This is a genomic window from Roseateles sp. P5_E4 (assembly GCF_054049255.1).
The window spans coordinates 1-56,641 of sequence record NZ_JBFUMS010000022.1; the positions used below are offsets into that span (position 1 = coordinate 1).

Here is a 56,641-nt window from a genome sequence, read left to right on the forward strand (position 1 = left end):
GTGGTGCGGCCAAGATCCGCGCTGCCGCCCTTGCCGGCGCTGCCGCCACCCTCGCCGCAGGAGGCGCCGCAGCGGCTGCCTTGGCCGCGGCCGCGGCCGGCGGCGGTGGCGGGGCGGAGGACAACGAGGACGACGCGAAAAAAGCCGACGCAGCCGCCCCACCTCCCGACGACGCCGCAGGTCCCGAGGGCGGCGGAGGGCCGGCTTGAACGCTGCCGCTCTGGCCACGGCCCAGATCCGATCAGCACTGTGGGACCGGCCGGACGGGCGCGTGCATGCCGTCGTCGACGGTGGTGTCATCCCCGGCCTGCTGGAACGGCTGCAGGGCGGACAGTCCGTCGGCTGGGACTGCCTGCAGCGCGGCGCCCTCAAGCCCGAGGCCGCCGCGCAGGCGGCCTACATCGTCGAGCTGCAACCCGAGGCCGATCTCACCCGTTGGTTGCTCGGTGAAGCCTGCACCGCCTTCGAGGGATGGGGTGTGCTGATGACGTCCAACCGGCCGCTGCTCGCCATGCGCGAGCACAGCCGTGACCTCGCGGAGGTGCGCACGCCCGAGGGCCGCCGCCGGCCCTGGCGCTGGTGGGACCCCGAGCTGCTGGCCCTGCTGCTGCCCGGCTTGGCGCCGTCGCAGCTCGACGCCTTCTTCGCGGCCGGGCAGCAGCTTGTCTGCCCGGCCGCGAAGCGCTGGACCTGGTGGCAGCGCCTGAACGGCGTGCTGGACAGCCAAGTCCGGGAGCGGGTGAACTGATGCTCCAACTCAACGCGGATCAGCTGGAAAAAGTCGAGGCCCTGCAGCTCAAGCGCGACTCGCGCGAGCTGCTGCAACTGCTGGGCAGCGCCTGGCCCGAGGTCGCCGAACAGCTCCACGCCCGCTGGCCAGCCTTCATCGACGTGGCGCTGGAGCACGCCCAGCAAATCGGTTTGCGCCATGTCGCTGAGCTGGCCCGTTATGCCTCGCTGTGCTGCCTGTGGGGCGCGGGCTTCGAGGCCAAGCCGCGCTTTGAATGGGCTGCGGCCATTGCTGCCGACGCCACGCTGAGCCCGACGCTGAAGCTGCACCAGCTCACCCACCGCTCGCGAGAGGAACTGCTGCGCCGCGCCGCCAAGGCCGCGCCCACCGGCGACGCGATGACGCCGGCAGGCTACGACAAGGCGCTCGCCGCCGTCGAGGCCGGCCTCAGCCGTGTCGCGCGTGGCCGAGCCATCTTTCTTGACCAGCCGCCGCCGCCCCGGCCCAAGGCCTGCGATCTCGCCGCCATCACCTTCGCCGTCGCCGAGCCCAAACCGCTGCAGGCCTACCAGGGCCAGGACGGCAGCTGGCGGCGCGTCGACCTGGCGCCCTGGGCGCCGCAGCCAGAAACCTTGTCCGCGCCACTCGACGAGCCTCGTCTGCTGCCGGTGCTCAGCCGCGCTGTGGGCGCCGGCGCGAGCGCGCGGCTGCAACTCGCGGTCAGTACCGAAGCCACCTGTGATGCCCACCACCCCGACGTGCTGCACGCAACCGGCGCCGGCCGCCTGACCTGGCGCGGCGCCGACACTGCCCGCCTGAGCCTGACGCTGCATGCACCGCCCAGCCCGCCGCCCGACCCCAAGCTCGGCCCCGCCGGCATCGCCCACGGCGAGCCGCCCGATGTGCAGAGCGTCAGCATCAGCAGCTGCGGCATCCGCAACGCGGGCGCGCCACTGGGCCGCATCGAGCTCGGCCTGCAGGTGCATGCCGCCACGCAGCGCCTTGTCGAAGTCAGGCATGGCGCACTGCCCGCCCAGGCCTGGCCCGTCGAAGGCGAAGCCCCGCTGCTGAACGCGGCAGGTACCGCCTGCCATCTCGAAGCCGATGGCCATACCGAACCTGCACCGGCCTGGCTGAAGGCCTGGCAGACGCTCCAGCCGTTGAGCCGCGCCGGGCTCGAAAAACTCTTCATCGCCTGGTCTCGCCACATGGCCGGCAGCAGCGGCCGCATGGAGGCCGAATTGGCGCCCCTCGTCGGCCAGGCCGGCATCACCTGGGGTTGGCAACACGAAAAAGACGGCGCCGTCGCGCTGCGCGTGCAGGGCGCCATCGACTTTGCCGCCCTGGTGCTGGACCTGCGCCTGAGCGGCGAACTCGACTGGCTCGGCAGCCGAGCCCGTGTCAGCCTGCGCGCCCAGGGCCGCAGCGAGTGGCGCATGAGCCTCGCTGACGGCGCCGCGTTGGAGCAAGCCAAGGCGTCCTGGCGCCACCCCTTCACGCTGAGCCTCGACGCGATTGCCAACGGCCAGCCGGCCCTGCTGTCGGCCGGCCCGCTGGCCGAGCCGCTGCGCGGCGCCGTCGTCGGCGAATGCGGCCTGCGCCCGCGCCCGGACGGCCGCGGCCAGCAATGGTTCTACCGCCTGGCGATCGAGCCGGTGAACGTCTGCCTGCTGCGCCAGGATCCGCTCGGCGGCACTCAGCGCCAGCAGCGCGAGCTGCTGCCCGCCATCACGCTCATCGACTGGAGCGCCGGCTGATGGACCGCCTGATGTGCCTCCACGCCCAGACCAGCGGCGAGCCCGTCGAGGTCCACGTCAACGGCGTGCCCGTGCTCAGCCTGCCGGCCGGCGCGGGCAGTCAGTCGGTGACGGTGCACGAATACCTGCAGAACGGCAGCAACCGCATCACGCTGGTCGTCGCGCCGCCGCCCATCGCGCAGGCCGTGGCCGCGCCGAACGCACCCGCCCAACCCCGCATGGCCGCGCGCGCCGCCCAGGCGCGTGCCCGCCTCGTGCTGTTGCGCCAAGGCAAGAGCCTGGCCGACGAGGCCGTGCGCGTGCTGGCCGAGGTGGCTTGGGGCATCGAGGAGGGTCAGGGCTTCGAGGCGCCCACCGTCGTGCACCAGGACCTGGAGCTGCCCGTCGGCTTCCCGCGCTGGCGCTGGCTGGATGCGCCCGTGCTCAACCCCGGCCCGCAGGACCGCCAGACCGTGCTCGCCGCCGTGCAGCGCCTCGCTTTCGACCTTTCACGCGGCAACCCTGACAGCTTTCTCGCCGCCTGCCGCCTCAAGCTGGAGGAGGTCGACCAGGCCTACCAGCGCCCTGCCGGCCAGGGCGTCACCGCCTTGCGCGAGCAGGTGCAGCAGCTTTGGCAGGCTGGAGCTCTGGCGACGCTGCAGCCGCCCACGACGGAGAACCTGCTGCTGCGCGTGGTGGCCGGCGGGCGCCTGCTGGAATGCCTCAATCCCCTGGGCGCCCCGGTGCTCAGCAGCCAGAACGACGATGCAACGCTCGGCAACATCGCATGGCCGCTGCGGCTGACCCTGATTGAAGGCAAGGTTTATGTGCTCAGATGAGCATCCATACCCGCTTTGCAGGGGTCGTCGCAGACCCATGCCGCGCTGAGAATCGCTCACCATGATTCGCCTCAACGTCACCACCTTCAACGGGCTGCCCGTGAGCCAGCCGCTGTCCGCCCAGTTCGACGAACTCGGCGGCGACATCGGCCGCGCGGACACCAACCAGCTGGTGCTGCCCGACCCCGAGCGCACGATCTCGCGCGTGCACGCCCGCGTGCTGTTCCGCGCCAGCAGCGGTTTCGGCATCGTCGACCAGGGCAGCAATGCCATCAGCGTGAACGGCATCCAGCTCGGCAAGGGCCGCGAGGCAGCCATCAAGCCGGGCGACCAGATCCAGATCGGCGGCTATGTCCTCGTCGTCGAAGCCGGCAATCCCAGCGGCGCAGCGGCGGACCCCTTTGCCGACTTCTTCGGCATGGCGCCGGCCACGGCCTTGACCCAGCCCGGCATTCGGCGTGACGTGGCGGCCGCCGACCCACTCGGCCTTTTCGGCGGCCCCAACCCTCCCGCCCCGCCCGCGCCTGCGCCGTCTTTCACCGCACCGCCACCGCCCGCGGCGATGGGTGGCATCCCGGCCGATTGGGACCCCTTCGCGCCGGTGGCCGCACCCAGGCAGGCAGCCGCCCCGGCGCCTTCGGCCGGCGCACGTGCCCTTGGCCTGGACCTGGGCGCCGGCGCACCCGCACCGTTGATCCCCGACCTGCCCGGCGCCAGCAGTGGCCGCGGTGCCGGCGGCGATTCGCTTGACATGCTGTTCGGCCTGGGAGCGCCCACGCCCGCCAGCAACAACCCGCTGGCCCAATCCCTGCTCGGCGAGGCCGTCGCCCAGCCCAATATGGCGGGCCATGCCGACCCGATGCAGGCCCTGGGCATGCTGCCCGCCGCGGCCGGGCAGGCGCTGCCGGACACGACCTCGGAGCTGAACCGGCCTTTCATTGCGCCCAACGCGCCGGCATCGTCGACAGCGACGGGCCAGCGGCCCCGGCCGCCGGCCGCCTCCATGGCTGCGCTGAATGCCCTGGATCCATCCGGCACGCTGTCGGGCGCCGTCGTGTCCTGGAACGACAGCGCCGGCGAGGGCCGCACCATCATCCGGGCGGGCAAGAAGCCCGAAGCCGCCGCGCCCGTGGCCGCGCCCGCCGCACCGCTGATGCCGCCGCCCCCTCCGCCGGCCATGGCAGCACCGGTCGCCCAGCCCACACCCATGGCTCCAGGCATGCCCGCCGATCAAGCCGCCCTGTTGGCCGCCTTCCGTGAAGGCCTGGGGATTCCCAACCTGCCGGCCGGTGGTCTCACGCCCGAGTTCATGCGCTTGCTGGGCCAGCTCGTCCACGAGTCGGCGCGCGGCACGGTGGACCTGCTGGTCGCTCGTGCGGCCCTGAAGCGCGAAGTACGCGCCGAGGCGACCATGATCGTCGCCAAGGAGAACAACCCGCTGAAGTTCTCACCCACGGCCGAGGTGGCGCTCGGCCACCTGCTCGGGCCGTCGGTGCGCGGCTTCATCGAACCCCATCGCGCCCTGCGCGACGCCTTCGACGACCTGCGCGCCCACCAGCTCGCCTTCCTGGCCGGCATGCGCGCCGCGCTCGAAGGCCTGCTGCAGCGCTTCGACCCGGCCCAGCTGGAATCGCGGCTGACGCAGAAGTCGGTGCTGTCCAGCCTGCTGCCGGCGGCGCGCAAGGCCCAGCTCTGGTCGGTGTTCCAGAACGAATACCAGCAGATCGCCGGTGAACTGTCGGACGACTTCCACCAGGTCTTCGGGCGCGAGTTCCTGCGCGCCTATGAAGCGCAGCTCGACGCGCTTGAGCAAGAACAACGATAGAAGGAGCCCCGTGCAAATCGAGCTCGCATTGATGTCGGAACAGGGCGGCCGCGACTACAACGAGGACGCCTGCGGCCACTGGCATTCCGAGCGCTACCTGTGCTGTGTGCTGGCCGATGGCGCTGGCGGCCATGGCGGCGGCGACATCGCGTCCAAGCTCGCCGTCAGCCATGTGCTGCAGGGCTATGCCAGCCTGCCCGCCCACCACCCGCAGGCGCTGGAAGCCCTGCTGGCGGACACCAACCGCGAGCTGCTCGCCCAGCGCGCCGCCAACCCGCAGCTGCGCAATATGCATTCCACGGTGGTCGTGCTGTCCATCGACCTGCAGGAGCGCACCGCGCTGTGGGGCCACTGCGGCGACTCGCGCTTCTATGCCTTCCGCGATGGCGTTCTCGCCCAGCGCACGCGCGACCACAGCCTGGTGCAGTCCCTCATCGACGGCGGCCTGCTTGACGAGGCCGGTGCTCGGGTACATCCCAAGCGCAGCGAGCTCTACTCGGCCCTGGGCACCCAGGGCGAGGATCTGCACATCAGCGTCGCGCCCCAACCCTGGCCGTTGGAGGGTCGCGAGGCCCTGATGCTGTGCACCGACGGCCTGTGGGAATGGCTGACCGACGACGAGATCGCCATCGCGCTGTCCTTTGCGGCAGAGCCGCAAGCCTGGCTGAACGACCTCGGCCAGCGCGTGCGGCTGGCCGCGGCCGACAAGCCCAACCACGACAACTTCACCGGCCTGGCCCTCTGGCTCAGGCCCGATTGAGGAGACCGTCATGCCTCAACACGTCTGCAAGGGTGCCCAGCTGATGTGCACCTTCGGCTCCAAGCCCAGCGCGCTGGAAGTGCTGCCGCTGAACAAGATGAAGACCAGCAACCAGTTTGCGGCCAACATCATGGACAACAAGCCCATGGTGAACATCCAGCCCTTCGGCCCGTGCAAGAGCATGGCCAACCCGACGGTCGCCGCAGCCACCGCGGCCGCCACGGCGGCGGCGCAGGGCGTGTTCACGCTGACGCCCATGCCCTGCGTGCCGGTCTTTCCCGCGCCCTGGGTGCCAGGCGCCCCGACCGTCATGCTGGCCAATATGCCGGTGCTGAACAACACCTCCAAGCTGATGTGCGCCTATGCCGGCGTCGTCAGCATCGTGTCACCCGGTCAGATGACCGAGATGGTGCCCTGAACCGGCAAGCGCAAAGAGAAAGCCGCCCTCGGGCGGCTTTCTCTTTGGATGGCGTCAGCTCACTTCCGCCCGATCTCCACGCGCCGGTTCTCGTCGGCCTTCGGCTTCGCGGGGTTCTTCGGTTCGCTGGCGCCCACGCCCTCGATGACCAGCAGCGCCGGGTCGGTGCCCTTGGCTACCAGGTAGTCGCGCACCGACTCGGCCCGCTTGATGGACAGGGCCTGGTTGGCCTGCGGCGTGCCCGAGGCGTCGGCGTGGCCGATGACGCGCACCTTGCGGTCGCTGTTCTTCTTGGTCTTGAGCACGTCGGCGAAGACGTCGAGCTGTTTCTTCAGCACAGGCGGCAGTTCGGCCGAGCCCACCTTGAAGGCCGTGGCCGGCAGCGAGTACTTGATGGCCGGCTTGAAGCCCATGCACTTGAAGCCCGAAGCCTCCAGTTCCTTGCACTTGTCGTCAGGGAACAGGCCTTCGGCGATGGACTCTGCCGTGGGCACGGTCTTGCCCAGGTCGACCGCGTCGGCAGCGGACGCCGCCGGAGGGGGAATCTCCGGCGTCTGGGCTGCCGCACTCAGGGTGAGACCGCACAAGGAAAGGATCAGGAGGGGGCGAAACTTCTTCATGACGGTACTCGTGTGGCGGAATGAACCGCTGTCTGAGTGACCGTCGCTGCCGATTGGTTCCCGATGGAGCGGGGAACCAAGCGCGCCCCACAGTCACTCAGTGCCTGATCGCAGGCCGCCGTGGCTGCTTACCGTCTGTTTTTCTGCTCCATTGAGGCGATCCCATCCATGACCTGGCGTGACCGAGTGATCTGGACGGAGGGCATGTTCCTCCAGCCGCAGCACTTCCAGCAGCACGACCGCCACTGGGAGCACCAGTGGCGCCAACGCCTGCAGCAGGCCGTGGCCTATGCCTGGGGCTTCGGTGCCCTGAGCCTGGACGAGGCCTCGTTGACACTGGGGAAGGTGGGCCTGGCTTCGGCACAGGGCCTGCTGCCCGACGGCACGGCCTTCTCCGCCCCCGGCGGCGATGCCGCACCCGCGGCCCTGGACATCCCGGCCGATGCCCGCAACGAGATCGTCGTGCTGGCCGTCACGCTGCAGCGCCCGGGCGTCGTCGAGACCGATGCCGAACAGGCCGCCGGCGCCATGGGCCCGCGCTTCATGGCCGCCGAGGTCAATGTCGGCGACAGCAATTCCCAGCTCGACCGCGACGCCGCCTTGCAGATCGGCCGGCTCAACCTGCGCCTGATGCTGCAACGCGATGCCGGTGAGGGCTACGCCACGTTGGGCGTGGCCCGCGTCGTCGAGCGCCGTGCCGACAACCGCGTCGTGCTGGACCCCAGCTTCGTGCCGCCGCTGCTGCATGCGCCGGCCCACCCGGTGCTGGACGGTTATGTGCGCGAACTCTGCGGCCTGCTGAACCAGCGCGGTGAAGCGCTTGCCGCCCGCCTGGCCGCTCCCGGCCGCGGCGGTGTCGGCGAGATCTCGGACTTCCTGCTGCTGGAAGCCGTCAACCGCAACCAGGCCCTGTTCAACCACCTGCGCTCAGTCTCGCTGCTGCACCCGGAGCGGCTTTACAGCGACTGCCTGACGCTGGCCGGCGACCTCGCCACCTTCCGCGACAGCCGCCGCCCGGCCCAATACGCCGAGTATGTGCACGACGACCTCGCCGCCACCTTCCGCCCGGTCATCGACGACCTGCGCCAGTCGCTGTCGATGGTGATGGAGCAGACCGCCATCCCCATCGAGCTGCAGGACCGCGCCTACGGCGTGCGCGTCGCCCTCATCCCCGACGTGCAGCTGCAGCGCAGCGCCACCTTCGTGCTGGCCGTGTCGGCCCAGCTGCCCGGCGACGCACTGCGGGCCCGCTTCCCCACCCAGGTCAAGATCGGCCCGGTCGAGCGCATCCGCGACCTCGTCAACCTGCAGCTGCCCGGCGTCACGCTGCGCCCGCTGCCGGTGGCGCCGCGCCAGATCCCCTATCACGCGGGCCACAACTACTTCGAGCTGGAGACCCGCGGCAACGAGCTGTGGAAGCAGCTCGAAAGCTCGGGCGGCCTGGCCATGCACATCGCCGGCGAGTTCCCCGGCCTTGAGCTGGAGTTCTGGGCCATCCGTGCCTGACCCCCTCTCACCCTGATCCCTGATCGGTCCGCCCCATGAGCGATCCCAACAACGACGACCCTTTCGCCGCCTTCGGGCAGGACCGCACCGTCATCAAGCCCAGCGCGGGCCGGGCGGCGACGACGGCGCCCCAGCCGCCGGTCCGGCCGGCCGCGGCCCCAGGCCACGCGCCAGCCGGCATTCCCGCCGGCCCGATCGGGAAAGAGGCCCCGATGGCGCTGGAGGCACTCACCACCGCCAGCCTCAACCCGCTGGTGGCCGCCGCCATGCCGCTGCTGTCGGCCGCGCCGCGCGTGCGTCACAGCGCCCAGCACCCCAACCCCGCGGGGTTGAAGGAGGCGCTGGCCGAAGGCATCCGCGCCTTCGAGGCCAAGGCGCGTGCGGAAGGACTGCCCAACGAGCAGGTCATTGCCGGCCGCTACATCCTGTGCACCCTGCTCGACGAATCGGCCGCCAGCACGCCCTGGGGCGGCTCGGGCGCCTGGGCGGCGCAGAGCCTCTTGGTGCAGTTCCACAACGAGTCCTGGGGCGGTGAGAAGGTCTTCGCGCTGATGGCCAAGCTGGCCGAGAACGTGCCGGCCAACCGCAACCTGCTGGAGCTGCTCTACGTCTGCCTGGCCTTCGGCTTCGAGGGCCGCTACCGCGTCGTCGACAACGGCCGCGCCCAGCTCGACGGCGTGCGCGCCCGACTGGCGCAGATGCTGCGGCAAGGCCTCAACCCCGACCCGGCGCTGTCACCACGCTGGCAGGGTGCCGAGCCCGGCGAGGGCGGCCTGCGCCAGAAGCTGCCGCTCTGGGTCATCTGGGCCGCCACGGCCCTGGTGCTGCTGTTGGTCTACATCGGGCTGCGCTTCAGCATCAACGGCGCCTCGGACGCCGTCTTCGCCACGCTGCGCGGCTTCGACGTCAAGACCGCCGCCGTCGCCGCGCCAACGCCGCCACCGGCCGCGCCGCGCCTGGCGGGCTTGCTGGACCTGGACGTCAAGGCCGGCCTGGTGCAGGTCAATGACCTGGCCGACCGCTCCATCGTCATCATCAAGGGCGACGGCCTGTTCAACCCGGGCAGCGCCGAGGTGTCGTCGGAGCTGCGGCCGCTGGTGCTGCGCATCGGCGAGGCGCTGCAGCGCATGAAGGGCCAGGTGCAGATCACTGGCCACACCGACAACCAGCCCATCCGCTCGCTGCGCTTCCCGTCCAACTGGCATCTGTCGCAGGCCCGCGCCGAGGCCTTCCGCAACCTGCTGGCCGAGCGCGTCGAGATCGGCCGGCTGCGTGCCGAAGGGCGAGCCGATGCTGAGGCCGTGGCCGACAACGCCACTCCCGCCGGTCGAGCCAAGAACCGCCGCGTCGAGGTGACGCTGATGGTGCAGGACCGTTGATCATGAAAAAAGTCCTGTCCTTCCTGTTCCACCCCGTCACGCTCGGCGTGTTCGGCCTGCTCGTCATCTCGGCCCTGGTCTGGTGGGTCGGCCCACTGATCGCCTTCGGCGAGCACCGGCCGCTGGACACCAGCCTCTCGCGCTGGATTGCCCTGGCCATCGTCTGGCTGCTGGGCGGCCTGCGCCTGGTGTGGACGCAGATGCGCCGCCGCCGCATCAACGCCGCCCTCGTCAAGGGCATGGGCTCCGGGCCTTCGGCTGCAGCCAAGGAAGAGGTGGTGCTGCAGGAGCGCTTCACGCAGGCGCTGGGCCTGCTGAAGAAGGCGCCGGGCGCCAAGAAGGGCCTGTTCGGCAGCAGCTCGCTGTACGACCTGCCCTGGTACATCTTTGTCGGCGCCCCGGGCTCGGGCAAGACGACGGCGCTGCTGAATGCAGGCCTCAACTTCCCGCTGACCGAGAAGCTCGGCCAGGCCAGCGTGCGCGGCGTGGGTGGCACGCGCAACTGCGAATGGTGGTTCAGCGACGAGGCCGTGCTCATCGACACCGCCGGCCGCTACGCCACACAGGACTCCGACAAAGAGACCGACGCCGCGGCCTGGAACACCTTCCTCGACCTGCTGCGCAAGGCGCGCCCGCGCCGCCCCATCAACGGCGTGCTGCTGACGGTCAGCGTGCAGGACCTGCTGGCCCTGCCCCCGGACCAGCGCAAGGAGCAGGCCTCGCGCGTGCGCGGCCGCATGCAGGAGCTGCAGCAGCGCCTGGGCGTGCGCGCGCCGGTCTATGTGATGGTCACCAAGTGCGACCTGCTGGCCGGCTTCAACGAGACCTTCGGCCCCATGGGCAAGGAGGAACGCGACCAGGTCTTCGGCTTCAGTTTCCCGGTGTCCATGGCGCCCGGCGAGGAGACGCTGGCCAACTTCGGCAGTGAGTTCGCTTCGCTGGAGAAGCGCCTGCGCGAGCGCCTCATCGAACGCATGGAAGCCGAGAGCGACACCCTCAAGCGCGCCACGCTGTTCGCCTTCCCGCAGCAGTTCGGCGGGCTCAAGGGGCTGCTGGGCGGCTACCTGGAGACCGTCTTCGGCGGCAGCGGTGCGCTCGACGAAGCTCCGCGCCTGCGCGGCGTCTACTTCACCAGCGGCACGCAGGAGGGCACGCCCATCGACCGCGTGCTCGGCGCGCTGGCCCGCACCTTCGGCGTCGAGCGCCGCCTGACGCCACCCGCCGCGGCCAAGGGCCGCAGCTATTTCCTGAACCACCTGCTGCGCAAGGTGGTGTTCGTCGAGCAAGGGCTGGTGGGCCAGAACGCCCAGGTCGAGCGCCGCAGCGCGCGCTTGCGACTGGCCGGACTCGTCACGCTGGGCATCGTCACCTTGACGCTGCTGGTCGGCTGGGGCTTCAGCTACTTCGGCAACCAGCGCTACATCACCGACATCGAGGCCAAGCTGCCGGCCCTGCAGGACACCATCAAGGCCCTGCCGCCCACCAGCGGCAGCGACCCCTCGGCCTTGCCCGAGGCCCTGGCCGCCATCCGCGACGCGGCCCAGCCGCCCGGCTTCGCGCTGGACAACCCACCGCTGCGCCTGGGCTTCGGCCTGTTCCAGGGCGACAAGCTCGACGCCGGTGCCCAGGTCTCCTACCACCGCCTGCTACAACGCGGCCTCGCGCCACGCGTCGCGGCCCGGCTGGAGGAAAGGTTGCGCACGGCCAACCGCGACAACCTCGAATTCGCCTACGAGTCGCTGAAGGCCTATCTGATGCTTTACACGCCCGAGCATCTGGACGCGCCGGGCCTGCAGGCCTGGGTGGGCCTGGACTGGGACGCCAACCTCGAAGGCAGCCTCGGCGCGGAGAAGGTGGCGCTGCTGAAGAACCACCTGGACGCCCTGCTGTCGCGCGGCGCCTTCGAGGTGGCCCAGCCCATGGACAAGACCCTGGTGGCCAGCGTGCGCGAGATGCTGGGCGCCTACCCGCTCGAATACCGCATCTTCAGCCGCCTGCGCCGCGCCCAGATCGACGGCGACCTGCCGCCGTTCACCGTGGCGGCCGCCGCCGGCCCGCAGAGCCCTAACGTCTTCGTGCGTGCCAGCGGCGCGCCGCTGACCCAGGGCATCCCGGGCATGTTCACCAAGGACGGCTACAAGAAGGCCTTCCAGACCTCGGTGGACAAGACCGCCAAGCAGCTCGCCGACGAGGAAGCCTGGGTGCTGGGCACCAACGCCGCCACGGCCAAGCGCCAGGCCGCCGACAAGACCCTGGTCGAGCGCGTACGCCGCCTCTACCTCGAGGAATACGTCAAGGTCTGGGATGCCTACCTGGCCGACGTGCGCCTCGTGAAGCTCAACGGCCTGGACCGCGGCATTGCCGTGTCACGCCTGGTGTCGGCCGTGGACTCGCCGCTGGCCGCCTTCCTGCGCGCCGCGTCCAAGGAGACGACGCTGATCGACCCGGTCACGAACGACAACACCATCAACAAGGAACTGAGCAAGCGGACGGACGACGCCGTGTTTGCCAAGGGCGGCGAGCTGGCGCGCCTGGCCGGCAACCAGGCCAAGGCACCGACGTCCATCTCGCGCGACGGCCCGTTGGAGAAGATCGTCGACGACCACTTCGCCGCGCTGCGCCGCCTCGTGACCGGCACGCCGCCGCCGCTGGACGACGTGATGAAGATGTTCAACGAGGTCTATGTGCAGCTCAGCGCCGTGCAGGAAGCCTTGAAGAGCAAGTCCCCGCCGCCCGCGGGGGGTGGTGGCGGCAAGCTCAAGGCCGCCGCCGGCCAACAGCCCGAGCCGCTGCGCGGTGCGCTGGAGACGCTGGCCGAAGCCGCCGACAACCAGAGCCGCCTGGTGGAGCGCCAGAGCCTGACCGGCGAACTGCAACCGGTCAGCGAGTTCTGCAGCCGCGCCATCGCCGGCCGCTACCCCGTCGCGCAAGGTTCCAAGGTCGACGTGCTGCCGGAAGACTTCGGCCAGTTCTTTGGCCCCGGCGGCATGATGGATGACTTCTTCACGCGCAAGCTCAGCCCCCTCGTCGACGTCGGCACCAACCCCTGGAGCTTCCGGCCCACGGGCGATGGAGCGAAGCCGGTGTCGCCGGCCGCCCTGGCCGACTTCCAGCGCGCCACCCGCGTGCGCGAGGTGTTCTTTCGCGGCGGCGGCAAGTCGCCAGCCTTCCGCGTCGACGTGCGCGTGCTGGAGCTGAACGACGGCCTGAAGGAGCTGACGCTGGACATCGACGGCCAGGTCAGCAAGTTCACCGCGGGCAGCAACCAGGCCGTCAGCCTGCAATGGCCGGGCGCGCGCCTGAGTTCGCAGATCAAGCTCAGCGGCCAGCCGGGCGGCACGCCCGTCACCTTCGACGGCCCCTGGGCGCTGTTCCGCCTCTTCGACCGCTTCGAGGTGCAGGGCTCGCCGCAGCAGCCGGAGCGCTTCGTCGTCGTCATCAACCTCGACGGCCACCGCGCCCGGCTGGAGGTCACGGCCAGCAGCGTCTTCAATCCGTTCCGGCTGCGCGAGCTGCAGCAGTTCCGCTGCCCGGGGGCGTTGTGAGCGGCGTTGCCGGTTGGTATGGCAAGTTGCCGGCGCTCGGCGATTTCGCGTCGCGCCGGCTGACTCCGGAATGGATCGCGCAGTGGGATGGCTGGCTGGCGGCCGGCCTGCACCAGTTGCGCCTGGACGCGCCCGATACCTGGCTGAACGACTACCTCGCCAGCCCGGCCTGGCGATTCGCGCTGCTGCCTGGTGCCTTGCCTGATGGCTCGGGTGAAGGCCTGCGCGTCGGCGTGATGATCCCTTCGGTAGACCGCGTCGGGCGCTACTTCCCCCTCGTCGTCATCAGCCCGCCATTGCAGCGGCCGAGCGATGGTGCTCAGGTGGCCGCGCTGTGGCACTGGGCTGGCCAACTCGAGGAGATCGCCGTCAACGCGCTTCATGACGACTGGAGTGCCGAGACGCTGGACGCCGCCTTGGCCGACGTTCCGTCTCCGACCTCCCCGCCCGACAACGGCCTGCCGCCGGCACTGGCCGCCTTGCTCAGCCAGGCCGCCTGGGATGGCCTACAGGGCTGCAGCCTATGGCTGCATGCCGGCACCGGCCCGAGCGTGCAACCCGCCCTGCCCCAAGGCGCGGCCTTCGCCGCGCTCTTCAAACCGGACTGAGGACGCCATGAGCGACTGGACCCCCAACTACGGCCAACTCTCGGCCCCCGCTCCTGCATGGGCCGCCAAGCGGCCGATCCGCATTGCGCTGCTCGGCGACTTTGGTGCCGGCGCCGCCGCCGGCCGCCTGGACACCGGCGACGAGTTGGCCCGCCGGAAGCCGCGCGCCGTCGAATTCGATTCGCTCGAAGACTGGTTGGGCCAGCAGAACATCACGCTGAACCTTCCGGTGGGCACCGACGGCGCGCCGGTCGAGATCCCGCTCTCCGACCTGGACTCCTTCCATCCCGACACGCTGTTCCGCGAGCTCGACCTGTTCAAGAAGCTCAATGACCTGCGCAAACGCCTCAACAACACCGCCAGCTTCGACAAGGCCGCCGCCGAGGTCGCCAAGTTCGCCGGCAGCACCCAGAAGGCCTCGCGCGCGGGCCGCGGCGCGCGCGCTCGCGGCGCCAGCCCGTCGGCCGGCGCCCGACTGGACGATTTCGCGCGACTGACCGGCCGCGCGAGCGCCCCTGACAGCGGCGGCGGCATCGACACGCTGCTGCGCAACGTCATCGGCCCCTTCGTCGTGCCGGCGGCCAAGCCCGAGAAGGCGGGTCTGTTGAACACGTTGGACGCCGCGATTGCCGACGGCATGCGTGCCGTGCTGCACCAGGCCGACTTCCAGGCCACCGAGTCGCTGTGGCGCGGCGTCGACTTCCTGCTTCGCCGCCTGGAGACCGGGCCGATGCTGCAGGTGCATCTCATCGACATCAGCGCCGAGGAGTTCGCCGCCGACCTGAGCGCCAGCGACGACCTGACCGACAGCGGCCTGTACCGCCTGCTGGTGAGCAAGCCCGCCGAGGCCAAGGACGGCGGCTACACCTACGTCGCCGGCCTCTACCAGTTCGAGGCCACGCCGCCGCACACCGAGCTGCTGGGCCGCATGGCCAAGGTCGCCGCAGCGGCCGGTGCGACCTTCTTCACCGCGATGGCCGTGGACGAGCTCAGCAACCCGCGCGTGCCGCCGCACCCGCTGGTGGTGGACGCCTTCGCCGCGCTGCGCGGCCTGCCGGAGTCCAAGCGCCTGGCCCTGCTCGGCCCGCGCTTCCTGATGCGCCACCCCTACGGCAAGCGCAGCGATCCGATCTCATCCTTCGCCTTCGAGGAATTCACGATGGCCGACGGCCTGGGCGGGCTGCTGTGGGGTCACCCGGCGCTGCTGGCACTGACGGTGCTGGCCGGCCAGAACGGCGCTCCCAACGTCAACGACCTGCCCTTCCACCACTTCGTCGATGCCGACGGCGATAGCACGGCCCTGCCCTGCACCGAGCGCTTCATTTCCTCGATGGTGGCGACCGAACTGGGCCGCTACGGCATCAAGGCGCTGATGGCGCACAAGGGCGAGCCGCTGGTGCAGCTCACCGGCCCGGACACCGTGGCGGGTGTCTTCACGCCGCCGGCCGCCGGCGCCGCCAAGCCGGGCGCGCGCATGGGCGTGGAGCTGGCCGTGCGCAGCAAGCTGGCCGAGCCCGTCCAGCGGCCAGCGCGCAAGGGCGCCGCCAATGCCGAACCAGAAGCATCGGAAAAAGCGGCTGCGGATGCCGAGGCCCAGGCCGATACCACCACCACCGCCCTCGCATCAGACAGCCCGGACGACAGCAGCGACCTGGACGCTCTGCTCGCCGGCTTGAATTCGGATGACGCCGAGCCCGCACCCGAACCAGCGGCATCGGACAGCGACGACCTCGATGCGCTGCTCGCGAGCCTGAACGACGACAGCCCGGCGATTGAATCTGCCGCCGCAGACAGCGAATCCGATGTGGATGCGGAACTGGAAGCGCTGTTGAAGTCACTGAGTTGATCGCAAGGGCAGTGATGACCCCGACGCTCGGAGTCAGCACGCCAGACACGCGCCGCAACGCACTCATCGAAGCTCCCGGTGCAGCATGACGCCGATGCCGGGAGCCTCGGCCACTCTTTTCAATCAACCGCCTACTAGGGGGAATGATGGCTCAGGTCAATCTGCCGCAGACGCTTGGCGTCGCTTACTGGGACAAGCAGAAATCCGCGCTGGCCAAGGCCGCGAAAGCCCCGGCCACCAAGTTGCCGGACGCGCTCAAGGAACTCACCAAGCAGCATCTCGCGCTCGACTGGGATGCCTACGGCACCGACAAGCTCAAGACCGCCGATGACGCCAAGGCCCGCGCCGCCGAGCTCGATGCGGCTGTCAAGGGCAAGATCAAGGCGCTGCTGAGCCAGGCGCAGGCGGTGGAGACCGCGGCGACCAGCTTCGAGAGCGAAGCGAAGAAGGACAAGGCCTTCCCCAAGGAGCCGCTCACGGCGGCAGCGGCCATCGTCAAGGCGGCCAAGGAGTACCGTGCCGACGTGGACACGGCCGTCACGGCGGCCCGCAAGGCGCTGGACGCCAAGACGCAGGAGCTGGCCGCGCAGAAGTCCGCCAGCGGCCCGAGCAGCGCCGTCATCGCCAAGCAGACCAAGCTGCTGAAGAGCAAGCTGCTGACGGCCATCGCCCTGCTGCGCAAGCCCCAGCCCAACGCACGGCCGATGCGGTTCGTGATCGTGCTGGGCAAGACCAGCGCCAGCCTGGCCCTGGCCTATGCGGTCGGCCCGGCGCAGGAAAAGCTCCTCAAGGGCCTGATGCCCGGCGAAGCGCCCTTCAAGATCCTGAAGGACATGAAGGCAGTCGTGGTGTGGGAGAAGAACGCGCTCACCTTCGTCAGTGACCGCCTGGCCGGCACCACCCTCAAGAAGGTGCAGCTCTGGCTCAAGAAGCTGCTCAAGCTCAACCTGAAGATGCGGGTGCGCAAGTCGACCGGCGAGGTCGAGGAGACCGAAGGCGAGGACATCCCCGAACACCTGCTCAAGGCCGATCCGGCCGATGCCGCGGACGACCTCGGCCGCGAGGAGTTCGTGGAACGCATGGCCGCGCTGGATGCCGACATCAAGGCCGGCCTGCGCGGCCCCTCGGCGGCGCGCATCAAGGAGCTGATGGCCGAGATCGCCAAGCTGACCAAGGCCGACAAGTATGGCGATGCCGACGCCGAGCTCGACGAGATCGAGGCCCTGCTTGCCGGTGGCGACGATGAAGAAGCCGACGAGCAGGAGGACGAGCAGGACGCGGACGCGTCGACCGAGAAGGCGTCTGGCGCGCAAGCCAGCTTCATGAAGCGCTTCGCCGGCCTGCAGGCGGGCATCAAGGCCGGGCTGGCCGGCGCAGACGCCGCCCGCCTCAAGGAGCTGGTGGCCGGCATCACCCAGCTGTCCAAGGCCGGCAAATTCGCCGACTCGGAGAAGGTGCTCGACGCGATCGAAGTGCTGCTGAAGAAGGGCAGCGGCGGCAGCTCAGGCTCTGGCAAGAGTGCCGCCCAGGCCATGGACGAATGGAAGACCCGCCGCGCGGCGGCAGTGAACTCGCTCAAGTCGGTCGCCACCAAGGTGGCCAATGCCAAGCATGCCAGCTCGGCCAAGGCCATCATCGAGCTGCAGGCGGTGATCAAGAACCTGACGGCCGAGCCGGCCACGCTGCAGCAGGTCAACGAGCTGCAGCGGTGGCTGGCCGACGACGACGTCGTCGCCGATGTGTGCGAACTGGCCGAAGACATCCGCACGCCGCTGCTGGGTGCCCTGAGCCAGCTGCGCACGGCCATCACGGCCTGAACGCCTCCATCCAACGGATCACAGGAACTCAGTCATGGGAAAGACCAATCTCCGCGAAGTGCTCGAAGCCATCGGCTCGACCAAGGACGGGATGACCGAGGAGAAGGATGCGGTCGCGCTGCTGGACATGCACCTGAAGGAAGTGCAGGGCTGCCAGCACACCGACGCTCTGGAAGACCTCGTCAAGGTTCGCGACGGCGCCAAGCGCGCGCTGGACATCACCTTCAAGGTGCGCACCGACAGCCAGTTGGCCCGCTCGCACGCCGAGCCGCTGGTGCAAGCGCTGGCGCCGCTGGAGCGGCTGATCGAGCGGCTGCAGAAGGAGGCGCCAAAGGAGGCGCCGAAAGGCCCCAAGGCGCAGGCGCCCGTCAAGGGCAGCGAGCCCAAAGGCAAGGACGCTCCCGTGCCGGAAGTGCTGCCGCCGGCACTCAAGAATGTCCAGGAAGCCATGGAAAAGGGCGAACTGGCGGGCAAGCTGGCCGAACCCAAGTTCCGCGGCGAGGTGATGGACTACCTCGAGACCGTCAAGGGCAAGCCGACCGAGGGCATGAAGAAAGAGCTGCTGAACGCGCTGCGGTCAGCGCCGAAGACGGACACGGCGCTGCGCCAGAAGGTGTTCGAGAAGGCCTTCGCCTGCTCGCTGGACAGCGTCAAGACCGACGACAACGGGGAAGCGCCGGCACCCGTGCCACCGCACGTCCTCGACAAGGCCGTGGACATCCTGGCGACCTTCCCTGCCGAGCATCTGCCCGAGAAGTGGAAGCTCAACGCGGTACCGGGCAAGGGAACGTCCGGCACCTACATCCCGGAGACGCAGCTCGCCCAGTTCGACTTCGGCGAGGACGATGCCAATTTCGATCAGGACTACCTCAACGCGGTGCCTGGCGACCCGCTGGAAGGGACCAAGTGCTTCGATGTGATGGTGCGCCATGAACTCGGCCACGCCGTCCACGCGACCAAGAACGGCAAGGCGTTGACCGACTCCATGGACGGCGGCCAGTGGCGTGGCCACAAGACGCTGGCCGCCGTCGTTACGGAGCTGGACGACCTCGTCACGTCCCTGGCTGCGGAACTCAAGTCCAGGCTCGACATGGCCGACGACGCCAAGCCCGAGCTGCTGCGCTGGCTGAACACCGTGCAGGCGACCAAGCTGCAAGGCAATGACGTCGGCCTGAAGCAGGACTTCGCGACCGCCACCTTCGAATTCTTCGGCCCCAAGTCCGAGGCCATGAAGAAGGTTGCGGCCCGCGGGCAGAAGATGACGGTGTTGAAGGACGCGCTCGACCTGGGCCAGGCCTTCTTCAAGGTCGTCCGCCAGGGCATCCAGCCCAACGCCTTCTTCAGCCTCGGCCCCGATCCCGTGGCGCACAACGGCCGCGTCTATCTGGATTCCGGCCTGGGCGACGACGGCTGGGTGAGCTTCGCCGCCCCCACGCGCAAGAAGATGGTCTCGATGTACCAGTACCGCGCCCCCGGCGAATGGTTTGCGGAGTTCTATGCCACCGTGAACAACGGCAATGCCGACGTTCGCAAGAAGGGCAAGTCAGCCTACCCCGCCGCCTATTCCTGGATGCAGGAAAAGGGCATGCTGGTCTACAAGGATTGAAGCCGCGCCCGGCGGGACATCGACGATGACGCCTGCACCGGATCGGGGGCCAGCAGCCCAGCTGCTGCAGCTGTTCGCCGTGCCGCTGGCGCTGGTGGAAGGCGTGCTGGACGAGGCCGCCAACGCCGAGCTGGCGGAATGGATCCTGCTGGAGCGCGAGCTTGGCGAAGGCGTGCAACGCAGCGTCGTCGGCGGCTGGCATTCCAGGGCGGATCTGCCGGCACGGCGCGTGCAGCCCCTGGACGCCTTCTTCGGCACGCTCATCGAACAGGTGCGCGGCGTCCATGCCCGCGTCGGCAGCGGCGTGGACTACGAAGCCCGCTTCATGCTGCAGGCTTGGGCGACGGTGCTCGAACGCGGGCACTATGTGCAGGTCCACGATCACGTGGATGCGCACTGGTCGGCCGTGTACTACGTCGACGCGGGCGACTGCGACGACGCCGCGTCGGGCCGCATCAGCTGGATCAATCCGATCGGCTCGCACCGCTCCATGCCGGGCGCGGAGCTGATCCCGACGACCTTCAGCGTCACACCGCGCACCGGCTTGCTGGCCATCTTCCCCGGCTGGCTGAGGCACTCGGTGGAGCCCTACCAGGGCGACCGGCCGCGCATCGTCATCGCGGCCAACATCGAAGTGCAGCGCCGCCCGCGCTAGTCACGCGCCAGTCACCCCCCAGGCACGGCCGGGAACTTACGGACCTGCACGGTCACACATGGCGGCGCCTGCCCGGCGCAGCGCTGCCGCCATTTCATCCCGACTGAGACACTGCCATGGTCAAAAAGACGATCACCATCACCGAGGACATCCCGGGTACGGACGATCTCAAGCCACCCAAGCTGGAGGCCACCTACGAATTCGAGAGTGGCGGCGACGAGACCCATGAGCGAGTCAAGTTCGACTACATCGCCAAGAACTTCGAAGCCGAGATGCGCAAGAAGTTCAAGAAGCAGATCGAGGGCTTTGCGCTGCCGTTGAGTTCCATGCAAAAGGAAATCGACGCGATGAAGAAGGCCTACAACGACATGACCACGGAGACCGACCCGCTCAAGCTCGTGGAGCAGATCAAGGCGGCGTCGGGCAGCAAGAAGTCGCTCGACACCAAGATCAAGGAATACAACGACTACCTCAAGGACGCGGTCAAGAACACCGTCGAGCAACAGATCCTGGTCTGGGCCGAGAAGATCGAGAAAGATGCCGAGGTCGAGGCCAAGAAGAAGATCAAGAGCGACATCCGCTGGAAGAAGTTCCGCCACGTGGCCGGCGCCGTCATCAAGGGCGTGCTGATCCTCGGCGCCGCCGCCGCCGCCATTGCACTGACCATCGTCACCTTCGGCGCCGCGGCGCCTGCCATTGCCGCGCTGGGTGTCGCCTTCGCCAGCCTCGGCGGGCTGACCGCCCTGGTCAAGGTTGGCCGGGACATCAAGGGCAAGTACGACCTGGAAAAGCGCGCCCTGGCCAATCTGGAGGCCGATCTGAAGGTCATCCAGACCCACCTGGGCAGCATCGCAAACAAGACGGCCGGCCTGCCCAAGCATCTGGACGATGCTTCCCGCATGTGCACCGAGCGCCGCGGCATGATCCAGGCCACCCGCGCCGTGCTGGACAAGCTCGCCGTGAAGGCCCGGGAAGCCCAGGACAAGATGGAGGTGGTCAAGGCGGCCGGCGACTTCAAGGGCATCACCAAGCAGGCCGCCGTGCTGAAGAAGCTGCACGACGAGCAAACCAAGGCGCAGACCGCCATCGAACAGGCCCAGCAGCGCGACAAGGAGTTCGAGGCCTTCATCGACAAGGCCCGCGGCGTCGTCGGCGACCTTGAGAAGATCCCGGTCCTGGCCCCGCGCACCCTCCTTGAGACCGTGAAGCAGTACGCCAACATGGACACGCTGATCAATGGCGCCGACCTGATCAGCTCGGTCGGCGGCTCTGCGGCCGGCCTGAAGGGCGCCGTGAAGTAAGGCTGCTGCCCCGGCCCTACTTGCGCACGTTGTCGAGGTCGGGCGGCGGCGTGTAGCCCAGGTCGCGGGCACGCGCCTCGAACTGCGACGCCAGCAGCGGCTGGCCGGTGTTGCGGAAATGCAGGGCCAGCTCGTAGCTGGCAATGCCGTTGCCCAGGGCCACGGCGAACTGCATCCAGCCCTCGTAGCGCGATTGCGCGGCCGAGGAGCCATAGCCGCCAGTGTTCTGACCACGAACGCGCCAGGCCATGCGCGCGGCGGCGTCCTTGTCGCCGCGGCCGCAACGCAGCAGATCCTGGCGCTGCTCGGCGGGCATTTCCGGGTTGAAGGAAAAGGCCGAGCGGTACAGGCGCACGTCGCTGCGCTGCAGTGCCTTGAGCGCACTGCGCGCGCCGTCGCGTGCCACCTGCACGCCAGGTGCGAAGGGACTCTCGGGCCGGGCCTTCAGGAAGTCCTCGGCCACCTGCACCACTTCGGCGGGCCAGGCCAGCTGCTCGAGCTTCTTCAGCACCGCGTCCTCGTCGATGTCGGGCGCCGCCGGCGCCACGGCGCCCGCGCGCTTGGGCTCCACGTTCAGGCGCACGCGGGTGTGGTCGGCGATGAAGGGGTCCTGCGCGAGCTGGCGGATGGCGGCCACCGGGTGGTTGAGCATGGTCTCGCGCACGTCGCTGCGCACCAGTTGCATCAGCTCGGGGAAGGTGGTCTGGTCGGACACGCTGCCCATCAGCTTGACCAGCGACCCGGTGTAGAAGGTGTTCTGCGTCTCGACGGCCGGCGCGATGGCCGGCTTGCCGGCCCCGGTGGAGAAGGTGATGAGGCAGCCCGGTGGCGCCTCGACCTGGTTCAGGCCCACCAGCTCGCCGGCACGCAGGCCGGTGCGGCAGGCATCGACGACCGCGATGATCATGCCCTCGCGGCGCGCGGGCAGGCGGCGCACGACGTCGCTGAGCAGCTGCATGCTGCTGTTTTGCAGCAGCTCGCCCTTGGCCGAGGGGTTGAGCCCGGCGGGCAGCAGCAGGTTGGACGCGTCCACCTGCACGCCGTGGCCGCTGAAGTAGAAGAACACGGTCGCATCCGCCGGGCTGGCGGCGGCTTCGGCGATGAAGACTTCCAGCGCACGGCGCGCTGCCGGCAGGTCCAGGTCCAGCGCCGACGTGACCTTGAAACCGCGCCGCTCCAGCACTGCCTCCAGGTCGCGCAGGTTCTTCGGAATCGGCGGCAGGTCGAAGGGCTGGGGATAGTTGCGGTTGCCCAGCAGCAGCGCCAGGCGGATCTCGGTGCTCGGCAGCTGAGAGTCCGCGGCGGCCCGCGCGACGGGCCGCACGGCCAGTCCTGCGCCGAGCAACGAGCCCCACAGGAAGCGGCGGCGCGCGAGGCGGGGGGACATAGGGGGTTCGGACTGCACGGTCATGGGCTCGCAGGCTTGCAGCTCAGCGCAGGCTGGGCGGCGGGGTCGCACAGTTCGGGCGGCTTGGCGCCCTCGCTGCCTTGGGTGGACGGCCGGCCGGGGCCGACCTCGGCGATGACGCCGGAACGCAGGCGCACCGTCACGTTCTCGGTGCGCACGGTCTCCTGGAAGCGGGCACGGCGGGCGTCCTCGGCGTCGCCATTGATGGAAGACAGGGCTCCAGAGGCCGCCGGCGTCAGCGGCAGGACTCCGTTATAGACCACCGGGATCTCCGTTGCCTGACTGGCCCCATCATGGAAGAAGCGATAGGCCGTGCCGCCGGTGGTGGCCTGGCTGCCCACCTCGGGGCCGATCAGCACGACCGCTGTCGAGCCTTGCGCACCGGCCTTGGGCAGCACGGTCAGATAGCCGGCGTTCGGTCCCGTCGTGCGGCTCCCCGTTGCAGTGGAACCCACCTCGATGCGGATGGGCTGGCCGTTGACGGCGCCAAAGCTGCCGGGCGTGCCGAAGGCGCCGGGCGCCAGCTCCAGCACCATGCCCGGTGCCGACAAGGCCCTGCCGAGCACGATCTCGTCGAACGGCATGCGGGCCACCAGCTTGGCGTCGCCGGCCGTGGCGAGCTGGTCGGCGCGGATGTAGATCAGGTCGGCCTCGATGCCGCTGCCCCCCACCCCCACCTGCTGGCCGGACACGCGCACCTCGGACTGCACGGCCTGGCCGCCCTTGGCATTCGGCGCCCAGGCGGAGTTGTAGTTCGCGCCGCTGAGCGCCGAGAGCTGGCCCTTGAAGCTGTTGGCATCCTGGGCCAGCAGCACCGAGCCGCCACCGGCGGCCTGCACCGACAGGGAGGCACCCTCGGCGACCGTGATGGCGCTCGCGCTGCCCTGCTGCACGGTCGCCTCGGCCACCGCCAGCGGCTGGCCGGCGACCGGCACCTGGGCCGTGCCCTGCAGCGTGGCCTTGGCGTCGTCAGGCGCGGCCTGGGCCACCAGCGCGAGGCTGCCGCCCGTGAGTTGCAGCTTGCCGTTGATGGCCAGGCGCCCCGCCTCGATGCGGCCGCCGCTCGACAGGGTCACGTCGCCCAGTTGCAGGCTGTCCTTGGTGGCCACCAGGGCCTGGCCGCCGCTCAGACCCAGCGGCGCGCTGCCGAACTGGTTGCTGCTGCGGCTGGCGTCGATCAGCGTGCCGGTGAGCGTCAGCCCGGCCGCATTGCCCAGGGTCAGGCTGCCGGTGTAGACCTGCTCGGCCCGCGTCGTCAGGTTGCCGGCCAGGCGCACGCTGCCGGCGGCCTGCAGGGAGGCGATGGTCTCGGCGCCCCCCAGTTGCAGTTGGGCGCCGGCGGCCACCTGCACCGCGCTGGCGTCGGACAGGCGCTCGGCCGCCGTCGTGATGAGGCCGCCGCCCAGCACCTGGGTGGCGCCGCCGTAGCTGTTGGCGGCGCTGCCCAGCGTCACCTGGCCCTGGGTGATGACGAGACTGCCGCGGCCGCTGATGGCCTGGTCCAGCGTCAGCGCGTCGCTGCGCGAGAGCCGCAGCTCGCCCTGGTTCTGGATCTCGCCCGAACCCAGGGCGCCATTGCCGGTCAGCAGGATCGTGCCGGCCTCGATGACGGTGGCGCCGCTGTTGCGGTGCGCGGCCGTCAGCGTCAGCATGCCGGCGCCCTGCTTGACCAGGCCACCGCTGCCGCTGACGACACCGTCGAAGCGGCCGTCGGCGCCATCGGCGCCGGCCGCCAGGGATGCGCCGTTCAGCACCAGGTTGCCGCCACCGTTCAGAGAGGCCACCGTCTGGCGCGCATTGGCCTGCACCTGCCCCGGCGCCTCGATGACGAGAGCGCTGGCCACCGCCAGGGTTTGTTCCGCATCCAGCACCAGGCTGCCGCCGTCGACCCGCGTGGCACCGGTGTAGAGGTTGGCGCCGCCCAGCGTCAGCGTGCCGCTGCCCGCCTTGCTCAGGCCGCCATCGCCGCCGATGACGCCGTCGAAGCGGCTGCTGCGGCCGCTGGCGCCCAGGACCAGCGTGTTGGCATTGAGCTGCACCTGGCCGGCACCGCTCAGCGCACCAAGGTCGACGTCGGTCAGCAACTCCAGCGTCGCACCGTCGGCCACGTTGACGCCAGCCGAGGTCGGCACGACCGGCGCTGTTGCTGCGCCGGCGGCCAAGGGTTTGACAGCGCCGGCGCCTTCGAGCTGCAGCGTGCCGGCATTGGCCTGCAGATCGCCCGCCAGCGTGTTGTGACCGGCCAGCGTGAAGACGCCGGTGCCGAGCTTGGCCAGGCCGCCGCTGCCGATGATGGCGCCATCCCAGCGCGTACTGCCGCCATTGCTGCCGACGCCGAGCAACGCCGCCTGCACGTCCACCGTGCCGGCGCCGGCGAGCGAGCCGAGGTTGAGGCTTTGCTGCACCGTCAGCGTGGCGTTCGCGTCCACGCTCACGGCCGTGACGTCGTTCAGCGCGGTGCTGCTCGCCAGCACCAGTTCACCCGCCGCCACGCGCGTCGCGCCGGTGTGGGCGCCGCTGCCGCTCAGCACGAAGCGGCCGCTGCCCAGCTTGGTCAGGCCGCCGCTGCCGGTGAGGCTGCCCGAAAAGCTCGTGTTCGTGCCATCCAGGCCCGTGCCCAGTGTGAAGCTGCCGAGCTCGACGCGGCCCGCGCCGGCGAGCGAGCCGATGGCTTGGTCCTTGCCCAGGGCCAACAGCGCACCGCTTGCGATCTGCACCGCGCTTGCCGAGGGCAGCTCACCGGTGACGCGCAGGGTGCCGGAGGCGATGTCGGTCATGCCCCCGTAGTGATTGCTGCCGGCCAGCGTCAGTGTGCCGCTGCTGGCCAGGCGCAGGCCGAAGCCGGCACCGCCGTCGACTATTGAGCCGCTGATCGTCAGCCCGCCGGTGCCAGGCAGGAACTCCGTCACGGCCGCCTTCAGCGTCACGGCACCGGCCAGCGTGCCAGCACCCGAGGTGTTGATCACGCGCCCGCCATTGGCCACCAGCTCCGCGCTCATGACGGCACCGTCGCGCAGATCGAGCTGGCCTGTGCCTTCGAGTTGCACCGCACCGCTGCCGGCCTGGGCCGAGGGCCCCGACAGCACCACGGTGCCCGAGTTGATGCGCGTGCCGCCGCTGTAGTTCTGGGCCGTCGTCGTCGTCAGGCTGCCGCTGCCGCTCATGACGAGCTCGCCGCTACCCGACAGCGGGCCCACCAGACTGATGGCACCGGGCCCGCCGAGTTCGAGCCGGGTCGAGACATTGCTCGCGTTGACGCTGTAGTCGGCCGCGCTGACAAGGCTGGCGATGCCGGCGCTGTCGATCGCGAAGTGCGCCAGGCTGTTGTCGGGCCGGGTCAGCGTGACATTGCCGCTGCCGGCCTTGATGGTCGTGAGGCCCGAGACCGTCAGCGCGCCGCTTTGCGTGACGGCAGCGCCGGTCGCCGCGGTGTCCACGCCCAAGCTGCCGTAGCTGCCGCCACCGAGGTCCAGCGCGCCGGCCGACGTGACTTCGAGCTGGGCGGCATCGCCCGTGACCTTGAGACCGTCATGGCGCGCGGCGTCACCATCGCGCAGTTGCACCTGTCCGAGGCTGGCGCCGGCCTGGGCCTTGAGCTCCACACGGTTGAGGTCGTTGCCCGCGCCATGGGTGGCCAGGTCGACGGGCACGGCCGCGCCGTTGGCGATCAGCGTCGTCAGGCCGCTCACCTGCAGCGGCCCGGTCAGCAGAATGCCCTTGGCCGCCGCGGCGCTGAGGCTGTCGCTGTGGCCGCCGCCCAGCGTCAGCAGGCCGCCGCTGCTGAGTTTGAGCGTCCTCACGTCGCCGCTGAAGGTCAGGTCCAGCGCGCTGCTGATGTCGGCGCTGGCGAAGCTGCCGCCGTTGATGCCCCGCATGGCGATGCCGCCCAGCAGCTGGTTGCCGGCCTGGTCCAGCACCAGGGTCGCCAGGCCGCCGTCGGCGACGAAATTGGCCACGCCCCTGACCGTCAGCGCCGCGGACTGGCTGATCCTGCTGCCGCGGGTGGTCGCCGTCAGCTCGCCGTTCACGGTGCCGCCGCCCAGGTCGAGGTCGCCGCCGGCACTGACCTTGAGGTCGTGCGCGGTGAAGCTGCCCAGGTGCAGGGCGCCGCTGTTGGCCAGGGTCACATCGCCCCCCACCAGGCTCACCGCGCCGGCAAAGGCATTGCCCGCCTCGGCAAGATCGATGTTGCCGCTGCCGGCACTCAGCGTGGATGCCCCGCTGACAGCCAGGCCGCCGGATGCCTGCGTGATGGCGCTGCCGCTGGCGTTGAGGTCGCCCCCTACCGTGCCTGTCCCAAGGCGCAGCGCACCGGAGGCCGACGCCGTCAGCCCGCCGACATTGAGGCTGCCCAGGCTCAGCGCGCCGGCACCCGTGATGACGGTGGTGCCGCCACGCAGGTCGACGCTGCCGGCGAAGGCATTGCCGGCCTGGCCGAGCGAGATGCCGGCGCTGCCCGCATTCAGGCTGGTGCCGCCGCTCACTGACAGGGCACCCGACTGGCTGATGGCGCCGCTGCTGACTGCCGTGAGGGTCCCGCCGACGGAGCCGCTGCCCAGGTCCAGCGTGCCGGCCGCATTCAGCGTCAGGCCGGCAGTGGCCAGCGTGCCCAGGCGCAGGCCGCCGGCGTTCGTGACCGCGCTGGCACTGCCACTCAGGCTGACGACGCCGTTGAGGTGATTGGCCGCATCGGTCAGCGTGATGCCTGTCGTCGCCTGCAGCGTCGCGTTGCCGGCGACGGTAAGGCCGCCGGCGATCTGCGTGATGGCGCCGCCGAGGGCACGCGCGGTCAACGCGCCGCTGAGCGTGCCGCTACCCAGCGTGATGCTGCCGTTGCTGGTGGCATCCAGGCTGTTGAAGCTCAGCGTGCCGAAGCTCAGGCTGGGCTGGTTGAAGAGGGTCACCGCATTGCCGGTCAGGCTCAGCGCGCCGAGGAACTGGTTGCCGGCGTTGGCCAGCGTGATGTTGCCGCTGCCGGAGGTGAAGGCGGCGGAGCCGGTCACGTGCAGCGCGCCGGACTGGCTGATGGCGCCATTGCCGCTGTTGGCCACGAGGTTGCCCGTGACATTGCCCTGGCCCAGGTTCAGCGGGCCGGCAGCGCCCACCGTGAGGTCACCGGTGGTCAACGGCCCCAAGGTCAGGCCGGCCGCGGTTTTGACCTGCGTGACGCCGCCCTTGAGCGTGACCAGGCCGCCGAGCTGGTTGCTGGTGTTGTTGAGGGTGATGGCGGCGCTGCCCGCATCCACGTTCAAGGCGCCGGTCAGGCTGAGCGGCGCGCTCTGGGTCACATCGCCACCGGCTTTCAGCACGAGGGAGTGGATGCTGACTGCGCCGAGGTCGACGGCACTGGTGTCGGTGAGGCGCACGTCGCGGCCGGTCAGCGCCACGGCGCCCGTCCAGCTGTTGGCCGCGTCGTCCAGCGTGATGTCGGCCGTGCCCGCATTGATGCTGGAAGTGCCACTGACGCTCAAGCCGCCAGCGGCCTGCGTGACGACGCCGTTGCCGCTGGTGGCACTCAGGTTGCCGGCGATGGTGCCGTGGCCCAGGTTCAGGGCGCCGGTGCTGTTGGCTGTGAGCGCGCCGGTGTCCAGCGTGCCCAGCGTCAGCGCGTTGGTGGTGCGCAGCTGCGTGGCGCCACCCTTCAGCGTGACCACGCCACCGAGCTGGTTGCCGGTGTTGGCCAGGGTGATGGCCGAAGCGCCCGCGTCCACGCCCAGGGCGCCGGTCAGGGCTATGGTCGTGCCCGCGCCCTGGCTGACGGCGCCGCCCGTCGTCAGCGTCAGCGAGGTGGCATTGACATGGCCCAGCGTGACAGCACTGCTGCCGGTGAGCACGGCATTCCTGCCGGTCAGCGCGACCGCGCCGGTCCAGCTGTTGGCCAGATCGCCCAGCGTGATGTCGGCGCCGCCGGCGTTGAGGGTTGCGGTGCCGGTGACGCTCAAGCCGCCAGCAGCCTGCGTGACGGCACCGCTGCTGGTGGCGCTGAGGGCGCCGCCGATGCTGCCCGTGCCAAAGCCCAGTGCGCCGCCAGCCAGGATCTGCAGCGAGCCGGTCGCCAGGCTGCCCAGCCCCAGCGCGCCCTGGCTCCTGATCTGGGTGGTACCGCCGGTCAGCGAGACCAGGCCAGTGAACTGGTTGGTCGCCGCGTCCAGCGTGATGGCCTGGCTGCCGGCATCGAAGCTGCTCGTGCCCGCGGCGCTGATGCGGCCGCCGGTCTGGTTGATGACACCGCTGGTGCTGGTCACGGCGAGGGCAGCGGTGGCCGTGATGTCATGCGCCAGCGTGGCTGACTGGCCCTTGAGCGTGACGGCACCGCCCTTGAGCGTGCCGAAGGTGCTGAACACGCCGCCGCTGGACAGGGTCAAGGCCTCGGTGCCGGTGTCGATATTGCTCGTGCCGGCCGGCAGGATGAGGGTGCCGCCCGCCTCCAGCTCCAGGCCCTTGTTGGGCTGCTGAGCCAGCGCGAAGAGGTTGAGGTTGTTGGCGCTGCGCAGTGACACCGCGCCGCCCGTGGCGGTGATGGCGCCCTGCAGATCGTTGCTGGCCTGGTTCAGCGTGATGTCCGCCGCGCCGGCGTTCAGCGTCGTCGCACCGGTCAGCGTCAGGCCACCGGTCTGCGTGATCGCGCCGCCGTTGCTCGTCGCGTTCAGCGTGCCGGTGACGCTGCCCTGGCCGAGGCCGAGGTTGCCGGTCGATGTGACCGTCAGGTCGCCGGTGTTCACTGTGCCCAGTGTCAGCGCGGCACTGTCCGTCACGCCGGTGGTGCCGCCGCTGAGGCTGACGACGTCGCCGAAATGGTTGGTCGGCTGGTTCAGGCTGATGACCGAGCCGCCGGCCGAGACCGTCGTCGTGCCGGTGACGAGCAGGCTGCCGCCGGTCTGGTTGACGTCTCCGCTGGCCGTCGTCAGCTTCAGCGTGCCGCTGGCCGTGATGTTCTGGCCCAGGCTGAGGCCGGTCTGGGCCGCCAGGTCGATGTTGTGCCCGGCCAGCGTGCCGCCCATGGTGAAGCTGCCGCCGCTGGTCAGCGTGAGGTCGGCCGTGCCGGTGTTGATGCTGGCCACCGGACCGAGGATGAGGTTGGCGCCGGCCGACAGCGTCAGCGCGCGGTTGGCGGGCTGGGTCAGGCTGAGGATTTCAAGGTCGCCGCCCGAGTGCAGGTCCAGCGAGTTGCCGACCAGGTTCAGGCCGTGCCACTGGTTGCTGGTGTTGGGCAGGCTGATGTCGCCGCTGGTGGTGGCGTCCAGCGTCGCAATGCCGCTGACCAGCAGCGCGCCGGTCTGGCTGAGGGTGCCGCCATGGCTGCTGGCATTCAGTGTGCCGTTGATGCTGCCTTGCCCCAGGTTCAGCGCACCGCCGGCCGTGGTGCTGACGGTCAGGTCGCCGGTGTTCAGCGTGCCCAGCGTCAACGGGTTGCCGCCGCCGTTGCCCAGCGTCGTGGTGCCGCTGGTGGTGAGGCTGACCGCGCCTTGCAGGTTGTTGGCCGACGTCAGCGTGATGTTGCCGCTGCCGTTGCTCAAGGCTGTGGTGCCGCTGATCGTGAGCGCGCCGCCCTGCGTGATGGCACCGGCGCCCGTCGTCGTCGCGCTGAGGTTGCCGGTGACTGCGCCGCTGCCCAGGCTCAGGTTGGCATTGCTGGTGGAGACGGTCAGGGCGTGGGTGTTCAACGTGCCCAGCACCAGCGCGTTGCCATTGCCATTGGCGATCTGCGTCGTGCCGGTGCTGGTGATGCCGACGGCACCCTGCAGGTTGTTGGCCGAGGTCAGCGTGATGTTGCCGCTGCCATTGCTCAAGGCCGTGGTGCCGGTCACCGTCAGCACACCGCCCTGCGTGATGGCGCCGGTGCCGGTGGTGGTGGCGCTGAGGTTGCCGGTGACGGTGCCGCTGCCCAGGCCGAGATTGGCATTGCTGGTGCTGACCGTCAGGGCGCGAGTGCTGAGCGGGCCCAGGGTCAGCGCGTTGCCGCTGGCATTGCTGAGCTGCGTGGTGCCGGTGGTCGTGACGCTGACCGCGCCCTGCAGGTTGTTGCCCGAGGTCAGCGTGATGTTGCCGCTGCCGTTGGCCAGGCTGCTGCTGCCCGTCACCACCAACGCGCCGCTCTGGGTGATGGTGCCGCTGCCCGTCGTCGTGGCACTCAGGGTGCCGGCCACCGTGCCGCTGCCCAGGTCGATGTCGGCATTGCTGGTGCTGACCGTCAGCGCGCCGGTGTTCAGCGTGCCCAGGGTCAAGGCCTTGCCGCTGCCGTTGACGACCTGACTGCTGCCCGTGCTGGTGAGGCTGACCGCGCCCTGCAGGTCGTTGGCCGCCGCCAGCGTGATGCCGCCGCTGCCGCTGCTTAGGCCGCTGGTGCCGGTCACCGTCAGCACACCGCTCTGCGCAATGGCGCCGGTGCCGGTCGTCGTCGCGCCGAGGTTGCCGCTGATGGTGCCGCTGCCCAGGCCCAGGTTGGCGCCGCTGGTGTTGACCGTCAGGTCGCGCACGCTCAGCGTCCCCAGGGTCAGGGCCTTGCCGTTGCCATTGCTGATCTGCGTGGTGCCGGTCGTCGTGACGCTGACAGCCCCCTGCAGGTCGTTGGCCGAGGTCAGCGTGATGTCGCCGCTGCCATTGCTGAGGCTGCTGGTGCCCGTCACCGTCAGCGCGCCGCTCTGCGTGAGCGTGCCGTTGTTCGTCGTCGTCGCGCTGAGGTTGCCGCCGACGGTGCCGCTGCCCAGCACCAGGTCGGCATGGTTGGCGCTGACGGTCAGCGCGCCGGTGTTCAGCGTGCCCAGGGTCAGGGTATTGCCATTGGCATTGCTGAGCTGGGTGGCGCCGGTGCTGGTGATGCTGACCGCGCCCTGGAAGTCGTTTCCGGCCGTGGTCAGCGTGATATTGCCGCTGCCATTTCCGAGGGCCGTCGCGCCCGTCACCGTCAGCGCGCCGCCTTGCGTGAGGGTGCCGGTGCCCGTCGTCGTCGCGCTGAGGGCGCCGGTGACCGTGCCGCTGCCCAGGGCCAGGGCGGCGCCGCTGGTGCTGACGGTCAGCGTGCGCGTGCTCAGCGTGCCCAAGGTCAGCGCATTGCCGCTGCCATTGGCGATCTGCGTCGTGCCGGTGGTCGTGACGTCGACCGCACCTTGCAGATTGTTGGCCGAGGCCAGCGTGATATTGCCGCTGCCGTTGCTGAGGTCGCTCGTGCCGGTCACCGTCAGCGCCCCGGTCTGCGTGAGCGTGCCGCTGCCTGTCGTCGTCGCGCTGAGGTTGCCGGTGACGGTGCCGCCGCCCAGGTCCAGATTGGCGCCGCTGGTGCTGACGGTGAGCGCATGGGTGCTCAATGTGCCCAGGGTCAGCGCCTTGCCATTGCCATTGCCGAGTTGGGTCGTGCCGGTGCTGGTGATGCTGACCGCGCCCTGAAGGTCGTTGGCCGAGGTCAGCGTGATGTTGCCGCTGCCATTGCTCAAGGCCGACGTGCCGGTCACCGTCAGTGCGCCGCTCTGCGTCAGCGTGCCGGTGCCCGTCGTCGCTGCACTGAGGTTGCCGCCAACCGAGCCGCTACCGAGGTCCAGATTGGCATTGCTGGTGCTGACGGTCAGGCCGCCGGCGCTCAGCGCGCCCAGGGACAAGTCCTTGCCGCTGCCATTGACGAGTTGCGCATTGCCGGTGGTGGTGACGCTCACCAGCCCCCGCAGGTCGTTGCCCGAGGCCAGCGTGATGTTGCCGCTGCCGTTGCTCAAGCCCGTGGTGCCGGTCACCGTCAGCGCACCGCCTTGGGTGATGGTGCCGGTACCGGTCGTCGTCGCGCTGAGGTTGCCGGTGACGGTGCCGCTGCCCAGGTTCAGGTTGGCGGCGGTGGCGCTGGCGGTGAGGGCATGGGTGTTCAGCGTGCCCAGGGTCAGCGCATGGCCGCTGCCATTGCTGACCTGGGTGATGCCGGTGGTCGTCAGGCTGACCGCGCCCTGCAGGTTGTTGCTGGCCGCCGTCAGCGTGATGTTGCCGGACCCCGTGGTGACGCCCGTCGTGCCAGTCACCGCCAACGCACCGGCCTGCGTGATCGCGCCGCTGCCGCTGGTGGTGACGCCGACATTGCCCGTGACCGTGCCGGTCGGCAGGACGACGTCGCCGCCAACGCTGCTGAGGGTCAGGCCTGCGCTGGTGACGCTGCCCAGTGCGACGGTGCCCGCGCCCGAACTTGTCGCGGCCAGACTGCCGCCGCCGGTATTGATGGTGCTGCCGGTGATGTCGCCGCCGGCCTGCAGGACGACGTTGAGGGCACCTGCCCCCGCGCCGATGCTGCCGGCGCTGAAGCTGATGTTGCGCAAGGCGATCAGGTTCAGCGTGGCCGCGCCGGTAGGCACGATGGCGGCCTGGACGTCGATGTCGCCATGTTGGCCGTTGGTGCCCAAGGCCAGGGTCTGCACCGTCACCGACGTGCCGCCGGACAGCGCATTGTTGAGGGCGCCAACGTCGACCACGGCGGCATCGTCCGTGCTGGCGAAATTCGGCGCCGCGCCAACGTTGGTGTTGGTGCCGCTGTTGGCCTTGATGACCACGTCGTTGGGGTCGAGCAGCCACTGGCCCGACCGCCCCAGCGGTGCGCCGGCGTCAACGCGGCCGAGCAGGTTGAGCTGCTGGCGGCCCGAGGTCTCGACCATGCCGCCATTGCCCCCCAGACGCCCGCCGCGGGCCCAGATGCTGCCGAGCATGTCGGTGCGTCCGTCAGCCCAGACGGCGATGCGGCCGCCATCGCCCCGTTCGGTGGCATTGGCGCGCAGCTCAGCGCCGGCACCTATCCAGGTCTGCTCGGCGTTGTGCTCGGTGCCCCTGCCCTCGAAGCCGCCACCGACCTGCAGGCTGCCGCCGCCGAGGCGCCCGGACGCGTCCAGCCGGGCGCCGTCCAGCAGCGCGAGCTTCTGGCCCAGCACGGTGATGCTGCCGCCTCGTTCGCCGCTGGCGTCGAGGCCGCCGTTGACTGTGGTGATGCCGGCCGTGCCGCCGTCGATGACGATGTGCCCGCCCTGCTGGCTCAAGCCCCGCGCCTGCACGATGCCGTCCATGTTCAGCACCTGGCCGGCCGCGCCGCCGCGAGCCTGGGCGCGCAGCTCGGCGCTGCCGTCGGCCTGCACGCGGCCGTTGAACTTCAGCGCGACGTCGCGGTTGTCGTCGTTGCGCAGATTGAAGAGGACAAGGCCGTCGCCTTCCACATCCACCTGCACCGTGCTGGCTGCACCCAGCCCGACGCGCCGCGCCGCGATGCTGCCTCCAACGCTGAGCTGGGGGGCGACCAGCGCCACCGTGCCGCCCGGCGCGCTGATGCTGCCATCAGCCTGCAGCGCGCTGGCGCCCGCGCCCGCCGAGAAGCGGTAGTTGCCGGCGATGAAGGCGGTGTCGGACAGGTCCAGCGTGGACGCGACGAGACCGCCGACATCCACCTGCGATCCCCGCCCGAAGACGATGCCGCGCGGGTTGATCAGGAAGACCCGGCCGTTGGCCTGCATCTGGCCGAGGATCAGGGACGGGTCGCCACCGACGACACGATTGAGCAGCACCGAATTGACGCTGGGCTGTTGGATACGCAGGCCCTCGCCCGCGGCGATGGAGAAGCTCTGCCAGTTGACGATGGCCTTGTCGCTGCCCTGCTGGATCAGGCCCGGGCGAATTGCAACCTGTCCCTGCACGACCTGGGCGCCTTGAGGCAGCGCATGGGCAGCCGGATAGGCTGCGGCAAGGCACAGAGCAAGGGCGAGGGGTTGCAGGCGCCACATCAGAAGCTCCACGATCCCTGGGCATACAGGCGCAGCTTGCTCGACTGGCTTTCGGTGCTGGCATGGCCGTGCGTGGGCGTGGCCAGGCTCATGCGGAAGGCATACGCGTTGCCGCGCGCCCATACCAGGGACAGCCCCGCGCCGCCCAGCCAGGCGCGGTTCACGTAGCCGGGCTCGCGCAGCACGAGGTTGGGATCGTGGCGGTAGCGGATGAAGGCGCCGTCGTAGAAGGCCGCCAGCACCAGCTCGCTGGCCCAGCGCCCGAACAGGCTGGCCGGCGGCAGCCAACGCAGCTCCAGGCTGGCCACGGCGCCGCTGTCACCCGTGCCTTCGCCCGGCGCATAGGCGCGCACGCCGTTCGGCCCCCCGGCGCGGAACTGCTCGGTCGAGTCGAGGTTGGACAGGGCCCACTGCCCACGCATCGTGAAATAGGCCAACAGCCGATTGCTCAGCACGTTCTGCAGCCGCGAGGCGGCGAAGCTGAGCTTGCGAAAGCTCGCTGCATCGTCGCCGCCGCTGGGCGCGCCGGCCGGGAAGCTGAGCCGGCCCTGGGCCAGGTTGAGCTCGAAGGTGTTGACGCTGCCGCTCAGCAGGCTGTCGCGGAAGTCGCCGCTGACGCCGACGCTGGCGTCTTCCACATGCTTCTTCGTCGACAGGGCCGCGACCTTGTCGACATAGCGCTTGGCGTCGACGGCTCCCAGCGCGAACAGGTTGAGGTTGCGCGAACGCACCCAGGGGTAGAGAGCGAAGAGGTTGAGCGTCGTGCCGGTGCCGTCCAGGCCGAGGGGGAATTCCTTCTTGTCGAGCTGGTAGCGCACCGCCGACAGCGACGCGCCGGCCTTGAAACCGTCGGCGCCGATGGGGCTGGTGTAGCCCAGCAGCGCAAACAGCAGGCCGCCGCCGGTGGAGGCCAGCACTGATGCCGACAGACCGTCGCCGCGGCCCAGTGGGCTGGCCATGACGACCTGGGCTCCCAGGCGCTGGGCACCGATGACCTTGGAGCCGTTGAGGTCGCCGTCGACGCTGCCGCTGTAGCGCGATTCGGCGCGCGGCGTGAATTCGAGGATGGCGGTGCCCGGCGCGCTGCCGGCCTTGACCTCGGCCCGCGTGACGATGCCGCGCAGGTCGTTGATGAGGAAGACGGTGCGCTCGACGGCGTCCACCGTCAGCACGTCGCCGGGCTTCAGGCGTGCCAGATAGGCCTCGACGACCTCACGGTCCACCGGCAGGCCGTCGCTCCAGTTCAGCACGACCCGGTCCAGGCGCCCCTCCAGCACGGCGATGCGCACCGTCTGGCCATCGAAGGTCTGCTCCGGGATGTAGGCGTAACCCAGGTAGAGCCCCAGGTCGCGCTGCAGGAAGCGGGTCACCTCGTTGGCAGCGTTGACGAGATCCTCGAAGCCACGGTCCTTGCCGACGAAGGCAGCAGTCAATCGCGGCAGGGCCTCGCGCAGGGCCGCGGGGGCGTCGGGTGCCAGGCTGTAGGCGGTGACGTCGATTTTGAGCTCGTCGTCGGGCTTGCCGAGCTCGCGCGTGACCTGCTGCGGACGCTCGGGCGGCAGCTCGGTGTTGCGAGCCTCGGGCGGGCGGGTCAGCTCGGCCGGCGTGGGCACCACCGGCGGCGTGCCGGCTGCCCAGCCCGAGGCGCATGCCAGCGTTTGCACAGCCAGCAGGCTGAGGCGCAAGGGCGAGCATCGGCGATGGCGGGGATCGAGCAGCAAGGTCGGGTCCGTAGCAGTGGCGGCGGGCATGACCTGGCGGTCGCACCCGTGGTGAGTCACGGCAGTGGCGTTTGAGTTCCGCGCGAGTCCCGTAAATGAGCGGATGCCGTCCGACAACCGTGCTGCGCCGACCTGGGCACACTGGGTCCATGGCTGACTTGATCACCCGCCGCCCCGAGGGCCTGTATTGCGAGGCGGGCGGCTTTCATATCGACCCCTGGCGGCCGGTGGCGCGTGCCGTCATCACCCACGCCCATGCCGACCATTGCCGCGAGGGCCACGGCGCCTACCTCGCCCACAGCGACGCCGAAGGGCTGATGCGCTCCCGCATGGGTCCCGACATGGCCTTCCAGGGCCTGGCCTATGGCGAGCCGTTGCAACTGGGCGAGGTAACCGTCAGCCTGCACCCTGCCGGCCATGTGCTGGGCTCGGCCCAGGTGCGGGTGGAACACCGCGGCGAGGTCTGGGTCGTGTCGGGCGATTACTTCGTCAGCGGCGCGGTGAATGCTGAGGGGGAGGCCAACACCACCTGCGCGCCCTTCGAGCCGGTGCGCTGCGATGTCTTCATCACCGAAGCCACCTTTGCCCTGCCCATCTACCGCTGGGCACCGCAGACCGAGGTGCTGGCCGAGATGCGCACCTGGTGGGCCGACTGCGCAGCCCAGGGCAAGCAGGCGCTGCTGATGGGCTACAGCCTGGGCAAGGCGCAGCGGCTGGTGGCGGGGCTGGCAACCGCCGACGCACCTGGGCCGGTGCTGGTGCATGCGGCGGTTGCGCGGCTGAACGAGGCCTATCGCGCGGCGGGCGTGGCCCTGCCGGAGGTGGAGACCGTGACGCCGGAAACGAACTTCAAGGCGCTGCGCGGCGCGCTCGTCATCGCACCGCCGGCCGTGCAGGACAGCCGCTGGGCCAAAGCGCTGGGGCCGCACAGCGACGCCTTTGCCAGCGGCTGGATGCGGTTGCGCGGCGCCCGCCGGCGCCGCAGCGTGGACCGCGGCTTCGTCTTCAGCGACCACGCCGACTGGCCGGGGCTGCTGTCGGCCATTCAATCGACCGGCGCCCGGCGCGTCATCGTCACGCATGGCGACGAAGGCGCGCTGGTGCGCTATCTGAGTGAACTGGGCTTGCAGGCCGAGGCCTTTGCGACCGAGTACGGCGACGAGACGCATGGCGTGGAGGCGGCGCAATGAAGCGCTTTGTCGCCCTCTACCTCGCCATCGACGCCAGCACGTCCACACTGGCCAAGGTTGCGGCATTGAAACGCTACCTGGCCGACGCGCCCGCGCGTGATGCGGCCTGGGCCGTCTATCTGCTGGCCGGCGGCACGCCGCGCCGAGCGGTGCCCACGAGCGAGCTGCGAGCACTGGCCTGCGAGGCGGCGGGTTTGCCGGAGTGGCTGTTCGAGGCCGGCTATGCCGTCACCGGCGACCTGGCGGAGGCCATCGCTTACGTGCTTCCCGACCCGCAGGACAAGCTCGACGAGCCGCTGGCCGACTGGATGGAGCAGCGCATCCTGCCGCTGCGTGCGCTCGACGCAGCGGCGCGACGCGAGGCCGTGTTGAGCGCGTGGCAGGGCCTGTCGGCGGACGAGCGCTTCATGTTCGTCAAGCTGGTGGGCGGGGGCTTTCGCGTCGGTGTCAGCAAGCTGCTGGTGCAGCGGGCGCTGGCCGAGTGGTCTGGGGCCGACGCGGCCGGCATCGCCCAGCGCATGATGGGCTACACCCAGATCGACACGCCGCCGACGGCCGCGCGCTTCCAGGCGCTGCTGGCCGAGGACACAAGCGGCTCTCGTGGCGGCCAGCCCTACCCCTTCTTCCTGGCGCATGCGCTGCCCGGCGAACCGGCGGCGCTTGGCGAGCGCAGCGACTGGCTGGCGGAATGGAAGTACGACGGCATCCGGGCCCAGGTGGTCAAGCGCGACGGCCAGGTGTGGATCTGGTCGCGCGGCGAGGAGCTGGTGACGGAACGCTTTCCGGAGGTGGTGCTGGAAGCGAGCACCTGGCCGGATGGCACGGTGGTGGACGGCGAGCTGCTGGCCTGGCGCCACGGCGAGGCCGAGCCGGCACCGTTTGCGCTGCTGCAAAAACGCATCGGCCGCACCAAGCTGTCCAAGGCCATCCTGGCCGAGGCGCCGGTGCGGCTGCTGGCGTATGACCTGCTGGAGAGCGACGGGGTTGATCGCCGGCAGGAGCCCATGCACAACCGTCGCGCGCGGCTGGAGCAGTTGGGCATCGCGACATCGCCGCTGGTGGAAGCGGACGAATGGTCTGACCTAGCCGCCGCGCGCGAAGGCTCGCGCGAGCGTCGTGTCGAAGGCCTGATGCTGAAGCACCGTGAGTCAGCCTATGGCATCGGCCGCACCGTCGGCGCCTGGTGGAAATGGAAGGTCGCACCGCTGAGCGTGGATGCCGTGTTGATCTACGCCCAGGCCGGCCATGGCCGCCGCGCCAACCTCTACACCGACTACAGCTTTGCCGTCTGGAACCGCGCGCCACGGGATGCGGCGGAGGCCGAGGCGGCTTTGGATTCAACGGGCGGCGACCTGACGTTGGTGCCCTTCGCCAAGGCCTATTCGGGGCTGACCGACGAGGAGATCAAGGGCGTGGACCGCGAGATCCGCAAGACGACGGTCGAGAAGTTCGGGCCGGTGCGGCGCGTGCGGCCGACGATGGTGTTCGAGCTGGGCTTCGAGGGCATCCAGGCGAGCTCACGGCACAAGAGTGGCATCGCGGTAAGGTTTCCGCGGATGCTGAGGATTCGGGAGGACAAGCCGTTGTGGGAGGCGGATACGTTGGCGTCGTTGAGGGCCTTGATGGATGCGGTGGCGTGATGTTGGTTGCTTTTGCGACGAGGCAAAAACATCTGATGCCTAACCCGACCACAGCATGGCTTGAAAGCAAGGGCTGGAAGCCCTTCCCCTTCCAAAAGAACGTCTGGAAGGAAATGAAAGCCGGCCACTCCGGCCTACTGCATGCCACCACCGGCTCCGGCAAGACTCTCGCCGTCTGGCTCGGCGCGCTGCAGGCGTTCGGTGCCAAGGAAGCTTCGCTGACCGTGCTCTGGGTGACCCCGATGCGCGCGCTCAGCCACGACACGCTGCTAGCCCTGCAGGACGCGGCGTCTGCGCTCGCGCCGGACTGGACGCTGGCCGCACGCACCGGCGACACATCGACCAACGAGCGTGCCTCTCAGCAGCGCCGCTGGCCCACCGCCCTCGTGACGACACCGGAGTCGCTGAGCCTGATGCTGTCGCGCGCCGATGCACCCGACGTGCTCAGGCGCGTGCGCCTCGTCGTCGTCGACGAATGGCACGAACTGCTCGGCACCAAGCGCGGCGTGCAGCTGCAGCTCGCGCTTGCACGACTGCGCCGATGGAACCCGGCGCTGATGACCTGGGGCCTGTCGGCCACGCTGGCCAATCTCGACGAGGCGCGTGACGTGCTGGCGCCGGATGCCGCGCTGGTGCGTGGCGCCCAGGACAAGAAGATCGACATCGCGACGCTGCTGCCCGCTCGCATCGAGCGCTTCGCCTGGGGCGGCCATATGGGTCTGACCATGCTGCCGGCCGTCGCCGAGCTGATCGACAAGGCGGCCAGCACCTTGGTGTTCACCAACACGCGCTCTCAGAGCGAGCGCTGGTTCCAGGCGCTGCTGGACGCACGGCCCGACTGGGCAGGCGCGATCGCCCTGCACCACGGCTCCATCGATGCCGAGCTGCGCCGCTGGGTGGAGGCGGCCATGAAGGCGGGCCAGCTCAAGGCCGTCGTCTGCACGGCCAGCCTGGATTTGGGCGTGGACTTCCTGCCGGTGGACCAGGTGCTGCAAATCGGCTCGGCCAAGGGCGTGGCCCGCCTGCTGCAGCGCGCGGGCCGCAGCGGCCATGCGCCGGGGCGGCGCTCGCGCGTGACCATGGTGCCGACGCACAGCCTGGAGATCGTCGAGGCCTCGGCCCTGCGCGCCGCCGTGGAGGCCGGCCGCATCGAGCCGCGCCATGCGCCGGTGGCGCCGCTGGACGTGCTGGTGCAGCACCTCGTCACGGTCGCGCTGGGCGGTGGCTTCCGGCCCGATGAGTTGCTGGCCGAGGTGCGTACAGCGCCGAGCTATCGCGGCTTGAGCGACGAGGCCTGGCAATGGGCCCTGGCCTTTGTGCACCATGGCGGCGAGAGCCTGCGCGCCTACCCGGACTTCCAGCGTGTCGTGCCCGACGAAGAGGGCGTGTGGCGTGTGCCGGACGTGCGGCTGGCGCGGCGCCACCGCAGCAACATCGGCACCATCGTGTCGGACGCCATGATGAGCGTGCAGTTCCTGGGCGGGGGGCGCATCGCGACGGTGGAGGAGAGCTTCATCGCGCGGCTCAAGCCCGGTGATGTCTTCCTGCTGGGTGGCCGGGCGCTGGAGCTGGTGCGCGTCGAGGGGCTGACCGCCTATGTGCGCATCGGCAAGCCGGGCCGCGCGCTGCTGCCGCGCTGGAACGGCGGGCAGTTCCCGATCTCCGACACGCTGGCCGATGCGATGCTGGAGCGCTTCGATGAAGCGGCGCAGGGTCGCTATCTGGACAAGGAGATGCGCTTCGTCGCACCGCTGCTGAAGCTGCAGGCCGAGTGGTCGGCCCTGCCCGGGCCGCAGCGGCTGCTGGCCGAGGTGCAGACCTCGGCGGACGGCCATCACCTCTTCCTCTACCCGTTCGCCGGCCGCACGGTGCACCTGGGCCTGGCCTGGCTGCTGGCCTGGCGCGTGGGGCGCGACACGCCGGCCACCTTCACCGTCGCCATCAACGAATACGGCATGGAGCTGCTCAGCGCCACCGACGTCGACTGGGCGGCGCGCCTGCCCGGACTGCTTGCCGCCGTGGACCGCCACACGCTGCGCCAGGAGGTGCTGGCCAGCATCAACGCCAGCGAACTGGCGCGCCGGCGCTTCCGGCAGATCGCGCGCATCTCGGGGCTGATCTTCCAGAGCCACCCCGGCGAGGTGCGCAGCCAGCGCCAGCTGCAGGCATCGAGCTCGCTGTACTTCGATGTCTTTCGCCAGCACGACCCGGGCAACCGCCTGCTGCGCCAGGCCGAGGAGGAGCTGCTGTCGGCCGAGCTGGATGAGGATTCGCTGGCGCGCACGCTGGACCGATTGGCTGCAATGCCGCTGGATTTGCAGCGGCCAAAGCAGACCTCGCCGCTGGCCTTTCCGCTGCTGGTCGAGATGCTGCGCGAACGGGTGACGACCGAGTCACTGGCACAGCGGTTGACGCGCATGCTGGCGGAGCTGGAGGCGGCGGCGGGCGGAGGCGCGGCGCCGCTGGACGTGGGCGTGCGGCTGGCCTTCGCGCAGGAGAGCAACAAGACCGCTAAACGCGGTGGTGCGCGGTGGGGGCGGCGGTGAGCCTCAGCATCGAAGCTGCCGGCGAGACCTTGTGGCTGCTGCCGGATGGCGCGGTCTGGTGGCCCACCGCGCGCACGCTGTTCGCTGCCGACCTGCACCTGGGCAAGGGCGCTGCCTTTCGTGCGCAAGGTCAGGCGGTGCCGGCTGGCAGCAGCGCGCGCACATTGGCGCGGCTGGAAGCGCTGGTAGCGACGCACCGTGCGACTCAACTCGTCGTGCTGGGTGATTTCTGGCACAGCGCCGAGGGGCTGACGCCGGCCCTGCTCGAATCGGTCGACGGCTTTGCGCGACGCGTACCGACCGTGCTCGTACTCGGCAACCACGACCGGCGCATTCATCCGCCCGGCTTGCCGATGGAGATTGTCAGCACGGCATTGGCGTTAGGCCCTTTGACAGCTGCGCATGAGCCACCGCCACCCGGCGCAGCGGGCTTCACGCTTGCAGGGCATTGGCACCCCGCCGTCGTCATCGCCAGCCGTGCGGGGGACCGACTGCGCCGGCCTTGCTTCGTGCGCTACCCGCACGCCCTGGTGCTGCCGGCCTTCGGCGGCCTCACCGGTGCGCTGACGCTGCGGCGCGCGGACCTTGCCCGGCACAGCGCGCAGGTGGCGGTGCTCGGCGACGGCGATCTGCACTGGCTGCCTTTGCGCCGGTAACGCGGCTGGTCAGATCTTGTGCTGAGGCGGGCCCTGGGGCGCTTCACGCGCCGTGCCGTCTTTCTGGCGCGCCGGCGCCTTGGCCTGCTTGGTCAGCGTCTGCCCTTGGGTGGCCTTGGTTGTGGCGAATTCGCTGGCGGTGTGCGTCACAGGGCCGGACTGGGCGTTGTGGCTGCGGCCAAGATGGGACTTGCTCATGGTGCGCCTCACTGCCAGTTGAAGCCGTAGTGGGTATAGACGCTGCGGCCGTAGTCCTCGGTGTAGGCCGGCGCTGCGTCCTTGGCGTACCGCGGCGCATCGGTCAGCAGGTCGCGATCCAGGTTGACGACATAGCCATCCTTGCTGGTGTCGTACTTCAGCATGTCCCAGGGCAGCGGGTAGCGGTCGGTACCCAGGCCGAGAAAGCCGCCGAATTCCAGTGCGGCATAACGCACATGGCCGGTGCGCTTGTCGATGACGAGGTCGTCGATGGCGCCGAGCTTGTCGCCGGCGAGGTCGTAGACCGCGGTGCCCTCGACCTTGGCCGAGGAGATGGTGGGATGGAGGCTCATGGCGGGCTCCTGCGAAGTGGAAGCGGCGTTCCACTGTGCGCGCGCCGGGGCCGCGGTGTCGTCAGGCTGGGTTTGCCTTGCGCGTAGGAGGGGGCCGACGCCGCGAGCGCCCATGAAAAAGCCCGCACGAGGCGGGCTTCATGGATCAGCGCGGGCTGAACTTATTCGACGGCTTCGCCAGCGGTCTCGCCTTCGGCGCGATCCACCAGCTCAACGAAAGCCATGGGCGCGTTGTCGCCGACGCGGAAGCCCATCTTCAGGATGCGGGTGTAGCCGCCCGGACGAGCCGCGAAGCGCGGGCCCAGCACGTTGAACAGCTTGCTGACGATGTCGCGGTCGCGCAGGCGGTCGAAAGCCAGGCGGCGGTTGGCCAGCGTAGGTTCCTTGGCGAGCGTGATGAGGGGCTCAACAACGCGGCGCAGTTCCTTGGCCTTGGGGACCGTGGTCTTGATGGCTTCGTGCTCGAGCAGAGACACGCACATATTGCGCAGCATGGCAGCGCGGTGGGCGCTGGTGCGGTTGAGTTTACGGAGGCCGTTACGGTGACGCATGGTGCTATTCCTTTTTCACTTTGTTAATGCCAGCAGCCGGATCAGGTACTGCTGGTTGCACGATCAAACGCACCAAAGTGCGTTTGTCATCCGATGACGGCCTTCAGGCCGTCTTTTCTGTTCGAGCGAAGCGGATTACCGCTTGTCCAGGCCTTGCGGGGGCCAGTTTTCCAGGCGGGCGCCGAGGGTGAGGCCGCGGGAAGCCAGGACTTCCTTGATCTCGTTGAGCGACTTGCGACCCAGATTGGGGGTCTTCAGCAGCTCGGTCTCGGTGCGCTGGATCAGATCGCCGATGTAGTAGATGTTTTCGGCCTTCAGGCAGTTGGCCGAACGCACGGTGAGCTCGAGTTCGTCGACCGGGCGCAGCAGGATCGGGTCGAAGCTGCTGGAGCGCTGGGCCGGCTGGTCGAAGGCGTCGACCAGGTCGGTGCCTTGCAGCTGGGCGAAAACGGCCAGCTGCTCAACCAGGATCTTGGCCGAAGCACGGATCGCTTCCTCGGGCGAGATGGCGCCGTTGGTTTCGATTTCCATGACCAGCTTGTCCAGGTCGGTACGCTGCTCGACGCGGGCGTTTTCGACGGCGTAGCTGACGCGCTTGACGGGCGAGAACGAGGCGTCGAGGACGATGCGGCCGATGCTCTTGGTCGGCTCGTCGCCGAAGCGGCGCATCGTGCCGGGCACATAGCCACGGCCCTTCTCGACCTTGATCTGCATGTCCAGCTTGCCGCCTTGCGACAGGTGGGCGATGACGTGCTCGGGATTGATGATCTCGACGTCGTGCGGGGTCTGGATGTCGGCCGCGGTGACGGGGCCTTCGCCTTCCTTGCGCAGGACCAGGGTCACTTCTTCACGGTTGTGCAGGCGGAAGACGACGCCCTTGAGGTTCAGCATGATGTGAACCACGTCCTCTTGCACGCCGTCGATGGCCGAGTACTCGTGGAGCACGCCGGCAATCGTCACTTCCGTCGGCGCATACCCCACCATCGACGAGAGCAGCACACGGCGCAGGGCGTTGCCCAGGGTGTGACCGTAGCCGCGTTCGAACGGCTCCAGGGTGACCTTGGCGCGATGACCGCCCAGGGGCTCCACGTTGATGGACTTGGGTTTGAGCAAGTTGGTTTGCATGAGGTCTTTCTTTCAATACCCTCGGTTCGTTACACCGATAAGGCTGAGGACCAGCCGGGCAGAGCCTACGAAGGGCAAAAGCCCGGACGAGGAAACGCCGACCGCGCCCAAAGCAGGCGTGGTCGGCGGGGGAAACGATTAACGCGAGTACAACTCGACGATCAGCGATTCGTTGATCTCGGCGCCGAACTCATCGCGGTCCGGAGCCTTCTTGAACACGCCTTCGAGCTTGGTGCCGTCGACGCTGACCCAGGCCGGCAGGCCGATGGAGTCGGCGAGCTTGAACGACTCGGTGACGCGCAGCTGCTTCTTGGCCTTGTCGCGAACGGCGACGGTGTCACCGGCCTTGACCAGGTAGGAAGCGATGTTGACGACCTCGCCGTTCACCGTGACACCCTTGTGCGAAACCAGCTGACGGGCTTCTGCGCGGGTGGAGCCGAAGCCCATGCGGTAGACGACGTTGTCCAGGCGCGATTCCAGCAGTTGCAGCAGGTTCACGCCGGTCGAGCCCTTGCGGCGCTCGGCTTCGGCGAAGTAGCGGCGGAACTGGCGCTCCAGCACGCCGTACATGCGCTTGACCTTCTGCTTCTCGCGCAGCTGCAGGCCGAAGTCGGACGTGCGCTGGCCGGAGGTGCGGCCGTGCTGGCCGGGCTTGGAGTCGAACTTGACCTTGTCGCTGATGGCGCGGCGGGCGCTCTTCAGGTAGAGGTCGGTGCCTTCGCGGCGGGAAAGTTTGCCCTTGGGGCCGAGGTAACGTGCCACTTTGCGTGTCCTTGTTCAATCTGACGCCAAGCCTCAAATCCGAGGTTGTTGACGCGAGTCCAGCCGGTGTTTTTATGGGCTTGGACGGTGGGCTTATGAGCCGTCTCGAAAATGAGATCGACTCAAGACTGAAGCCGGCGCGGCACAAAGTGCCCGCCGGCTCCGGGAAAACGCGCGATTATCGCACCGCCATCCGAATCTGCAATGTCCCTGTCACCTAGAGGTGAATGGGATCAGATACGGCGACGCTTCTGCGGACGGCAGCCGTTGTGCGGCACGGGCGTCACGTCAGAGATCGAGTTGATGCGAATGCCCAGCGCTGCCAGGGCGCGAACCGACGACTCACGACCCGGGCCGGGGCCCTTGATCTTGACGTCGAGGTTCTTGATGCCCTGCTCTTGTGCAGCGCGGCCAGCCACTTCAGCTGCCACCTGGGCTGCAAAGGGGGTCGACTTGCGCGAGCCCTTGAAGCCTTGGCCACCCGACGAAGCCCACGACAGGGCGCCGCCTTGACGGTCAGTGATGGTGATGATGGTGTTGTTGAACGAGGCGTGGACGTGCGCGATGCCGTCTGCAACGTTCTTGCGGACCTTCTTGCGAACCCGCTGGGCAGCCGAATTGTTGGGTGCTTTTGCCATGATGAGCTTCTTTCAGTTCGGGCAGCTTACTTCTTGCCGGTCGCAGCCGACTTGCGCGGACCCTTGCGGGTACGGGCATTCGTACGGGTGCGTTGACCACGCATCGGCAGGCCACGGCGGTGACGGAAGCCGCGGTAGCAACCGAGGTCCATCAGACGCTTGATGTTGATGGACTGCTCACGGCGCAGGTCACCTTCGATGGTCAACTTGTTGACCTCGTCACGGATCTTTTCGAGATCGCCGTCGTTCAGGTCCTTGACCTTCTTGTCGAACGGAATGCCGCAGTTCGTGCAGATCTGCTGAGCGGTCGTACGGCCAATGCCGTAGATCGAGGTCAGACCGATCTCAGTGTGCTTTTGCGGCGGAATGTTGATACCAGCAATACGTGCCATGGTTGTCCTCTAGTCCTGTCGTGCGAGCTGGGGCTCAGCCCTGGCGCTGCTTGTGGCGCGGGTCGGTGCAGATCACACGCACCACGCCCTTGCGGCGGATGATCTTGCAATTGCGGCACATCTGCTTAACGGATGCCGAAACTTTCATGGTCTGCTCCTTGGCCTAACTTCTTTGCGCTCACACGCGTCCGGGGGTTCAAACAGCTCACTTCGCCCGGAACACGATGCGAGCACGACTCAAATCGTAGGGTGTCAGCTCTACGGTCACTTTGTCGCCAGGCAGGATGCGGATGTAGTGCATCCGCATCTTGCCGGAGATGTGACCGAGAACGACATGCCCGTTCTCCAACTTGACTCTGAACGTGGCGTTGGGGAGGTTCTCAAGAATCTCGCCCTGCATTTGAATGACGTCGTCTTTCGCCATGCCGTACGTTCAGGATTGTTGTTGGAATCAATCTTGGTTAACGATCAGCTCCGCGCCCTCAGGGCTTGAAGCTGGCCTTCTTCAGCAGTGACTCGTACTGCTGACTCATGATGTAGCTCTGCACCTGGGCCCAGAAGTCCATCGTCACGACGACGATGATCAACAGGGAAGTGCCACCAAAGTAGAACGGAACGTTGTACTTCAGCGTCAGGAATTCGGGCAGCAGGCAGACCAGCGTGATGTAGATCGCACCAGCCAGCGTGAGCCGCGAAAGGATCTTGTCGATGTGCTTGGCGGTCTGCTCACCCGGACGAATGCCCGGAATGAACGCGCCACTCTTCTTCAGGTTGTCTGCGGTCTCACGACTGTTGAACACCAGCGCCGTGTAGAAGAAGCAGAAGAACACGATGGCAGCCGAATACAGCAGCACATAGATCGGCTGACCCGGGCTGACCATGCCGGCCAGGTCCTTCAACCAGCGCAGACCATCACCCGTCGCGAACCAGCTCACCACCGTTGTCGGCAGCAGGATGATCGACGAAGCAAAGATCGGCGGGATCACGCCGGACATGTTCAGCTTCAGCGGCAGGTGCGACGACTGGCCGCCGTAGACCTTGTTGCCGACCTGGCGCTTCGCATAGTTCACGAGGATCTTGCGTTGGCCACGTTCGACGAAGACCACGGCGAAGGTCACCAGCACGACCAGCGAGATCACGATCAGCGCCGAGCCGTAACCCATCGCACCGGTACGCACCAGCTCGAACAGGCCACCGATCGCACCCGGCAGACCCGCGGCGATACCGCCGAAGATCAGGATCGAGATGCCATTGCCCAGACCGCGCTCGGTGATCTGCTCACCCAGCCACATCAGGAACATCGTGCCGGCCACCAGGCTGGACACTGCGGTCAGGCGGAAGCCGAAACCAGGGTTCAGCACCAGGCCAGCAGAGCCTTCCAGCGCCAATGCGATCGACAGGCTCTGGAACAGAGCCAGACCCAGCGTCGCATAACGCGTGTACTGGGTGATCTTGCGACGCCCGGCTTCGCCTTCCTTCTTCAGCTGTTCCAGCGTCGGCACGACGTAGGTCATCAGCTGTAAAACGATGGACGCCGAGATGTAAGGCGTAATGCCCAACGCGAACACGGTGAAGCGCGACAGCGCGCCGCCCGAGAACATGTTGAACAGGCTCAGGATGCCACCGGCCTGGCCCTTGAAGAATTGGGCCAGCTGGTTCGGGTCGATACCGGGCACGGGGATATGCGCCCCGATGCGGTAGACGACCAGAGCCAGCAGCAGGAACACAAGCCGACGACGCAGGTCGCCGAACTTGCCGCTCTTGGCCAGCTGATTCGCGTTGGTAGCCACGCTGGATCAGTTCCTTGTGCGCTGTGAATTAAGCGACCGAGCCGCCGGCCGCCTCGATGGCCGCCTTGGCGCCCTTCGTGGCGTTCACGCCCTTCAGCGTGACCTTGCGCTCGATGGCGCCGGACAGGATGACCTTGACTGACTTAGCCAGTTGGGGCACCAGGCCGACCGCCTTCAGCGTCGACACGTCGATCTCTTCGCCGGCCAGACCTTGCAGGTCCGACAGGTTGATCTCGACGCTGTACTTCAGCGTCAGCGACTTGAAGCCACGCTTGGGCAGGCGACGTTGCAGCGGCATCTGGCCGCCTTCGAAGCCGACCTTGTGGTAGCCACCAGCGCGGGACTTCTGGCCCTTGTGGCCACGACCTGCGGTCTTGCCCAGGCCCGAGCCGATGCCGCGGCCGACACGGCGCTTGGCATGCTTGGAGCCCTCAGCGGGCTTGATCGTGTTGAGTTCCATCGTCTTGTCCTCTTGTGTGCCGCGCTTAGAGCACTTGCACCAGATAAGCGATCTTGTTGATCATGCCGCGCACTGCGGGCGTGTCTTCCAGGGTGCTCTGGCTGTTCAGCCGACGCAGACCCAGGCCGACCACGGTGGCACGGTGCGAGGCGCGGCAGCCGATGGGGCTACGCACCAGCTTGACCGTCACGGTTTTCTTGTCAGACATCTTGTGCTCCGCTTGGGCGATCAGTTGAAGATTTCTTCAACAGTCTTGCCGCGCTTGGCTGCGACAGAGGCCGGCGTGGTTGAACGCTTCAGAGCGTCCAGCGTGGCGCGGACCATGTTGTAAGGGTTGGTCGAACCGTGGCTCTTGGTCACGATGTCGGTCACGCCCATCACTTCGAAGACGGCGCGCATCGGGCCGCCGGCGATGACGCCGGTACCGGCAGGAGCCGGGGCCATGATGACGTGTGCAGCACCGTGCTCGCCCACCACGTTGTGGTGGATGGTGCCGTTCTTCAGGCTGACCTTGACCATGTTGCGGCGAGCCGACTCCATGGCCTTCTGCACGGCGACCGGCACTTCCTTGGCCTTGCCCTTGCCCATGCCGATGCGGCCATCGCCATCACCGACCACGGTCAGAGCGGCGAAGGACAGCGTACGGCCACCCTTCACAACCTTGGTCACGCGGTTGACCGCGATCATCTTTTCCTTCAGGCCGTCGTCGTTGCCTTCAGCCTGAGCGCCGCGGGGTTGAAACTTTGCCATTTCTTATTCCTTGATGCGTCAGAACTGCAGGCCGGCTTCGCGGGCTGCTTCGGCCAGGGCCTTGACACGGCCGTGGTAGGCAAAACCGGAGCGGTCGAAGGCAACCTTCTCGACGCCAGCGGCCTTGGCCTTCTCGGCGATCAGCTTGCCCACCAGCGTGGCAGCGGCGACGTTGCCGCCGTTGCTGCTCAGCTGTTCGCGGACCGACTTCTCGGCAGTGGAGGCTGCAGCCAACACCTTGGCGCCGTCTTCCGAGACGACTTGGGCGTAGATATGCAGGTTGGAGCGGAACACCGTCAGACGGGCCACGCGCTGGATCGCAATGCGAGCGCGGGTCTGGCGCGAACGACGCAGGCGTTGTTCTTTCTTGGTCATCATGGCGCTGCTCCTTACTTCTTCTTGGTCTCTTTGAGGGAGACCTTCTCATCCGAATAACGGATGCCCTTGCCCTTGTAGGGCTCAGGCGGACGGAAGGCGCGCACCTCGGCGGCGATCTGGCCGACGACCTGACGGTCAGCGCCCTTGATGACGATTTCCGTCTGGGTCGGGCACTCGACCTTGATGCCAGCCGGCATGTCCTTCACCACGGGGTGCGAGAAGCCGATCTGAAGGTTGAGCTTCTGGCCCTGGGCCTGGGCGCGGAAACCCACGCCGACCAGGTTCAGCTTGCGCTCGAAGCCTTTGCTAACGCCACTGACCATATTGGCCACCAGCGCACGCATCGTGCCGCTCATCGCATCGGCTTCAGCCGAATCGTTGGCGGGAACGAAGCTCAGCTTGCCGGCTTCGTTCTTGACGGTGACGAGCTTGTTAGCGGTACGCACCAGCGTACCGAGCGAGCCCTTGATGCTGATCGAGTCAGCAGACACGGTCACATCCACGCCTTGCGGAATGGCGACCGGCATTTTTCCTACGCGGGACATTGTTCGTCTCTCCTTCGCTTAGGCGACGTAGCAGAGCACTTCACCGCCGATACCGGCAGCGCGCGCCTTGCGGTCCGTCATCACACCTTGCGGGGTGGTGACGATCGCCACACCCAGGCCATTCATGACCTGAGGAATGTCGTGGCGGCCCTTGTAGATGCGCAGGCCGGGGCGGCTGACGCGCTCGATACGTTCGATGACCGGACGGCCAGCGTAGTACTTCAGCGCGATTTCCAGCTCGGGGCGGGCTGCTTCGCCGCGAACGGCGAAGTCATCGATATAGCCTTCGTCCTTCAGGACTTTGGCAATCGCCACCTTTAGCTTGGACGACGGCATGGCAACGCTCGTCTTTTCGACGATCTGCGCGTTGCGGATGCGGGTCAGCATATCGGCGATGGGATCACTCATGCTCATTTGCGAATACTCCTATCGGCCGATTACCAGCTGGCCTTGACGACACCGGGGATGTCGCCCTTGAAGGCCAGTTCACGAATCTTGTTACGGGCCAGGCCGAACTTGCGGAAGGTGCCACGCGGACGACCGGTCAGCTCGCAGCGGTTGCGCAGGCGAGTCGGGTAGGCGTTACGGGGCAGCTTCTGCAGTTCGAGGCGAGCGGCGTAGCGCTCTTCATCCGACTTTTTGCTGTCGTCGATGATGGCCTTCAGTTCTGCGTACTTCTTCGCGAACTTGGCGACGAGTGCTTCGCGCTTCAGTTCACGTTGTTTGATGGAAGTTTTAGCCACAGATCACCTCAGTTCTTGAACGGGAACTTGAACGCAGCCAGGAGAGCCTTGGCTTCGTCGTCCGTCTTGGCAGTCGTCGTGATGCTGATGTTCAGACCACGCAGAGCATCCACCTTGTCGTATTCGATTTCGGGGAAGATGATCTGTTCTTTGACGCCGATGTTGTAGTTGCCACGGCCATCGAACGAGCGACCGGAGATACCCCGGAAGTCGCGAACGCGCGGCAGGGCGATCGTCACGAAGCGGTCCAGGAATTCATACATCTGGACGCCGCGCAGGGTGACCATCGCGCCGATGGGCACCGCGTCACGGATCTTGAAGCCGGCGATTGCCTTTTTCGACTTCGTGACGACGGGCTTCTGGCCGGCGATCTTGGTCAGGTCGCCCACGGCGTGGTCCATGACCTTCTTGTCGGCGACAGCCTCGCTCACGCCCATGTTGAGCGTGATCTTGGTGATGCGAGGCACCTCCATGACCGACTTGTAGCCGAACTTCTCGACCAGGCCGGGCACGATTTTTTCGCGGTAATGCGTTTGAAGACGAGCCATGAGGGACCTCTTAAGCCTTGATCTCTTCGCCGGTCGACTTGAACACGCGCACCCGCTTGCCGTCGACGAGCTTGACGCCCACACGATCGGCCTTGCCGGAGGCGGCGTTGAAGATCGCCACGTTGGATTGATGGATAGGCATGGTCTTGTCGACAACGCCACCGGTGGTGCCCTTCATGGGGTTGGGCTTGACGTGCTTCTTGACGACATTGATGCCGTCAACGACCACATGGGCGTCGTCAGTGCGGGCGGACACAGTGCCGCGCTTACCCTTGTCGCGGCCGGTCAGCACAATGACCTGGTCGCCGGTACGAATCTTGTTCATGGCTTACCTCAGACAGTGGGGGCTCAAAGCACCTCGGGCGCCAGCGACACGATCTTCATGAAGCGCTCGGTACGCAGTTCACGCGTCACCGGGCCGAAGATGCGGGTGCCGATCGGCTCCAGCTTGGCGTTGAGCAGCACGGCGGCATTGCCGTCGAACTTGACGAGCGAGCCGTCCTGGCGGCGCACGCCCTTGGCAGTACGAACCACCACGGCGCTGTAGACCTCGCCCTTCTTCACGCGACCACGCGGGGCAGCTTCTTTGATGCTGACCTTGATGATGTCGCCAATGTGCGCATAGCGGCGCTTGGAGCCGCCCAGCACCTTGATGCACTGAACGGACTTCGCACCAGTGTTGTCCGCGACATCAAGCCGCGATTGCATTTGGATCATGTCTGTCCCCAACTTGCCCCGAGTTGCAGCAGAGCTGCGCGTCGGTCAGTCTTGGGCCCGTAAGTCAGTCAGCTTGTAGCGTTGCGCCACTTGCTGCCCAACGGTTGAGGGCGGATCCGAAACCAGCATGGGCAGCTGCGTAGCAGGTGCACTGGTGTTCGGCGAAGCTGCGCATTATGCAGTGAGAACCCTTGGGGCGTCAATGCCTGTCGCAGAAGTTTTTGCAGGACCGGCTGCTGCCGGCCCGCGGAATGACCAATTGCTTAGGCGGCCTTGGCTTGCGCCAGCATCGTGCTGGCGTCGCTGACCTCGAACTTGCCGGGGCCTTCGACGTTCAGCGTCTTGACGACGCCATCCTTGACCAGCATCGAGTAGCGCTGCGAGCGCACGCCCATGCCCTTGGCGGTGAGGTCCAGCGTCAGGCCGGTGGCCTGGGCGAACTGGGCGCTACCGTCGGCCATCATGCGGACCTTGCCGGCGGTCTTCTGGTCACGACCCCACGCGCCCATGACAAAGGCGTCGTTGACGGACACGCACCAGATCTCGTCAACACCGGCAGCTTTCAACGCCTCGGCCGACTCGACGTAGCCCGGCACATGCTTGGCCGAGCAGGTCGGCGTGTAGGCGCCCGGCAGGGCAAAGATGGCGATGGTCTTGCCGGCCGTGGCCTTCTCGATATCGAAGCTGTTGGGGCCGAGCGAGCAGCCCTCGCCTTCCACTTCGATGAATTCCTGCAGGCTGCCTGCGGGCAGCTTGTCGCCAACCTTGATCATGGTGTCGCTCCTGAGAGAGTGTTCCGGAAATGAAAAACCGGCGCGCCAGTTGCCCAGCGTGCCGGTTGTGCAGCGGTCATGCGACCGGTGTCTTTAGACGATCTCGGCCTTCTCGACCAGGCGGGTCACGACCCAGCTCTTGGTCTTGGAGATCGGACGGCCTTCGCTGATCTCGACGACGTCACCCATCTTGTACTCGCCCTTTTCGTCATGGGCGTGGTACTTGCGGGAACGGGCCACGATCTTGCCGTAGAGCTCGTGCTTGGCGCGACGCTCGACCAAGACGGTGACCGTCTTGGCACGCTTGTCGCTGACCACGCGGCCGACCAGGGTGCGCGTGTTCTTGGCTTGGACTTGGGCCTCAGTCATTTCGTGGCCTCCTTCTTCTTTTGTGCCAGGACGGTCTTGGCACGCGCGATGTCGCGGCGGGTCTTGCCCAGTTGGCTGTGGTTGGTCAGCTGCTGGGTGGCCTTTTGCATGCGCAGGCCGAAGTGGGCCTTCAGCAAGTCGGTCACTTCCTTTTCGAGGGCAGCGACATCCTTGGTGCGGAGTTCAGTTGCTTTCATGGTGTCTTCCTCAGGTGCCGACCTGGCGGGCCACGAAGGTGCAACGCAGCGGCAGCTTGGCAGCAGCCAGCGTGAACGCCTCGCGAGCGAGTTGCTCGGGAACGCCGTTAACCTCGTAGATCACCTTGCCGGGCTGGATTTCAGCGACGTAGTACTCGGGGTTGCCCTTGCCGTTACCCATCCGAACTTCGGCAGGCTTTTGCGAGATGGGCTTGTCCGGGAACACGCGGATGAAGATTCGACCACCGCGCTTGATGTGGCGCGAGATCGCGCGGCGAGCCGCTTCGATCTGGCGGGCCGTCAGACGGCCGCGCTCGGTGGCCTTGAGGCCGAAATCACCGAAAGACACCGCAGCACCTCGGGTCGCAACACCCGTGTTGCGGCCCTTCTGCTCCTTGCGGTATTTACGACGAGCGGGTTGCAGCATGCTTATTCTCCTTTGGCCTCACCACCGGCTGCGGGGACCTTGCGGACCACGCGCTTGGCGGCAGGCTTGGCTGCGTCACCCGTGGGGGCGGCGGCAGCGGGCTGATCTGCTCCGTCACGCGGGCCACGGTCGCCACCCGGACGGCCACGGCCACCAGGAGCGCCCGGACGGGCGTTACGGCGCGGGCGACGATCGTCTTCGGCGCCTGCGGGGGTGTTGATGACCGGAGCCTCGCCATTGGCAAGACGGTCACCGCGGTAGACCCAGACCTTGACGCCGATGACGCCGTAGGTGGTCTTGGCTTCGGAGAAGCCGTAGTCGATGTCGGCCTTCAGGGTGTGCAGGGGCACACGACCTTCGCGATACCACTCGGTACGAGCGATTTCGATGCCGTTCAGACGACCAGCGCTCATGATCTTGATGCCCTGGGCACCCAGACGCATCGCGTTCTGCATCGCGCGCTTCATGGCGCGGCGGAACATGATGCGCTTCTCGAGCTGCTGGGTGATCGAGTCGGCGATCAGCTGAGCATCGACTTCGGGCTTGCGCACTTCTTCGATGTTGACGGCGACGGGCACGCCCAGACGCTTGGTCAGTTCAGCCTTCAGCGCTTCGATGTCCTCGCCCTTCTTGCCGATCACGACGCCCGGGCGAGCCGAGTAGATCGTGATGCGTGCGTTCTTGGCGGGGCGCTCAATCAGGATGCGCGAAACGGCAGCATTCTTGAGCTTGGCCTTCAGGTACTCGCGAACACGCAGATCTTCGGCCAGCATCGTGGCGAAGTTCTGATTGTTCGCATACCAGCGCGAAGCCCAGTTACGGGTGACAGGAAGGCGAAAGCCAACCGGATGGATTTTCTGTCCCATAGTCTTCTTGCGCCTTAGTTGCCGACAGCCACAAAGATGTGGCAGGTGGGCTTGCTGATGCGGTTGCCGCGACCCTTGGCGCGAGCCGAGAAGCGCTTCAGCGTGGCACCCTGCTCGACGTAGATCGAGGTGACCTTGAGTTCATCAATGTCAGCGCCGTCGTTGTGCTCGGCGTTGGCGATGGCGCTTTCCAGCGCCTTCTTGATGATGACGGCCGCCTTCTTCTGGGTGAATTCCAGGATGTTGAGCGCGTGGTCCACCTTCTTGCCGCGGATCAGGTCAGCCACGAGGCGACCCTTGTCACAGGAAAGGCGAACGCCACGAACGATTGCTTTGGTTTCCATCGTTGGCATCCTTACTTCTTCCCGGCCTTCTTGTCGGCCGGATGGCCTTTGAAGGTGCGGGTCAGTGCGAATTCACCCAGCTTGTGGCCGACCATCTGGTCAGACACATAAACCGGCACGTGCTGCTTGCCGTTGTGCACGGCGATCGTCAGACCGATGAACTCGGGCAGGATCGTCGAGCGGCGCGACCAAGTCTTGATGGGCTTCTTGTCTTTAATGGCAACAGCCTTGTCGACCTTGGCCATCAGATGGTGGTCAACGAAGGGGCCCTTCTTCAGCGAACGGGTCATGGCCTAGCCCTTACTTCTTGCGACGCGAGACGATGAACGTCTGCGTGCGCTTGTTGTTGCGAGTGCGGTAGCCCTTCGTCAGGGTGTTCCACGGCGACACAGGGACCTGGCCCTCGCCGGTGCGGCCTTCGCCACCACCGTGCGGGTGATCCACCGGGTTCATCGCCACACCGCGAACGGTCGGACGGATACCCTTCCAGCGGATCGCGCCGGCCTTGCCGTACTGGCGCAGGCTGTGCTCTTCGTTGCTCACTTCACCGATGGTGGCGCGGCAGTCGACGTGCACGCGGCGGACTTCGCCGGAGCGCAGACGGATCTGGGCGTAAACGCCTTCGCGAGCCATCAGGACCGCAGACGTGCCGGCCGAACGGATCATCTGGGCACCCTTGCCAGGCTGCAGCTCGATGCAGTGAATCGTCGAGCCCACCGGGATGTTGCGGATCGGCAGCGTGTTGCCAGCCTTGATCGGGGCTTCCGCGCCGCTCAGGATGGTCGAACCCACTTCCAGACCGCGCGGAGCGATCACGTAGCGGCGTTCGCCGTCGGCGTACACCACCAGCGCAATGTGGGCGGTGCGGTTCGGGTCGTACTCGATGGTCTCGACCTTGGCCGGAATGCCGTCCTTGTTGCGCTTGAAGTCGACCACGCGGTAGTGGTGCTTGTGACCACCGCCCTTGTGGCGAATCGTGATGTGACCGTTGTTGTTGCGGCCCGAATTCTGGATTTGCGGCTCAAGCAAAGCTGCATGGGGCGCGCCCTTGTGCAGGTGCTTGTGCACCACCTTGACGACGCCACGGCGACCGGGCGAGGTAGGTTTGACTTTGACGATGGCCATTTACGCGGCCTCCCCGGAGAAATTGAGCTCTTGACCGGCCTTGAGGGCCACATAGGCCTTCTTGACGTGGTCACGGCGGCCGGCACGGCCACCAAAGCGCTTCGTCTTGCCCTTGACCTGGACGACGTTGACCGACTCGACCTCGACCTTGAACATCAGTTCAACAGCGGCCTTGATTTCGGGCTTGGTGGCGTCGCGCAGGACCTTGAACAGGACCTGGTTGTGCTTCTCGGCAACTTGCGTGGCCTTTTCGGACACGATGGGCGCGAGCAGCACGGAGGCCAGACGGCCTTCGGAATACTTTGGGGCGCTCATGCCAGCATCTCCTTGAGTTGCTCGACCGCAGCCTTGGTCACCAGCACCTTCTTGTAGAAGACCAGCGACAGGGGGTCGGCGTAGCGCGGCTCGACGACCAGCACATTGGCCAGGTTGCGCGAAGCCAGCAGCAGGTTGTCATCCACGACATCGGAGATGACCAGCACCGAGTCCAGGCCCATGGCCTTGAA

At 68.0% G+C, this 56,641-nt stretch carries 54 protein-coding genes (1 of these 54 cut by a window edge); 20 read left to right on the top strand and 34 right to left on the bottom strand.

The genetic code is table 11. The features are described from left to right. The 7 genes from ACXJLH_RS28305 to ACXJLH_RS28335 form a co-directional block, all read left to right on the top strand. A partial coding sequence (locus tag ACXJLH_RS28305; protein WP_457447759.1) for a hypothetical protein occupies positions 1–209 on the top strand: 209 nt, incomplete at its 5' end. Further along, positions 206–748: a DUF4123 domain-containing protein gene (locus ACXJLH_RS28310; RefSeq protein ID WP_457447760.1), complete on the top strand. Its 543-nt coding sequence runs from the start codon at positions 206–208 to the stop codon at positions 746–748. The genes ACXJLH_RS28305 and ACXJLH_RS28310, both read left to right, overlap by 4 nt. After that, positions 748–2,487, top strand: a complete 1,740-nt coding sequence (locus tag ACXJLH_RS28315; RefSeq protein WP_457447762.1) for a hypothetical protein — start codon at positions 748–750, stop codon at positions 2,485–2,487. Before ACXJLH_RS28310 ends, ACXJLH_RS28315 begins: the two co-directional genes overlap by 1 nt. Before the next feature lie 11 nt (positions 2,488–2,498). Beyond that, positions 2,499–3,305 carry a hypothetical protein gene (locus ACXJLH_RS28320; RefSeq protein WP_457447764.1) on the top strand — a complete coding sequence of 269 codons (807 nt, stop codon included), beginning with the start codon at positions 2,499–2,501 and terminating at the stop codon, positions 3,303–3,305. 61 nt (positions 3,306–3,366) lie between these two features. Continuing rightward, positions 3,367–5,130 carry a type VI secretion system-associated FHA domain protein TagH gene (tagH, locus tag ACXJLH_RS28325; protein ID WP_457447766.1) on the top strand — a complete coding sequence of 588 codons (1,764 nt, stop codon included), beginning with the start codon at positions 3,367–3,369 and terminating at the stop codon, positions 5,128–5,130. A 10-nt stretch (positions 5,131–5,140) separates the two neighbouring features. Then, on the top strand, positions 5,141–5,890 hold the full coding sequence (locus ACXJLH_RS28330; RefSeq protein ID WP_457356284.1) for a PP2C family protein-serine/threonine phosphatase: 750 nt from the start codon (positions 5,141–5,143) through the stop codon (positions 5,888–5,890). 10 nt (positions 5,891–5,900) lie between these two features. Beyond that, on the top strand, positions 5,901–6,308 hold the full coding sequence (locus tag ACXJLH_RS28335; RefSeq protein ID WP_057297205.1) for a DUF4280 domain-containing protein: 408 nt from the start codon (positions 5,901–5,903) through the stop codon (positions 6,306–6,308). Positions 6,309–6,367: 59 nt separating this feature from the next. Here ACXJLH_RS28335 and ACXJLH_RS28340 read toward each other — a convergent pair whose 3' ends face one another. Then, positions 6,368–6,928 (bottom strand): OmpA family protein, encoded by a 561-nt coding sequence (locus tag ACXJLH_RS28340; protein ID WP_457447768.1) that lies wholly within the window; start codon positions 6,926–6,928, stop codon positions 6,368–6,370. Between the two features lie 168 nt (positions 6,929–7,096). Between ACXJLH_RS28340 and tssK the strand changes: the two genes are divergently transcribed. The 9 genes from tssK to ACXJLH_RS28385 all read left to right on the top strand — a co-directional run bounded on the left by tssK (position 7,097) and on the right by ACXJLH_RS28385 (position 21,191). Continuing rightward, complete coding sequence (tssK, locus tag ACXJLH_RS28345; RefSeq protein ID WP_056194134.1) at positions 7,097–8,434, top strand: type VI secretion system baseplate subunit TssK; 1,338 nt, start codon at positions 7,097–7,099, stop codon at positions 8,432–8,434. A gap of 35 nt (positions 8,435–8,469) precedes the next feature. Further along, positions 8,470–9,813, top strand: a complete 1,344-nt coding sequence (locus ACXJLH_RS28350; protein WP_457447769.1) for a DotU family type VI secretion system protein — start codon at positions 8,470–8,472, stop codon at positions 9,811–9,813. 2 nt (positions 9,814–9,815) lie between these two features. Then, positions 9,816–13,358 (top strand): type VI secretion system membrane subunit TssM, encoded by a 3,543-nt coding sequence (gene tssM / locus ACXJLH_RS28355; RefSeq protein WP_457447771.1) that lies wholly within the window; start codon positions 9,816–9,818, stop codon positions 13,356–13,358. Beyond that, positions 13,355–13,966 (top strand): type VI secretion system-associated protein TagF, encoded by a 612-nt coding sequence (gene tagF, locus ACXJLH_RS28360; RefSeq protein ID WP_457447773.1) that lies wholly within the window; start codon positions 13,355–13,357, stop codon positions 13,964–13,966. The genes tssM and tagF overlap by 4 nt, the downstream gene beginning before the upstream one ends. A gap of 7 nt (positions 13,967–13,973) precedes the next feature. Next, a complete protein-coding gene (locus tag ACXJLH_RS28365; RefSeq protein WP_457447775.1) occupies positions 13,974–15,812 on the top strand; it encodes a type VI secretion system contractile sheath domain-containing protein in 1,839 nt (612 codons plus the stop codon). Positions 15,813–15,955: 143 nt separating this feature from the next. Further along, entirely contained in the window at positions 15,956–17,629 is a 1,674-nt protein-coding gene (locus tag ACXJLH_RS28370; protein ID WP_457447776.1) for a hypothetical protein, read from the top strand. Between the two features lie 34 nt (positions 17,630–17,663). Then, positions 17,664–19,235, top strand: a complete 1,572-nt coding sequence (locus ACXJLH_RS28375) for a hypothetical protein (protein WP_457447778.1) — start codon at positions 17,664–17,666, stop codon at positions 19,233–19,235. Between the two features lie 25 nt (positions 19,236–19,260). Beyond that, the gene (locus ACXJLH_RS28380) at positions 19,261–19,890 is read left to right on the top strand and encodes a putative 2OG-Fe(II) oxygenase (RefSeq protein WP_457447780.1); all 630 of its coding nucleotides are present in this window, start codon (positions 19,261–19,263) and stop codon (positions 19,888–19,890) included. Positions 19,891–20,006: 116 nt separating this feature from the next. Continuing rightward, positions 20,007–21,191: a hypothetical protein gene (locus ACXJLH_RS28385; protein WP_457447781.1), complete on the top strand. Its 1,185-nt coding sequence runs from the start codon at positions 20,007–20,009 to the stop codon at positions 21,189–21,191. Between the two features lie 16 nt (positions 21,192–21,207). On the opposite strand, the gene ACXJLH_RS28390 is transcribed toward ACXJLH_RS28385, so the two are convergent. The 3 genes from ACXJLH_RS28390 to ACXJLH_RS28400 are packed head-to-tail and all read right to left on the bottom strand — an operon-like array spanning position 21,208 to position 36,052. Beyond that, positions 21,208–22,578, bottom strand: a complete 1,371-nt coding sequence (locus ACXJLH_RS28390) for a caspase family protein (protein WP_457447782.1) — start codon at positions 22,576–22,578, stop codon at positions 21,208–21,210. 20 nt (positions 22,579–22,598) lie between these two features. After that, a complete protein-coding gene (locus tag ACXJLH_RS28395) occupies positions 22,599–34,331 on the bottom strand; it encodes a two-partner secretion domain-containing protein (RefSeq protein WP_457447784.1) in 11,733 nt (3,910 codons plus the stop codon). Next, on the bottom strand, positions 34,331–36,052 hold the full coding sequence (locus tag ACXJLH_RS28400) for a ShlB/FhaC/HecB family hemolysin secretion/activation protein (protein ID WP_457447786.1): 1,722 nt from the start codon (positions 36,050–36,052) through the stop codon (positions 34,331–34,333). Before ACXJLH_RS28400 ends, ACXJLH_RS28395 begins: the two co-directional genes overlap by 1 nt. 149 nt (positions 36,053–36,201) lie before the next feature. Here ACXJLH_RS28400 and ACXJLH_RS28405 point away from each other — a divergent pair, with 149 nt between their 5' ends. The 4 genes from ACXJLH_RS28405 to pdeM are packed head-to-tail and all read left to right on the top strand — an operon-like array spanning position 36,202 to position 42,084. After that, entirely contained in the window at positions 36,202–37,242 is a 1,041-nt protein-coding gene (locus ACXJLH_RS28405; RefSeq protein ID WP_457447788.1) for a ligase-associated DNA damage response exonuclease, read from the top strand. Next, entirely contained in the window at positions 37,239–38,882 is a 1,644-nt protein-coding gene (locus tag ACXJLH_RS28410; RefSeq protein ID WP_457447790.1) for an ATP-dependent DNA ligase, read from the top strand. The genes ACXJLH_RS28405 and ACXJLH_RS28410 overlap by 4 nt, the downstream gene beginning before the upstream one ends. Before the next feature lie 35 nt (positions 38,883–38,917). After that, positions 38,918–41,428: a ligase-associated DNA damage response DEXH box helicase gene (locus ACXJLH_RS28415; protein WP_457447791.1), complete on the top strand. Its 2,511-nt coding sequence runs from the start codon at positions 38,918–38,920 to the stop codon at positions 41,426–41,428. Continuing rightward, positions 41,425–42,084 (top strand): ligase-associated DNA damage response endonuclease PdeM, encoded by a 660-nt coding sequence (gene pdeM / locus ACXJLH_RS28420; protein WP_457447793.1) that lies wholly within the window; start codon positions 41,425–41,427, stop codon positions 42,082–42,084. Before ACXJLH_RS28415 ends, pdeM begins: the two co-directional genes overlap by 4 nt. Positions 42,085–42,093: 9 nt before the next feature. On the opposite strand, the gene ACXJLH_RS28425 is transcribed toward pdeM, so the two are convergent. From ACXJLH_RS28425 to rplD, 30 genes are all read right to left on the bottom strand, one after another. After that, the gene (locus ACXJLH_RS28425; protein WP_457324253.1) at positions 42,094–42,282 is read right to left on the bottom strand and encodes a hypothetical protein; all 189 of its coding nucleotides are present in this window, start codon (positions 42,280–42,282) and stop codon (positions 42,094–42,096) included. A gap of 8 nt (positions 42,283–42,290) precedes the next feature. After that, positions 42,291–42,635: a PRC-barrel domain-containing protein gene (locus ACXJLH_RS28430; RefSeq protein WP_457324254.1), complete on the bottom strand. Its 345-nt coding sequence runs from the start codon at positions 42,633–42,635 to the stop codon at positions 42,291–42,293. Between the two features lie 161 nt (positions 42,636–42,796). Continuing rightward, the gene (gene rplQ, locus ACXJLH_RS28435; protein ID WP_056194184.1) at positions 42,797–43,186 is read right to left on the bottom strand and encodes a 50S ribosomal protein L17; all 390 of its coding nucleotides are present in this window, start codon (positions 43,184–43,186) and stop codon (positions 42,797–42,799) included. 135 nt (positions 43,187–43,321) lie between these two features. Further along, positions 43,322–44,311 carry a DNA-directed RNA polymerase subunit alpha gene (locus tag ACXJLH_RS28440; RefSeq protein ID WP_056194188.1) on the bottom strand — a complete coding sequence of 330 codons (990 nt, stop codon included), beginning with the start codon at positions 44,309–44,311 and terminating at the stop codon, positions 43,322–43,324. Positions 44,312–44,449: 138 nt separating this feature from the next. Continuing rightward, positions 44,450–45,073, bottom strand: coding sequence for a 30S ribosomal protein S4 (gene rpsD / locus ACXJLH_RS28445; RefSeq protein WP_056194191.1), 624 nt, complete (start codon positions 45,071–45,073; stop codon positions 44,450–44,452). Between the two features lie 233 nt (positions 45,074–45,306). Beyond that, entirely contained in the window at positions 45,307–45,711 is a 405-nt protein-coding gene (gene rpsK, locus ACXJLH_RS28450; protein ID WP_056194196.1) for a 30S ribosomal protein S11, read from the bottom strand. A 26-nt stretch (positions 45,712–45,737) separates the two neighbouring features. After that, positions 45,738–46,103: a 30S ribosomal protein S13 gene (gene rpsM, locus ACXJLH_RS28455; protein ID WP_056194199.1), complete on the bottom strand. Its 366-nt coding sequence runs from the start codon at positions 46,101–46,103 to the stop codon at positions 45,738–45,740. A 34-nt stretch (positions 46,104–46,137) separates the two neighbouring features. Continuing rightward, a complete protein-coding gene (gene rpmJ, locus ACXJLH_RS28460; protein ID WP_056194202.1) occupies positions 46,138–46,251 on the bottom strand; it encodes a 50S ribosomal protein L36 in 114 nt (37 codons plus the stop codon). A 57-nt stretch (positions 46,252–46,308) separates the two neighbouring features. Next, positions 46,309–46,527 (bottom strand): translation initiation factor IF-1, encoded by a 219-nt coding sequence (gene infA / locus ACXJLH_RS28465; protein WP_009855680.1) that lies wholly within the window; start codon positions 46,525–46,527, stop codon positions 46,309–46,311. A gap of 58 nt (positions 46,528–46,585) precedes the next feature. Then, positions 46,586–47,893, bottom strand: a complete 1,308-nt coding sequence (gene secY, locus ACXJLH_RS28470) for a preprotein translocase subunit SecY (protein ID WP_056194205.1) — start codon at positions 47,891–47,893, stop codon at positions 46,586–46,588. 28 nt (positions 47,894–47,921) lie between these two features. Continuing rightward, complete coding sequence (rplO, locus tag ACXJLH_RS28475; protein ID WP_056194207.1) at positions 47,922–48,353, bottom strand: 50S ribosomal protein L15; 432 nt, start codon at positions 48,351–48,353, stop codon at positions 47,922–47,924. Positions 48,354–48,378: 25 nt separating this feature from the next. Then, on the bottom strand, positions 48,379–48,561 hold the full coding sequence (rpmD, locus tag ACXJLH_RS28480) for a 50S ribosomal protein L30 (protein ID WP_056194210.1): 183 nt from the start codon (positions 48,559–48,561) through the stop codon (positions 48,379–48,381). Positions 48,562–48,581: 20 nt separating this feature from the next. After that, the gene (rpsE, locus tag ACXJLH_RS28485) at positions 48,582–49,103 is read right to left on the bottom strand and encodes a 30S ribosomal protein S5 (protein WP_056194212.1); all 522 of its coding nucleotides are present in this window, start codon (positions 49,101–49,103) and stop codon (positions 48,582–48,584) included. 18 nt (positions 49,104–49,121) lie between these two features. Next, a complete protein-coding gene (gene rplR, locus ACXJLH_RS28490; protein WP_056194215.1) occupies positions 49,122–49,481 on the bottom strand; it encodes a 50S ribosomal protein L18 in 360 nt (119 codons plus the stop codon). Positions 49,482–49,492: 11 nt separating this feature from the next. Then, the gene (gene rplF / locus ACXJLH_RS28495; protein WP_056194218.1) at positions 49,493–50,026 is read right to left on the bottom strand and encodes a 50S ribosomal protein L6; all 534 of its coding nucleotides are present in this window, start codon (positions 50,024–50,026) and stop codon (positions 49,493–49,495) included. 18 nt (positions 50,027–50,044) lie between these two features. Next, positions 50,045–50,440: a 30S ribosomal protein S8 gene (gene rpsH / locus ACXJLH_RS28500; protein WP_056194221.1), complete on the bottom strand. Its 396-nt coding sequence runs from the start codon at positions 50,438–50,440 to the stop codon at positions 50,045–50,047. A gap of 23 nt (positions 50,441–50,463) precedes the next feature. Beyond that, positions 50,464–50,769 carry a 30S ribosomal protein S14 gene (rpsN, locus tag ACXJLH_RS28505; protein ID WP_056194224.1) on the bottom strand — a complete coding sequence of 102 codons (306 nt, stop codon included), beginning with the start codon at positions 50,767–50,769 and terminating at the stop codon, positions 50,464–50,466. 8 nt (positions 50,770–50,777) lie between these two features. Continuing rightward, on the bottom strand, positions 50,778–51,317 hold the full coding sequence (gene rplE, locus ACXJLH_RS28510) for a 50S ribosomal protein L5 (protein ID WP_056194227.1): 540 nt from the start codon (positions 51,315–51,317) through the stop codon (positions 50,778–50,780). 10 nt (positions 51,318–51,327) lie between these two features. Next, positions 51,328–51,642: a 50S ribosomal protein L24 gene (rplX, locus tag ACXJLH_RS28515; RefSeq protein ID WP_056194230.1), complete on the bottom strand. Its 315-nt coding sequence runs from the start codon at positions 51,640–51,642 to the stop codon at positions 51,328–51,330. A 23-nt stretch (positions 51,643–51,665) separates the two neighbouring features. Then, complete coding sequence (gene rplN / locus ACXJLH_RS28520) at positions 51,666–52,034, bottom strand: 50S ribosomal protein L14 (protein ID WP_056194233.1); 369 nt, start codon at positions 52,032–52,034, stop codon at positions 51,666–51,668. Between the two features lie 263 nt (positions 52,035–52,297). Next, the gene (locus ACXJLH_RS28525; protein WP_457447795.1) at positions 52,298–52,807 is read right to left on the bottom strand and encodes a redoxin family protein; all 510 of its coding nucleotides are present in this window, start codon (positions 52,805–52,807) and stop codon (positions 52,298–52,300) included. Positions 52,808–52,900: 93 nt separating this feature from the next. Beyond that, positions 52,901–53,176 carry a 30S ribosomal protein S17 gene (rpsQ, locus tag ACXJLH_RS28530; protein WP_056194239.1) on the bottom strand — a complete coding sequence of 92 codons (276 nt, stop codon included), beginning with the start codon at positions 53,174–53,176 and terminating at the stop codon, positions 52,901–52,903. Continuing rightward, positions 53,173–53,373, bottom strand: coding sequence for a 50S ribosomal protein L29 (rpmC, locus tag ACXJLH_RS28535; protein ID WP_056194241.1), 201 nt, complete (start codon positions 53,371–53,373; stop codon positions 53,173–53,175). Before rpmC ends, rpsQ begins: the two co-directional genes overlap by 4 nt. A gap of 10 nt (positions 53,374–53,383) precedes the next feature. Further along, on the bottom strand, positions 53,384–53,800 hold the full coding sequence (gene rplP / locus ACXJLH_RS28540) for a 50S ribosomal protein L16 (protein ID WP_056194244.1): 417 nt from the start codon (positions 53,798–53,800) through the stop codon (positions 53,384–53,386). A 2-nt stretch (positions 53,801–53,802) separates the two neighbouring features. Then, complete coding sequence (gene rpsC, locus ACXJLH_RS28545) at positions 53,803–54,666, bottom strand: 30S ribosomal protein S3 (protein ID WP_056194248.1); 864 nt, start codon at positions 54,664–54,666, stop codon at positions 53,803–53,805. 14 nt (positions 54,667–54,680) lie between these two features. Then, a complete protein-coding gene (gene rplV / locus ACXJLH_RS28550) occupies positions 54,681–55,010 on the bottom strand; it encodes a 50S ribosomal protein L22 (protein ID WP_056194291.1) in 330 nt (109 codons plus the stop codon). Positions 55,011–55,021: 11 nt separating this feature from the next. Next, a complete protein-coding gene (gene rpsS, locus ACXJLH_RS28555) occupies positions 55,022–55,300 on the bottom strand; it encodes a 30S ribosomal protein S19 (protein WP_056194250.1) in 279 nt (92 codons plus the stop codon). A gap of 10 nt (positions 55,301–55,310) precedes the next feature. Beyond that, a complete protein-coding gene (gene rplB, locus ACXJLH_RS28560; protein WP_056194253.1) occupies positions 55,311–56,135 on the bottom strand; it encodes a 50S ribosomal protein L2 in 825 nt (274 codons plus the stop codon). Then, positions 56,136–56,450 carry a 50S ribosomal protein L23 gene (gene rplW / locus ACXJLH_RS28565; protein ID WP_056194256.1) on the bottom strand — a complete coding sequence of 105 codons (315 nt, stop codon included), beginning with the start codon at positions 56,448–56,450 and terminating at the stop codon, positions 56,136–56,138. Next, positions 56,447–56,641, bottom strand: the end of a protein-coding gene (rplD, locus tag ACXJLH_RS28570; RefSeq protein WP_056194259.1) for a 50S ribosomal protein L4. 426 nt of this gene lie beyond the right edge of the window; the window shows 195 of its 621 coding nt (coding positions 427–621); the start codon falls outside the window, past its right edge; its stop codon occupies positions 56,447–56,449. Before rplD ends, rplW begins: the two co-directional genes overlap by 4 nt.

Bases quoted from the DNA above. Each gene is read 5' to 3' on its own strand.
- rpsE (WP_056194212.1), bottom strand. From the start codon at position 49,103: ATGGCAAAGTTTCAACCCCGCGGCGCTCAGGCTGAAGGCAACGACGAC.
- ACXJLH_RS28315 (WP_457447762.1), top strand. From the start codon at position 748: ATGCTCCAACTCAACGCGGATCAGCTGGAAAAAGTCGAGGCCCTGCAG.
- ACXJLH_RS28405 (WP_457447788.1), top strand. From the start codon at position 36,202: ATGGCTGACTTGATCACCCGCCGCCCCGAGGGCCTGTATTGCGAGGCG.
- ACXJLH_RS28370 (WP_457447776.1), top strand. From the start codon at position 15,956: ATGATGGCTCAGGTCAATCTGCCGCAGACGCTTGGCGTCGCTTACTGG.
- rplF (WP_056194218.1), bottom strand. From the start codon at position 50,026: ATGTCCCGCGTAGGAAAAATGCCGGTCGCCATTCCGCAAGGCGTGGAT.
- rplB (WP_056194253.1), bottom strand. From the start codon at position 56,135: ATGGCCATCGTCAAAGTCAAACCTACCTCGCCCGGTCGCCGTGGCGTC.
- tagH (WP_457447766.1), top strand. From the start codon at position 3,367: ATGATTCGCCTCAACGTCACCACCTTCAACGGGCTGCCCGTGAGCCAG.
- ACXJLH_RS28410 (WP_457447790.1), top strand. From the start codon at position 37,239: ATGAAGCGCTTTGTCGCCCTCTACCTCGCCATCGACGCCAGCACGTCC.
- rplQ (WP_056194184.1), bottom strand. From the start codon at position 43,186: ATGCGTCACCGTAACGGCCTCCGTAAACTCAACCGCACCAGCGCCCAC.
- rplE (WP_056194227.1), bottom strand. From the start codon at position 51,317: ATGGCTCGTCTTCAAACGCATTACCGCGAAAAAATCGTGCCCGGCCTG.
- rpsC (WP_056194248.1), bottom strand. From the start codon at position 54,666: ATGGGACAGAAAATCCATCCGGTTGGCTTTCGCCTTCCTGTCACCCGT.
- rplV (WP_056194291.1), bottom strand. From the start codon at position 55,010: ATGGAAACCAAAGCAATCGTTCGTGGCGTTCGCCTTTCCTGTGACAAG.
- rplN (WP_056194233.1), bottom strand. From the start codon at position 52,034: ATGATCCAAATGCAATCGCGGCTTGATGTCGCGGACAACACTGGTGCG.
- ACXJLH_RS28440 (WP_056194188.1), bottom strand. From the start codon at position 44,311: ATGCAAACCAACTTGCTCAAACCCAAGTCCATCAACGTGGAGCCCCTG.
- rpsQ (WP_056194239.1), bottom strand. From the start codon at position 53,176: ATGACTGAGGCCCAAGTCCAAGCCAAGAACACGCGCACCCTGGTCGGC.
- rpsH (WP_056194221.1), bottom strand. From the start codon at position 50,440: ATGAGCATGAGTGATCCCATCGCCGATATGCTGACCCGCATCCGCAAC.
- ACXJLH_RS28415 (WP_457447791.1), top strand. From the start codon at position 38,918: ATGCCTAACCCGACCACAGCATGGCTTGAAAGCAAGGGCTGGAAGCCC.
- infA (WP_009855680.1), bottom strand. From the start codon at position 46,527: ATGGCGAAAGACGACGTCATTCAAATGCAGGGCGAGATTCTTGAGAAC.
- ACXJLH_RS28350 (WP_457447769.1), top strand. From the start codon at position 8,470: ATGAGCGATCCCAACAACGACGACCCTTTCGCCGCCTTCGGGCAGGAC.
- ACXJLH_RS28385 (WP_457447781.1), top strand. From the start codon at position 20,007: ATGGTCAAAAAGACGATCACCATCACCGAGGACATCCCGGGTACGGAC.
- ACXJLH_RS28375 (WP_457447778.1), top strand. From the start codon at position 17,664: ATGGGAAAGACCAATCTCCGCGAAGTGCTCGAAGCCATCGGCTCGACC.
- rplW (WP_056194256.1), bottom strand. From the start codon at position 56,450: ATGAGCGCCCCAAAGTATTCCGAAGGCCGTCTGGCCTCCGTGCTGCTC.
- ACXJLH_RS28365 (WP_457447775.1), top strand. From the start codon at position 13,974: ATGAGCGACTGGACCCCCAACTACGGCCAACTCTCGGCCCCCGCTCCT.
- tssK (WP_056194134.1), top strand. From the start codon at position 7,097: ATGACCTGGCGTGACCGAGTGATCTGGACGGAGGGCATGTTCCTCCAG.
- rpsK (WP_056194196.1), bottom strand. From the start codon at position 45,711: ATGGCAAAAGCACCCAACAATTCGGCTGCCCAGCGGGTTCGCAAGAAG.
- rplX (WP_056194230.1), bottom strand. From the start codon at position 51,642: ATGAACAAGATTCGTACCGGCGACCAGGTCATTGTGCTGACCGGCCGC.
- ACXJLH_RS28390 (WP_457447782.1), bottom strand. From the start codon at position 22,578: ATGTCCCCCCGCCTCGCGCGCCGCCGCTTCCTGTGGGGCTCGTTGCTC.
- ACXJLH_RS28395 (WP_457447784.1), bottom strand. From the start codon at position 34,331: ATGTGGCGCCTGCAACCCCTCGCCCTTGCTCTGTGCCTTGCCGCAGCC.
- ACXJLH_RS28335 (WP_057297205.1), top strand. From the start codon at position 5,901: ATGCCTCAACACGTCTGCAAGGGTGCCCAGCTGATGTGCACCTTCGGC.
- tssM (WP_457447771.1), top strand. From the start codon at position 9,816: ATGAAAAAAGTCCTGTCCTTCCTGTTCCACCCCGTCACGCTCGGCGTG.
- ACXJLH_RS28340 (WP_457447768.1), bottom strand. From the start codon at position 6,928: ATGAAGAAGTTTCGCCCCCTCCTGATCCTTTCCTTGTGCGGTCTCACC.
- rplO (WP_056194207.1), bottom strand. From the start codon at position 48,353: ATGGAACTCAACACGATCAAGCCCGCTGAGGGCTCCAAGCATGCCAAG.
- rpmJ (WP_056194202.1), bottom strand. From the start codon at position 46,251: ATGAAAGTTTCGGCATCCGTTAAGCAGATGTGCCGCAATTGCAAGATC.
- ACXJLH_RS28525 (WP_457447795.1), bottom strand. From the start codon at position 52,807: ATGATCAAGGTTGGCGACAAGCTGCCCGCAGGCAGCCTGCAGGAATTC.
- rpsS (WP_056194250.1), bottom strand. From the start codon at position 55,300: ATGACCCGTTCGCTGAAGAAGGGCCCCTTCGTTGACCACCATCTGATG.
- rpmC (WP_056194241.1), bottom strand. From the start codon at position 53,373: ATGAAAGCAACTGAACTCCGCACCAAGGATGTCGCTGCCCTCGAAAAG.
- rpmD (WP_056194210.1), bottom strand. From the start codon at position 48,561: ATGTCTGACAAGAAAACCGTGACGGTCAAGCTGGTGCGTAGCCCCATC.
- rpsM (WP_056194199.1), bottom strand. From the start codon at position 46,103: ATGGCACGTATTGCTGGTATCAACATTCCGCCGCAAAAGCACACTGAG.
- ACXJLH_RS28380 (WP_457447780.1), top strand. From the start codon at position 19,261: ATGACGCCTGCACCGGATCGGGGGCCAGCAGCCCAGCTGCTGCAGCTG.
- ACXJLH_RS28425 (WP_457324253.1), bottom strand. From the start codon at position 42,282: ATGAGCAAGTCCCATCTTGGCCGCAGCCACAACGCCCAGTCCGGCCCT.
- ACXJLH_RS28320 (WP_457447764.1), top strand. From the start codon at position 2,499: ATGTGCCTCCACGCCCAGACCAGCGGCGAGCCCGTCGAGGTCCACGTC.
- ACXJLH_RS28430 (WP_457324254.1), bottom strand. From the start codon at position 42,635: ATGAGCCTCCATCCCACCATCTCCTCGGCCAAGGTCGAGGGCACCGCG.
- rplP (WP_056194244.1), bottom strand. From the start codon at position 53,800: ATGCTGCAACCCGCTCGTCGTAAATACCGCAAGGAGCAGAAGGGCCGC.
- rplR (WP_056194215.1), bottom strand. From the start codon at position 49,481: ATGATGACCAAGAAAGAACAACGCCTGCGTCGTTCGCGCCAGACCCGC.